General features: G+C 71.4%; 48 protein-coding genes and 2 pseudogenes (2 of these 50 running past the window's edge). 18 read left to right on the top strand and 32 right to left on the bottom strand.

Translation table 11 applies throughout. The features are described 5' to 3' along the window. The 6 genes from ACWCSV_RS07025 to ACWCSV_RS07000 all read right to left on the bottom strand — a co-directional run. On the bottom strand, positions 1-2,846 hold the 5' portion of the coding sequence (locus tag ACWCSV_RS07025) for a hypothetical protein (protein ID WP_451139287.1). 2,347 nt of this gene lie to the left of the window's left edge; only the first 2,846 of its 5,193 coding nucleotides appear in the window; its start codon is at positions 2,844-2,846; the stop codon falls past the left edge of the window. Further along, positions 2,843-3,703 carry a DUF4132 domain-containing protein gene (locus tag ACWCSV_RS07020; protein WP_451139285.1) on the bottom strand — a complete coding sequence of 287 codons (861 nt, stop codon included), beginning with the start codon at positions 3,701-3,703 and terminating at the stop codon, positions 2,843-2,845. Before ACWCSV_RS07020 ends, ACWCSV_RS07025 begins: the two co-directional genes overlap by 4 nt. A gap of 284 nt (positions 3,704-3,987) precedes the next feature. After that, positions 3,988-6,153: a beta-galactosidase gene (locus ACWCSV_RS07015; protein ID WP_451139283.1), complete on the bottom strand. Its 2,166-nt coding sequence runs from the start codon at positions 6,151-6,153 to the stop codon at positions 3,988-3,990. A 55-nt stretch (positions 6,154-6,208) separates the two neighbouring features. Continuing rightward, positions 6,209-7,546 carry an ABC transporter substrate-binding protein gene (locus ACWCSV_RS07010; protein WP_451139281.1) on the bottom strand — a complete coding sequence of 446 codons (1,338 nt, stop codon included), beginning with the start codon at positions 7,544-7,546 and terminating at the stop codon, positions 6,209-6,211. Between the two features lie 97 nt (positions 7,547-7,643). Then, positions 7,644-8,588 carry a carbohydrate ABC transporter permease gene (locus ACWCSV_RS07005; protein WP_451139279.1) on the bottom strand — a complete coding sequence of 315 codons (945 nt, stop codon included), beginning with the start codon at positions 8,586-8,588 and terminating at the stop codon, positions 7,644-7,646. Positions 8,589-8,593: 5 nt separating this feature from the next. Beyond that, positions 8,594-9,520, bottom strand: coding sequence for a carbohydrate ABC transporter permease (locus tag ACWCSV_RS07000; protein ID WP_451139277.1), 927 nt, complete (start codon positions 9,518-9,520; stop codon positions 8,594-8,596). Positions 9,521-9,938: 418 nt separating this feature from the next. Here ACWCSV_RS07000 and ACWCSV_RS06995 point away from each other — a divergent pair, with 418 nt between their 5' ends. After that, positions 9,939-10,925 carry a LacI family DNA-binding transcriptional regulator gene (locus tag ACWCSV_RS06995; protein ID WP_451139275.1) on the top strand — a complete coding sequence of 329 codons (987 nt, stop codon included), beginning with the start codon at positions 9,939-9,941 and terminating at the stop codon, positions 10,923-10,925. Positions 10,926-11,159: 234 nt separating this feature from the next. On the opposite strand, the gene ACWCSV_RS06990 is transcribed toward ACWCSV_RS06995, so the two are convergent. After that, the gene (locus ACWCSV_RS06990) at positions 11,160-11,411 is read right to left on the bottom strand and encodes a hypothetical protein (protein WP_451139273.1); all 252 of its coding nucleotides are present in this window, start codon (positions 11,409-11,411) and stop codon (positions 11,160-11,162) included. A gap of 121 nt (positions 11,412-11,532) precedes the next feature. Between ACWCSV_RS06990 and ACWCSV_RS06985 the strand changes: the two genes are divergently transcribed. Then, entirely contained in the window at positions 11,533-15,141 is a 3,609-nt protein-coding gene (locus ACWCSV_RS06985) for an NACHT domain-containing protein (RefSeq protein ID WP_451139271.1), read from the top strand. A 222-nt stretch (positions 15,142-15,363) separates the two neighbouring features. On the opposite strand, the gene ACWCSV_RS06980 is transcribed toward ACWCSV_RS06985, so the two are convergent. After that, positions 15,364-16,863 carry a GntP family permease gene (locus tag ACWCSV_RS06980; protein WP_451139269.1) on the bottom strand — a complete coding sequence of 500 codons (1,500 nt, stop codon included), beginning with the start codon at positions 16,861-16,863 and terminating at the stop codon, positions 15,364-15,366. Positions 16,864-17,082: 219 nt separating this feature from the next. On the opposite strand from ACWCSV_RS06980, the gene ACWCSV_RS06975 reads away from it, so the two are divergent. Both ACWCSV_RS06975 and ACWCSV_RS06970 read left to right on the top strand, forming a co-directional pair. Further along, complete coding sequence (locus ACWCSV_RS06975; protein WP_451139267.1) at positions 17,083-18,894, top strand: ATP-binding protein; 1,812 nt, start codon at positions 17,083-17,085, stop codon at positions 18,892-18,894. Between the two features lie 16 nt (positions 18,895-18,910). Next, positions 18,911-19,618, top strand: coding sequence for a response regulator (locus tag ACWCSV_RS06970; protein ID WP_451139265.1), 708 nt, complete (start codon positions 18,911-18,913; stop codon positions 19,616-19,618). Positions 19,619-19,664: 46 nt separating this feature from the next. Here ACWCSV_RS06970 and ACWCSV_RS06965 read toward each other — a convergent pair whose 3' ends face one another. The 5 genes from ACWCSV_RS06965 to ACWCSV_RS06945 all read right to left on the bottom strand — a co-directional run bounded on the left by ACWCSV_RS06965 (position 19,665) and on the right by ACWCSV_RS06945 (position 24,620). Then, complete coding sequence (locus ACWCSV_RS06965) at positions 19,665-20,294, bottom strand: hypothetical protein (RefSeq protein WP_451139263.1); 630 nt, start codon at positions 20,292-20,294, stop codon at positions 19,665-19,667. 101 nt (positions 20,295-20,395) lie between these two features. Continuing rightward, a complete protein-coding gene (locus tag ACWCSV_RS06960) occupies positions 20,396-21,562 on the bottom strand; it encodes an ROK family glucokinase (protein ID WP_451139261.1) in 1,167 nt (388 codons plus the stop codon). Positions 21,563-21,697: 135 nt separating this feature from the next. Continuing rightward, positions 21,698-22,549 (bottom strand): ATP-binding cassette domain-containing protein, encoded by an 852-nt coding sequence (locus tag ACWCSV_RS06955; protein WP_451139258.1) that lies wholly within the window; start codon positions 22,547-22,549, stop codon positions 21,698-21,700. Beyond that, complete coding sequence (locus ACWCSV_RS06950; RefSeq protein WP_451139256.1) at positions 22,546-23,604, bottom strand: ABC transporter permease; 1,059 nt, start codon at positions 23,602-23,604, stop codon at positions 22,546-22,548. The genes ACWCSV_RS06955 and ACWCSV_RS06950 overlap by 4 nt, the downstream gene beginning before the upstream one ends. Continuing rightward, entirely contained in the window at positions 23,601-24,620 is a 1,020-nt protein-coding gene (locus ACWCSV_RS06945; protein ID WP_451139254.1) for a sugar ABC transporter substrate-binding protein, read from the bottom strand. The genes ACWCSV_RS06950 and ACWCSV_RS06945 overlap by 4 nt, the downstream gene beginning before the upstream one ends. Before the next feature lie 241 nt (positions 24,621-24,861). Between ACWCSV_RS06945 and ACWCSV_RS06940 the strand changes: the two genes are divergently transcribed. Continuing rightward, a complete protein-coding gene (locus ACWCSV_RS06940) occupies positions 24,862-25,863 on the top strand; it encodes a Gfo/Idh/MocA family protein (protein WP_451139252.1) in 1,002 nt (333 codons plus the stop codon). Positions 25,864-25,882: 19 nt separating this feature from the next. On the opposite strand, the gene ACWCSV_RS06935 is transcribed toward ACWCSV_RS06940, so the two are convergent. Together ACWCSV_RS06935 and ACWCSV_RS06930 are read right to left on the bottom strand one after the other, a co-directional pair. After that, entirely contained in the window at positions 25,883-27,079 is a 1,197-nt protein-coding gene (locus ACWCSV_RS06935; protein WP_451139250.1) for a cytochrome P450 family protein, read from the bottom strand. Positions 27,080-27,234: 155 nt separating this feature from the next. After that, a complete protein-coding gene (locus tag ACWCSV_RS06930) occupies positions 27,235-28,149 on the bottom strand; it encodes a DMT family transporter (protein ID WP_451139248.1) in 915 nt (304 codons plus the stop codon). A gap of 337 nt (positions 28,150-28,486) precedes the next feature. On the opposite strand from ACWCSV_RS06930, the pseudogene ACWCSV_RS06925 reads away from it, so the two are divergent. After that, positions 28,487-29,304 (top strand): annotated as a pseudogene (locus tag ACWCSV_RS06925) (aldo/keto reductase). 69 nt (positions 29,305-29,373) lie between these two features. Here the strand turns inward: ACWCSV_RS06925 and ACWCSV_RS06920 are convergent. Continuing rightward, positions 29,374-29,703: a putative quinol monooxygenase gene (locus ACWCSV_RS06920; protein WP_451139246.1), complete on the bottom strand. Its 330-nt coding sequence runs from the start codon at positions 29,701-29,703 to the stop codon at positions 29,374-29,376. A gap of 152 nt (positions 29,704-29,855) precedes the next feature. Between ACWCSV_RS06920 and ACWCSV_RS06915 the strand changes: the two genes are divergently transcribed. Next, positions 29,856-29,984: a hypothetical protein gene (locus ACWCSV_RS06915; RefSeq protein WP_451139244.1), complete on the top strand. Its 129-nt coding sequence runs from the start codon at positions 29,856-29,858 to the stop codon at positions 29,982-29,984. Between the two features lie 59 nt (positions 29,985-30,043). Here the strand turns inward: ACWCSV_RS06915 and alc are convergent, their stop codons facing one another. Together alc and allB are read right to left on the bottom strand one after the other, a co-directional pair. Beyond that, positions 30,044-31,192 carry an allantoicase gene (alc, locus tag ACWCSV_RS06910; protein WP_451139242.1) on the bottom strand — a complete coding sequence of 383 codons (1,149 nt, stop codon included), beginning with the start codon at positions 31,190-31,192 and terminating at the stop codon, positions 30,044-30,046. Positions 31,193-31,194: 2 nt separating this feature from the next. Next, positions 31,195-32,565: an allantoinase AllB gene (gene allB, locus ACWCSV_RS06905; protein WP_451139240.1), complete on the bottom strand. Its 1,371-nt coding sequence runs from the start codon at positions 32,563-32,565 to the stop codon at positions 31,195-31,197. A gap of 370 nt (positions 32,566-32,935) precedes the next feature. On the opposite strand from allB, the gene ACWCSV_RS06900 reads away from it, so the two are divergent. Then, on the top strand, positions 32,936-33,727 hold the full coding sequence (locus ACWCSV_RS06900) for an IclR family transcriptional regulator (RefSeq protein ID WP_451139238.1): 792 nt from the start codon (positions 32,936-32,938) through the stop codon (positions 33,725-33,727). Positions 33,728-33,844: 117 nt separating this feature from the next. On the opposite strand, the gene ACWCSV_RS06895 is transcribed toward ACWCSV_RS06900, so the two are convergent. Next, the gene (locus ACWCSV_RS06895) at positions 33,845-34,147 is read right to left on the bottom strand and encodes a DUF5955 family protein (protein WP_451139575.1); all 303 of its coding nucleotides are present in this window, start codon (positions 34,145-34,147) and stop codon (positions 33,845-33,847) included. 212 nt (positions 34,148-34,359) lie between these two features. Here ACWCSV_RS06895 and ACWCSV_RS06890 point away from each other — a divergent pair, with 212 nt between their 5' ends. Continuing rightward, positions 34,360-34,971: a nucleotidyltransferase family protein gene (locus tag ACWCSV_RS06890; protein WP_451139236.1), complete on the top strand. Its 612-nt coding sequence runs from the start codon at positions 34,360-34,362 to the stop codon at positions 34,969-34,971. A 182-nt stretch (positions 34,972-35,153) separates the two neighbouring features. Beyond that, a complete protein-coding gene (gene aceB / locus ACWCSV_RS06885; protein WP_451139234.1) occupies positions 35,154-36,773 on the top strand; it encodes a malate synthase A in 1,620 nt (539 codons plus the stop codon). Here aceB and ACWCSV_RS06880 read toward each other — a convergent pair. Beyond that, positions 36,742-37,278: an ATP-binding protein gene (locus tag ACWCSV_RS06880; RefSeq protein WP_451139233.1), complete on the bottom strand. Its 537-nt coding sequence runs from the start codon at positions 37,276-37,278 to the stop codon at positions 36,742-36,744. The two genes, aceB and ACWCSV_RS06880, sit on opposite strands and share 32 nt — an antisense overlap. Positions 37,279-37,420: 142 nt before the next feature. On the opposite strand from ACWCSV_RS06880, the pseudogene ACWCSV_RS06875 reads away from it, so the two are divergent. After that, a pseudogene (locus ACWCSV_RS06875) lies at positions 37,421-38,253 on the top strand (helix-turn-helix domain-containing protein). After that, complete coding sequence (locus ACWCSV_RS06870; RefSeq protein ID WP_451139231.1) at positions 38,250-38,459, top strand: DUF397 domain-containing protein; 210 nt, start codon at positions 38,250-38,252, stop codon at positions 38,457-38,459. The pseudogene ACWCSV_RS06875 and the gene ACWCSV_RS06870 overlap by 4 nt, the downstream one beginning before the upstream one ends. Positions 38,460-38,584: 125 nt before the next feature. On the opposite strand, the gene ACWCSV_RS06865 is transcribed toward ACWCSV_RS06870, so the two are convergent. From ACWCSV_RS06865 to ACWCSV_RS06845, 5 genes are all read right to left on the bottom strand, one after another. Next, the gene (locus ACWCSV_RS06865) at positions 38,585-40,324 is read right to left on the bottom strand and encodes an FG-GAP repeat domain-containing protein (protein WP_451139229.1); all 1,740 of its coding nucleotides are present in this window, start codon (positions 40,322-40,324) and stop codon (positions 38,585-38,587) included. 462 nt (positions 40,325-40,786) lie between these two features. Then, complete coding sequence (locus tag ACWCSV_RS06860; protein WP_451139227.1) at positions 40,787-42,319, bottom strand: YfcC family protein; 1,533 nt, start codon at positions 42,317-42,319, stop codon at positions 40,787-40,789. Then, positions 42,316-43,674 carry a M20/M25/M40 family metallo-hydrolase gene (locus ACWCSV_RS06855; protein ID WP_451139225.1) on the bottom strand — a complete coding sequence of 453 codons (1,359 nt, stop codon included), beginning with the start codon at positions 43,672-43,674 and terminating at the stop codon, positions 42,316-42,318. Before ACWCSV_RS06855 ends, ACWCSV_RS06860 begins: the two co-directional genes overlap by 4 nt. A gap of 194 nt (positions 43,675-43,868) precedes the next feature. Beyond that, complete coding sequence (locus ACWCSV_RS06850) at positions 43,869-44,876, bottom strand: fibronectin type III domain-containing protein (RefSeq protein ID WP_451139223.1); 1,008 nt, start codon at positions 44,874-44,876, stop codon at positions 43,869-43,871. Positions 44,877-45,133: 257 nt separating this feature from the next. Continuing rightward, complete coding sequence (locus tag ACWCSV_RS06845) at positions 45,134-45,568, bottom strand: hypothetical protein (RefSeq protein ID WP_451139221.1); 435 nt, start codon at positions 45,566-45,568, stop codon at positions 45,134-45,136. A gap of 281 nt (positions 45,569-45,849) precedes the next feature. Here ACWCSV_RS06845 and argG point away from each other — a divergent pair, with 281 nt between their 5' ends. Continuing rightward, positions 45,850-47,295 (top strand): argininosuccinate synthase, encoded by a 1,446-nt coding sequence (gene argG / locus ACWCSV_RS06840; RefSeq protein WP_451139219.1) that lies wholly within the window; start codon positions 45,850-45,852, stop codon positions 47,293-47,295. 90 nt (positions 47,296-47,385) lie between these two features. Here the strand turns inward: argG and ACWCSV_RS06835 are convergent, their stop codons facing one another. Beyond that, a complete protein-coding gene (locus tag ACWCSV_RS06835; protein WP_451139217.1) occupies positions 47,386-48,069 on the bottom strand; it encodes an alpha/beta fold hydrolase in 684 nt (227 codons plus the stop codon). Positions 48,070-48,134: 65 nt separating this feature from the next. Here ACWCSV_RS06835 and ACWCSV_RS06830 point away from each other — a divergent pair, with 65 nt between their 5' ends. Together ACWCSV_RS06830 and ACWCSV_RS06825 are read left to right on the top strand one after the other, a co-directional pair. Beyond that, complete coding sequence (locus ACWCSV_RS06830; RefSeq protein WP_451139215.1) at positions 48,135-48,962, top strand: chitosanase; 828 nt, start codon at positions 48,135-48,137, stop codon at positions 48,960-48,962. Between the two features lie 796 nt (positions 48,963-49,758). Continuing rightward, positions 49,759-50,517, top strand: a complete 759-nt coding sequence (locus ACWCSV_RS06825; RefSeq protein WP_451139573.1) for a chitosanase — start codon at positions 49,759-49,761, stop codon at positions 50,515-50,517. 63 nt (positions 50,518-50,580) lie between these two features. Here the strand turns inward: ACWCSV_RS06825 and ACWCSV_RS06820 are convergent, their stop codons facing one another. From ACWCSV_RS06820 to ACWCSV_RS06795, 6 genes are all read right to left on the bottom strand, one after another. After that, entirely contained in the window at positions 50,581-51,969 is a 1,389-nt protein-coding gene (locus tag ACWCSV_RS06820) for an 8-oxoguanine deaminase (RefSeq protein WP_451139213.1), read from the bottom strand. A gap of 62 nt (positions 51,970-52,031) precedes the next feature. Continuing rightward, the gene (gene pucL / locus ACWCSV_RS06815; RefSeq protein WP_451139211.1) at positions 52,032-53,000 is read right to left on the bottom strand and encodes a factor-independent urate hydroxylase; all 969 of its coding nucleotides are present in this window, start codon (positions 52,998-53,000) and stop codon (positions 52,032-52,034) included. Positions 53,001-53,203: 203 nt separating this feature from the next. Next, positions 53,204-53,584 carry a hydroxyisourate hydrolase gene (gene uraH, locus ACWCSV_RS06810; RefSeq protein ID WP_451139571.1) on the bottom strand — a complete coding sequence of 127 codons (381 nt, stop codon included), beginning with the start codon at positions 53,582-53,584 and terminating at the stop codon, positions 53,204-53,206. 5 nt (positions 53,585-53,589) lie between these two features. After that, positions 53,590-54,099: a 2-oxo-4-hydroxy-4-carboxy-5-ureidoimidazoline decarboxylase gene (gene uraD / locus ACWCSV_RS06805; RefSeq protein WP_451139209.1), complete on the bottom strand. Its 510-nt coding sequence runs from the start codon at positions 54,097-54,099 to the stop codon at positions 53,590-53,592. A gap of 151 nt (positions 54,100-54,250) precedes the next feature. Next, entirely contained in the window at positions 54,251-54,595 is a 345-nt protein-coding gene (locus ACWCSV_RS06800; protein ID WP_451139569.1) for a helix-turn-helix domain-containing protein, read from the bottom strand. Between the two features lie 71 nt (positions 54,596-54,666). Further along, positions 54,667-54,921: a hypothetical protein gene (locus ACWCSV_RS06795; protein WP_451139207.1), complete on the bottom strand. Its 255-nt coding sequence runs from the start codon at positions 54,919-54,921 to the stop codon at positions 54,667-54,669. Between the two features lie 268 nt (positions 54,922-55,189). Between ACWCSV_RS06795 and ACWCSV_RS06790 the strand changes: the two genes are divergently transcribed. From ACWCSV_RS06790 to ACWCSV_RS06780, 3 genes are all read left to right on the top strand, one after another. Continuing rightward, entirely contained in the window at positions 55,190-55,936 is a 747-nt protein-coding gene (locus ACWCSV_RS06790) for a hypothetical protein (protein WP_451139205.1), read from the top strand. 80 nt (positions 55,937-56,016) lie between these two features. Continuing rightward, complete coding sequence (locus ACWCSV_RS06785) at positions 56,017-56,640, top strand: GNAT family N-acetyltransferase (protein WP_451139203.1); 624 nt, start codon at positions 56,017-56,019, stop codon at positions 56,638-56,640. Positions 56,641-56,721: 81 nt separating this feature from the next. Next, a protein-coding gene (locus ACWCSV_RS06780; protein ID WP_451139567.1) for a hypothetical protein crosses the window boundary here: on the top strand, positions 56,722-56,921 show its 5' portion. 22 nt of this gene lie beyond the right edge of the window; the window shows 200 of its 222 coding nt (coding positions 1-200); its start codon is at positions 56,722-56,724; its stop codon lies beyond the right edge, outside the window.

The raw sequence follows: 56,921 nt of genomic DNA, 5'->3' as shown, positions 1-56,921 counted from the left end.
GTCAGGTTCCGCAGGGCGGCGGAGCCCCTCTCGTCCCTGGGGCGCAGGGCGTGCCAGTAGGAGGCGGGGGGCACGTAGGGGGTGCCCGCCGCGTTGTTCCCGCCGGTGGAGCCGGTGGCCACGGACCACAGGCTGCCGCCGGTGCCGTCCGTGTCCGCCGGGTGCGCTTCGACGGAACGGTTGCTCAGGGCCACGACCGGCCGGGACCCGCCGGGCAGGGTGAGGGCACCGAGCGGCACCGGGGACCCGTGGTACGGGTACGGCAGGGTGACCGTGGTGCCGTCGGGGGTGCCGGTGACGATCCGGTGCCCGTCGGCCGGGTCGGCCGTCCCGGGTTCGGTGACCGTGCGGCGGACCCAGCGGCCGAGGACGGTGCCGTCCGTGCCGAACGGGGTGGTCTCCAGGCCGGGCTGGAGGGGCAGCACCTGGCAGTGCTCGGTGAGCAGCCGGGTGCCGTCCCGCACCCCGGAGTCGAGGAAGGCGGGGAGGGACGCGCGCCCGTGCGTGCCGCCGGCCGGGTCGTACTCCAGCCATACCCGTCGGGTTCCCTGGTGGCCTTCCCGCCAGTGACCGGTGCCGTCGGAGATGACGGCGCGTTGGGGCGGGAGGGTGGTGTCGCCCGCGTGCAGGGCCTTGCCGCCGGTGGCGCGGCCGCCGCCGGGCAGCGGCAGGCAGACTTCGTCGGAGGGGCCGGAGGAGCCGCCCCATCGGGGAATCTGCTCGCCTCCGAGGGTGAACACCTCGGCGGGGCGGTTCGACCAGTAGCCGCGCTGCTTGCCGTCCTCCCACCAGATGACCAGCAACTCGCCGTCGACGTAACGGAAGCCGAGCGTCCGCCACTGGTGGGCGGTGGTGGGCAGCCGCAGGGTGTGCCGCAGGAGAACGCCTTCCGGGCCCACGACGACGGCCCGTTCGAGGGTGTTCAGGATCAGCGCGGGCCAGGCGCCGGTGACACCGACGCTCTGCGACCGGGAGTGCTGCTGAAGGGTGGCGGCGGTCTCAGCGGCCAGTTCGGCGTAGGCGTCGTCGAGCGCGGGCCAGCCGAGTTCGTCGAGGACGCCGGTTCGCAGGGTCGAGGCGAGCAGCGGTACGAGGCGATGGTCCTGCAGGAGCCGCACGGCCTCGGGAGCGACTTCTGCCGCCACGGAGCGGTAAGCGGAGAGCTTGCCGAGGGCCACGGACAGCCCGGGAAGCCCCCGCGCGGCGGTGTACTCCTCGGCGCAGGCGGTCAGCCACTCCCGCAGGATTCCGGAGAGCACCGGGTGCGCCGCCAGCTTCGCCATGGAGGCGTCCGCCGGCCGCCGGCCGTGTCCGTCGCCGAGGCTGCCGATGTTCCGGCTCAGCAGGGCGCGGAAGACTGGTTGTCCGGCGACTGCGGTGAGGTCCCGCGCGCCGGACGCGGTGTCGTCGAGCCACGGGCCGACCTGGACTCCGAGGGTTTGCGCGGTGCCGGTGGCCTGGTCGTCCGGCTCGGCGACGGGCACGCCGCTGGACAGGCAGAGGTCGAGAAGGTCCAGGTCGGCGGTGCGCTGCCAGCGGCCCTGGAACAGCTCGACGGGGCGTCCGTCGCCGCGCAGCCGGTCCGCCATCCGGGCTGCCAGGTCGAGGGTCTGCGGGCTGCGGCCCGGGCTGACCCGGTTGCGCCTGCGGTGCGCCTCCCAGCGGCCGAGCCAGTCCGCCGGGGAGACGGACGTCACGGAGGCTGTGCCGGTGCCGGAGGGGGTGTGGTCCGAGGTGTCGCGGGAGGCGGTCAGCAGGTCCTCGGCACCGGATTCGGCCAGCAGCGCGAGCCAGTCCGATTCGCCGTCCGAGTCCCGGCCGTTCTCGCTGAACGTCTCGGGGAAGAAGCCGAGGAGCCGGGCCCGCACGGCCGCGTCGCGCCGGGCGAGCGCGATGAGCGCGGAGCGGTAGGCCGCCCAGAACGAGGCGGGGGCGCGGACCACTCCCGGGGAGCCGATCAGATCGGCCACCAGCTCGAGTTCGGCGGCCTCGCGGTCCAGCCCAGCGGCCTTCACCAGCGCGCGCACGTCCTGCGGGAGTGCCGCGTACGGCGGCATGCCGGCCGCGCACCGCTCGACCAGCAGACGGCGGAACTGTGCCCAGGCGTCCGCCGGTGCGAGCCGGGCCACCAGGTCCCGCACGTACTGCCGCAGCGCCTTGACGGTCAGCGCGCCGGCGAAGGCGAATTCCAGGAAGACGGCCCGCTGCCTGTCCTCGTCCACGACGAGGCCGTGCACCCGCTCGGCCTCGCGGGCCCTGCCGAAGAAGGAGGCGGCGTAGGTGGTGTTCTCGGCCTGCAGGAAGAGACGTGCCACCTGCTCGTAGTAGGTGGGGAGGAAGTGCGGCACGGCCCGGCCGAGCCGGGTACCGAGGGCGTCGAAGCCCTCCTTGGCCGCTCCGGCGCGGGTCTTCGCCTGCCGGCCCAGCCGCTCGATGTCCTTGACCAGGGCAAGGGCGTGGTGCCCGTTGGCCGGGTCGTTGACCAGCGCCCAGGCCGGGAAGCCCAGCGTCTCGCGGCGCACCTGGCCCACGACGGGAGCCTCGGTGGTCCGGGCCAGCCCGAGGAATTCCAGGGCCAGGTCCTCGGCTTCGCCGAGAGTTCCGGGCACGAGCCGGACCACCGGGCGGTCGCCGAGGGCGGTGTGGGTGTAGGTGCGGGCGGTCAGCGCGTCGGCGTCGTCCCGGTCGGTGGTACCGACCGGGAGGATCGCGCCCGCGTCCAGCAGGGCCGCCGCACGGGCGTCGGCGGCGGGGGTGGGAATGCCCGCACCCTGGGCCTGTCCGGGGAGGGACGCCGTGCCCACCGCTGTGGCGCCCGCGTCGGTGTTCGTGGTCATGGTGCTCATGCGGCCCGCTCCTCGTCTTCCACGTCGCGGCCGGCATAGAGCGCCGCCGCCATGCGCATGCCCTCGGACCACGCGACAGGTCCGACCTCGGCGGCCGTCAGCGCGCGCCCCGCAGGGTCGGTCCAGCCCAGTGGCCCCGTCTCGGTGTCGTACGCGTCGTATCCGTCGTGCTCGCCGATCCAGATGCGTGCCTCGGCGGTGGAGCCGTCCTCGACGACCGGGCAGACCGCGTACCCGCCGCGCGACCGGTAGCCGAGTTGGGTGACGCGGCCGTGCAGGAAGCGGAGTTCCTTGAACACACCGCCAGCGTAGGTGTCCACGGCGGTCGTGTCCGGGGCGAGACCGGCCGGCCGGTGCCACACCTCGCGGAACAACTGCTCCACGTGCTGGCGCACGCCCAGTTCGACGGCGAACTCCCGCAACTCGTCGAGGTCGTCGAGGAGGACGGGGTGGGGCACGCTGACGATGTCCGCAGTGATGCGGACCGTGTCGCCGTCGAGGTCCACGAGGCCGAGCCCGCGGTCGGGGTCGACGTCGCGCAGGAATCCGGCGATCCCTCCGTCCGCACCGGTGACCACCACGTCCCGCAGGGCGGCCTGCCACGCCGGGTCGGGCCAGACCCGGGCGAGCACGGCCGTGGGGACGGGCAGGGAACGCACCATCCACTGCTCGACATCGGCCAGGCACTGGCGTTCGTGCCGTTCCAGCCACTCGGTCAGCTGCCCGAGCCCGACGACCGCCGGGTCGTCCTTCAGCTTCGCCGGAACGGACTTCAGCCGTCGGCCCTTCCCGTTGCGGCAGACCACTTTGCCCGCCTCCAGAGCGACTTCGTAGTCGCCCGCCGGAACCCACCCCATGCGCTGTTCTCCCCCTTGTTCCGGACGGCCGCCGGACCGGCGGCACGCTGATGAAACCCGTCCGCGGCAACGCACCGTGACGAGTGGGAGAGACTCTAGGCGGGACCAGTGACAATGGCTCCGGGACCCTCCTCGCGGCCTTGGTCGGGCCCGGCCCCCGGAGAGGAGACCATGCTCGCAGGGGGCCGTGGTCGAGGTCCGCGCGACCGGCCGCGGCGTTCCTGACGGCCGGAGCAAGGAGCCGATCGTCAGGTACCGGTGGGCCGGCGGGATTCCGGGGCGTATCAGGGCGTCCGGTACGGCTCCGGCGCAGCGCCCGGTGTGATCGTCTGCCGCAGTACGGCGACCTCCCGGGGCCCCAGGACGAGCTCGTCCCCGGCCGGCGGTCCCGTCAGCACCTCGCCGGTCACCCCGGGCAGGGGGACGGGCTCGTCGCCGTGGTTGACCAGGAAGACGTAGCGGGCGGCGCTGTCGCGTCGTACGACCTGCTCGACCGTTCCCCGTGCCCGCTCGGGCAGTTCGCCGGTCACCCCGGCCGGGGCGAGCAGCCGGGGAAGCAGTGCGGCGAGGCCGTCGATGCCCAGGCGGGTGGAGACGTACGCCGCAGAACCACTGTCCGCGGTGCGGCGTCGGGTGACGGCCGGGCGGCCGGCGTACGTTCCGGTGCGGTAGCGGGCGAGGGTCTCCACGTCGGGGCCGGTGATGTCGATCCGGTCGGTCCACAGAGTGCCGGCCACGGCACGGTCCGCACCGGCGACGGGGCCTGCCCCGCTCCCGGGGGCGCCGTCCAGGCCGGGGGCGCCGTCCGGGTCCGGGCCACCGCCGAGGTCCACGTCGACCGTGTCCCCGTCGAGCAGCGGGCCGAACTCCTCGATGCGGATGCCGAGCAGGTCGCGCAGGGCGCCGGGGTGGCCGCCGAGCCAGATGTGGTCGTTCTCGTCGACGACGCCGGAGAAGTAGGTGGTGACGAGGTGGCCTCCGCCGTCGACGTAGCGGGTGAGCTCCTTGGCGAGTGCCTGCGGGACGACGTGCAGGACCGGTGCGATCACCACGTCGTACGGGGCGAGATCAGTGTGGTGCGCGGGTACGACGTCGGCGCGGACGCCGAGGCGCAGCAGCGCCGCGTACCAGTCGAGGGCCTCGCGGTGGTAGTCGAGGAGGGAGGTGGGGTGCGAGTCCTGCTCACTGGCCCACCAGGAGTCCCAGTCGAAGAGTACGGCCACCCGGGCAGGTTCGCGCTCGCTGCCGGCGAGCGGGGCGAGCGCCTTGAGGGTACGTCCCAACTCCACTACATCGCGGAAGAGTTGGCTGTTCGATCCGGCGTGCGGAACCATCGCCGAGTGGTACTTCTCGGCGCCGGCCGCCGACTGGCGCCACTGGAAGAAGCAGACGGCGTCGGCGCCGTGGGCGACATGCAGCAGCGAGTCGCGCGCCAACTCGCCCGGCTTCTTGGGCAGGTTGATGGGCTGCCAGTTGACCGCGCTGGTGGAGTGCTCCATGAGGAACCACGGCCGGTGGGCGGCGATTCCGCTGGTCAGGTTGGCACAGAAGGAGAGTTCGTCGCGGCTGCGGGGTCCGGTGGTGGCGTAGTGGTCGTTGGAGACGAAGTCGACCGCGTCGGCCCAGTCGGCGTAGTCCATGCCCTTCATTCCGCTCATCACCATGAAGTTGCTGGTGACGGGGGTGCCGGGGGTGATCTCGCCGAGGATCTCGCGCTCGGCGAGCAGGTATTCCTTCAGGGTGTCCGAGGAGAACCGCTTGAAGTCGAGCTGCTGGGTCGGGTTGGGATGGGAGGCGGCCAGGCGCGGCGGCAGGATCTGGTCCCAGTCGCTGTAGCGCTGGGACCAGAAGTGGGTGCCCCAGGCGTGGTTGAGGGCGTCGAGCGTGGTGTAGCGGCGGCGGAGCCAGTCACGGAAGGCGCGGGCCGCGTCGTCGGAGTAGTCGTAGACGTTGTGGCAGCCCAGTTCGTTGCTGACGTGCCAGGCGACGAGGGCCGGGTGGTCCGCGTAGCGCGTCGCCATCTCCCGTACGAGGCGCAGCGCGTGGCTGCGGAACACCGGTGAGGTGGGGCGCCAGTGCTGTCGCGCGCCGGGCCACACGGTCTCGCCGGTGGCGGTGACCGGGAGGATCTCGGGGTGCGCGGTGGTCAGCCACGGCGGCGGGGAGGCGGTGGCGGTCGCGAGGTCGACCCCGATGCCGCCGGCGTGCAGCAGGTCCATGACCTCGTCGAGCCAGCCGAAGTCCCAGCTGTCCTGGGTGGGCTGGAGACGGGCCCAGGAGAAGATCGCCAGAGAGACGGTGTTCACCCCGGCCTCGCGCATCAGCCGGACGTCCTCCTCCCACACCTCCCGCGGCCACTGCTCGGGGTTGTAGTCGGCGCCGTAGCTGAGCCGGCTGCTGCCGTCGGGGCCCTTCGCGTACGGGAAACGGGAGATGCGGGGGGAGGTCATGCGCGTCCTTCCACAGGCCGGGGTTGAGAGGAGGTGACGTGGTCGGCCTCGGGTGCTACTTCTCGACGGTGAAGCCCTGCTCGCTGCCGTATGCGAGCGACTTGTCCTGCCACGACTTCAGCCCGTCCGACAGCTTGGTCGAGGAGATGTACGCCTTGCCGACGGTGTCGTTGAAGATCGAGTTGGAGTACACCTGGTACGGCAGGTAGCTCCAGCCGCTGGGCACGCTCTTCGCGGAGGCGGCGAAGATCTCGTTGGCCTTCTGGCCGCCGAAGTACGGGAACGCGGTGTCCTGGAACGCCTTGGAGTCCAGGTCGGCGGTGGTCGCCGGGAACGCGCCGTTCGCGATGCGGGTCTGCACGCCCGCACCGGAGTTGGCGTACTCCACGAAGGCGTAGGCGAGTTCCTTGTTCTTGCCCTGTTCGGGCAGGGCCAGCGAGCTGCCGCCGTTCTCCGCGCTGGCGTTCGCGCCCTTCTCCCACTGTGGCAGCGGGGCGACGCGCCAGTCACCGGCGGCGTCCTTCACGCCGGAGGCGAAGTTGGCGGGCATCCACGCGCCGATCGGGAGGGTCGCGATGGTCCCGTCGCCGAGGCCCTTGTACCAGTCGTCGCTCCAGCCGGCGATGGGCGAGACGAGCTTCTCGTCGATCAGCTTCTGCCAGGTGTCGGTGTACTTGACGGCGCCCGCGTCGGTGAAGTCGATGCCGACCTTCGTGCCGTCGACCTTGTACGGGTGCGAACCGGCCTGCCAGAGAAGGCTGGTGGTCAGACCGGCGTCGCCGAGGTCGCTGGTGATGTACGCCTTCGGGTTCGCCTTGTGCAGGGTGCGGGCGGCTTCGACGTACTCGTCCCAGGTCGTCGGCACCGCGATCTTGTACGTGTCGAAGACCTTCTTGTTGTAGAAGAGCGCCATCGGTCCGGAGTCCATCGGCAGGCCCCAGACGCCGCCGCCGGTCGTCACCGAGTTCCAGGGACCGGGCGAGTACGAGTCGGCCAGCTTGTCGGCGCCGTACGCCTTGAGGTCGGCGACCTCCTTCGTCAGGGCGTACTGGCCGAGCGCGTAGTACTCCAGCTGGGCGACGTCGGGGACGCCCTTCTTCGCCGAGACGGCGTTCGACAGCGCCTTGTACTCGTCGTTGTTGGTGCCCGCGTTGACCAGCTTGATGTCGACCTTCGGGTACTTCTTCTCGAAGTCCTCGGCGACCTGCTTCAGGGTGGGCTCCCAGGCCCACACCGTGACGGTGCCGCCCTTCTGCAGCGCGGCCTGGATGTCGGACGAACCCACCGGCTTCCGGCCGGAGTCGTCGTCGGAGCCACCGCAGGCGGTCGCCCCCAGGGCCAGGGCGCAGACAAGACCGAGGCCGCGCAACAGGCGGCGGGAGTGCTGGGACATGGCGGTATTTCCACTTCCTCGTGGTGCGACATGACGTGCGGACAGTGAGAGGGGGCGGGCGGCAGCCGCGCGACGTGCACGCGTGCGATGCCCGGCGCTATTCCTTGACGCTTCCGGCGGCGAGTCCGGACTGCCAGTACTTCTGGAGCAGCAGGAAGGCGGCGATCAGCGGCACGATCGTGAGCAGCGAGCCGGTGACGACCAGGTTGAAGACGGCCTCGCCGCCGGCCGTGGCGGCCTGTTTGTTCCAGGCGTCCAGGCCGAGGGTCAGCGGGTACCAGTCGGGGTCCTTCAGCATGATCAGCGGCAGGAAGTAGTTGTTCCAGGTCGCGACCGTGGTGAACAGGAGCACGGTGACGGTGCCCGGTGCGAGCAGCGGCAGCGCGACCTGGAAGAAGGTGCGCAGTTCGCTCGCTCCGTCGATGCGGGCCGCCTCCATCAGTTCGGCGGGGACCGCCTCGGTGGCGAACACCCACATCAGGTAGAGGCCGAACGGTGAGATGAGCGAGGGGATGATCACCGCCCACGGGGTGTCCGTCAGGCCGATCTTGCTGAACAGCAGGAAGGTCGGGACGGCGAGAGCGGTGGTCGGCACGGCGACCGCGCCGATGACGACCGCGAACACGGCGCGTTTGCCCGGGAACTGGAACTTGGCGAGCGCGTAGCCGCCGAGTACCGCCAGAAAGGTGGCGCCGCCCGCGCCGACGACGACGTACAGGAGGGTGTTGAGGAGCCATCGGCCGAAGACCCCGTCCTGGTAGGTGAAGGTCTGGCTCAGGTTGTCCCACAGGGCGAAGTCCCCGTCGAACCAGAGGCCGAAGGAACGGGCCAGCCCCGTCTGCGACTTGGTGGCGCTGATGACCAGCCAGACCAGTGGGAGCAGGCTGTAGACCAGGACCACGCCGGTGACCGCGGTCAGCAGGACACTGCGCCGGGGGCGGCCCGGGGTGTGGGCGCGGCGCGGTGCGCGCACGCGGGGCGCGGGGGCCCTCTTCGGCCCCGCCGCGGGCAAGGGTGTGCCGGTCGCACTGTTCGTCGTCATCACGTTCACGCTTCCTTGCGCATGCCGCGCAGTTGGACGACGTAGGCGACGACCATGGTGATCACGCCCATGACGATGGCGACCGTCGCCGAGTAGTTGTGCTGCTGGCCGGAGAAGGACAGCGAGTACGTGTAGTAGTTCGGGGTGTAGTCGGTGGTGATGGTGTTCGGCGCCAGCTTCTGCAGGATGGCGGGCTCGTTAAAGAGCTGGAAGCTGCCGATGACCGAGAAGATCGTCGCGATGACCAGGGCGCCCCGGATCGCGGGGAGTTTGATCGCGGCGACGACCCGCCACGGGCCGGCACCGTCGATCTCGGCCGCCTCGTAGAGCGAGTGCGGGACCACGCGCAGCGCCGAGTAGAAGATCAGCATGTTGTAGCCGACGAACTCCCAGGTGACGATGTTGCCGATCGAGGTGAGGACCAGTCCCGAGGAGAGCGGGTCGGGCAGGTGCAGGCCGAACGCGTCGTTGATGTCGCCGACCAGGCCGAACCGGGGGCCGTACAGGAAGCCCCACATGAGGGTGGCGACGACGGCGGGGACGGCGTAGGGCAGGAAGACGGATATCCGGAAGAACTCCTTGCCGTACAGGCGGCCGCTGTCGACCGCGAGTGCGACGAAGAGCGCGATGCCGAGCATGACCGGCACCTGGACCACCAGGAACAGCCCGACGCGGGCGACCCCGTCCCAGAACTGCGAGTCCTGCAGGGCCTGTTGGTAGTTGTCGAAGCCGACGAACGTGGTGCCGCCGATCAACTGGGTCCGGAACAAGCTCAGATACACCGAGTACGCGAGCGGTACCAGGAAGACCAGTGCGAAGACGAGCACGAAGGGACCGATGAACCCCCATCCCGCCCATGAACGGCGGGGCCGCGTCCTCGGCGGTCCGGCCGGGCGGGCCCCTGTGGCCGCCGGCGGTTGCAGCGTCGTCATCTCGCGTCGTCCCTCACTCGTGCTTCACCGGACCGAACTCGTGCCATACCGGACCGAACTCACGCCCACCGGACCGAACTCGTGCCTCACCGGACCGAACTCAACGCCACCGGACCGAACCCTCACGCCCCACCGGCCGGAACTCGTGCTTCACCGGACCGAGAAGCACGTTCACGCTCACGTTTCAGGCAGGTGAACGGCCTCGCCCCGACGGCTCGACTGGCATTATGTTTACGTAAACATCTGGTGGCGGCATGTCTACACTGCCCTCAGATGGGCGGTCAAGAGCCGTACACGAAAGCGACATCCGATGAGGGAGACGGTGGACGAAGCAGGCGAACGCCCCCCGGGCACAGGCATGTTCCCGACCGGACCGGCTCCCGGGAGCGGGAATCCGAAACGCCGCAGAACGGTCTCGATGGCCGATGTGGCCCGGGTCACGGGGGTGTCCTCCCAGACGGTCTCCCGTGTCTCCAACGGCTTCCCCGGTGTGAACGAGGAGACCCGCCGGCAGGTCCTCGCGGCGATGAAGGACCTCGGCTACCGCCCCAACAGCGCGGCGCGCGCGCTCAAACGCGGCGAGTTCCGCACCATCGGGGTCATCACCTTCACGCTCTCCACCACGGGCAACGTGCGGACCCTGGAGGCCATCGCGACCTCCGCCGCCCACGAGGGGTACGCGGTCACCCTGCTGCCGGTCGCCGTCCCCACCCAGGACGAGGTGCGGGGCGCCTTCTCGCGCCTCGGTGAACTCGCCATCGACGCGGCCATCGTCATCATGGAGGTCCACCTCCTCGACGAGGCGCGCCTCTCCCTGCCGCCGCACGTGAAGGTGGTCGTCGCGGACTCCGACGCCGGGGACCGCTACAGCGTCGTCGACACCGACCAGGCGGGCGGCACCCGCGACGCGGTCAACCACCTGCTGAGCCTGGGCCATCGCACCGTCTGGCACCTCGCGGGCCCCGAGGGCTCCTACGCCGCGCAGCGCCGGGCGGACGCCTGGCGCTCGGCGCTGGAGGACGAGGGACGGGTTCCGCCGCTCCTCGTACGCGGCGACTGGTCGGCGGAGTCCGGGTACCGGGCGGGGCTCCGTATCGCCGAACAGGCGGAGTGCACCGCCGTGTTCGCGGCCAACGACCAGATGGCGCTCGGCCTGCTGCGCGCCCTCCACGAACGCGGCCGCAGAGTGCCCGAGGACGTCTCCGTCGTCGGTTTCGACGACATCTCCGAGGCCGGTTCCTTCCAGCCTCCGCTGACCACCGTCCACCAGGACTTCGCCGAGGTGGGCCGCCGCTGCGTCGAGGGCGTCCTGCACCAGATGCGGCAGAGCGGTCCCGGGCACGGTACGACACTCGTACCGACGCGGCTCGTCCTGCGGGAGAGTACGGCGCCCCCGCCCGTGTAGCGCGGGTCTGCGGCCGGGCGGCCGTACCCGGAGCTTCCCGTGGCCGGAGCGCGGGTTCGGCGCTCCGTGCCACTCGGGGCAGGGCGACCGGGCGCCTGGGCGGCAAGGCCGCGTGTTCCGGGGCCGCCTCCCGCGAGTGAACCGCCGCCGCGTGTCGGGCCAGGGCAGGATCGTCCGGACCTCGTGCGGCTCGTGCCGGGAGTGCGGGAATCACCCTGCGGTCCTCTCGCGGCACTACGGTCCGCGGAACCGCCTGGGCCTCGGAGCAGGGCGCGAGGCTGCTGCCAGCGCGGCGCACTCGTGCACGACGGCGGCCCTGTGCGTCGAAGTCGAACCGGCTACGGCGATGCGGATGCGCCGGGTCTGCTCCTCCTCGGCCCGGACCGAGGTGCGGTGGCCGATCCACGCGCGAATCAGGCCGGCAGTCACTGTCACCACCATGAGAACGACTGTCAGAACGGGATCACCAGCAGCGAACTGGGTCATGGACCTCTCCTGGCCGAGACGATGGATGTCGGGTGTGTCCCAACCATGCGAGTGACGACCGGTTTCCCTCTACGCTTGAGAAACTCTGAGAAACTCCAGCAGTCGGCGACACGGGGGAACGATGGCCGGGGGACGTCCACCGAAGAGTGACCGGCAGCGCTACACGGAACTGGAGGAACTGGCCTCCTGGTTTCGGCAGGCCGTGACGGACGCCGGCTATGAGAGCCTCAATGCCGCAGTTCGTGCGGAGATCGCGCACAAGAACGTCATCTACGGCGTCTGCGGAGCCACCCGCATGGTGAGACCCGAGGTGGTCGGCTCCCTCGCCGTGGCTCTTGGGCGCGAGCCTTCGGAGGTGATGCCCGTATGGGTGAGGGCCAAAGAGGCGATGGACCGGTCGGTGAGCGCGGCCAAAGAGGAGCTGATACCTCATCTGACGACATGGGCGGAGCTGCCGTTGCCGTCCCTGGCGGTGCGCAATCTGCTGGAGGCCCAGGCAAAGGCCGTGGAGCGGCTCCCCTACGACAGACTGGGCGTGACCGAACCGCCGCTGTCCGCGGTTTACGTGAGGCAGCGGATACGCGCGTCCGGTCCGGCAGGGGACGGGTCGAGCCGCAAGGCGATGCTGTCGGAGGAGGCCTCCGGCAGTCCGGCTCCGATGACCGCGGCCCGCCACCAGGACTCGCGTCGCGCCGAATCCCAGTTGCCGGTGCCGACCGTGCTGGGCCGCCATCAGCATCTGCTGATCACCGGCGAGCCCGGATCAGGGAAGTCGACGCTCTCGAGCCACCTGGCCTGGCTGTTGTCCCGGATCTGGTTGCGCGAGGAGACCAGCCTCGAAGCACCGGTGGACGAGCCTCTGCTGCCCGTCAGAATCGCCGCGCGCACGCTCCTGGGAGAACCGGATTCGTGGAGTGCCGTGCTCGTCCAGGCCGCACGCCGCACTCTCGGGCACAGCCTGATAGCGGATCCTGAGCCCGGGCTCTTCCGTGGCCGGACTCAGGGCGCACGCTGGCTCGTCATGGTTGACGGTCTGGACGAGGTGGCCGACCGGGAGTCGCGCGCCGAGGTCATCAGAATGCTCGCACTGCACATGCGCACAGAAGGCAACTACCGCCTCGTGCTCACCAGTCGCCCTCTTCCTGAGGCCGAACTCGCGCCCCTGCGAGGCCCGCACACGGGCGAGTACACCATGGAGCCCTTCGGGCCCAAGGAGTTGAAGGACTTCGCTGGGAAGTGGTTCGCCGCGCAGTACGAGGACGAGCCATCGGCGCGGGCCGCGGCCGAACGGTTCCTCGAGGACGTCGGCGACGGCCGGCTGAAGGAGCTGGTCCGCAGCCCCCTGCTGGCCACCATCGCGGCTGTGAACGCCACGATAGATCCGACGAACCAGCTCCCGACCAGCCGGCTCAGTCTCTACCAGCGCTTCTTCGGTCACCTGCTCGGCCGCCGGGGCGCCGGCCGGGCGGACATACGGCAGCGTTACACCGCCGAGCCGGAACGTCTGGCGATGCACCTGTGGCTGGACGGCGAGAAGCGCCGGCTGCTCGGTGCGCTGGGGGTCCGCCGGGTGGAGGGCGAGGAGTCCTTGCTCGACGCGGCCTTGGCCTGGGTTCGCGAGAACGGTCGTGAACACCTCGCCCTCGAAAGCTGGCAGACGGAGGTCGCGGAGTTCCTGCAAGGAACCGGGCTCCTCGTCCAGGAACAGCACGACTACCGCTTCCTGCACCACTCGTTCGCCGAGTTCTTCGCTGCCCGCGCCTACGGGGAGCGGATCAGCCCCGCTTTCACCGACTTGGAGCACTGGATCCTGCGTTCGTTCAACGAGGAGAAGCAGACCTTGGCCATGTTCGTGCTGTGTCTGTGGGCGGACAGGGAGGAGTGCGAGGCCGACCGGATCGCCGACCGGTTGCTCACCGGGGCAGCCGGAGGTCATCAGCGGGTTCTGCTGGCTGCCCTGCTCCTCGCGGAGGGCGCCGGCTTCGGCGCTGCGAATCGGCAACGACTCGTCGACCGGTTGGAGAGTATCGGCTGTTGCGCTCGCGAGGTCGACGACCAGGAGAAGGCCTTCACGGCGCTGGGAGCCTTGGGAACCGAGCACGGCGTTCTGGACATGCTCGAAGGCTTGGCGCGCAACGAATTCCTCGACGGTGGAAGGCGCCTGCTGGCTGTGGAGGCGTTCAGCCGATGCGGCGGGGCGGCGCTGACGCAGGAGCTTCTCGGCTCTGTGCTCGACGGGGTGGCCGGCTGGCTGGGCAAGGCCGCGAGAGTGGCCGTCGGTCTCGGCGCCGAGGCCCGGGAACTGGTTCGTAGGCGTGCCTGGCAGCTCGCCGCCGAGCCCGGGGTCACGAGCTGGATCCTCTCCTGCGCATCGCAAGCCCTGGAACAGATGGAGATGCGCGAGGACGCCGAGCAACTCGCCCGGCGGGTACTGAAGGACCCCTCCGCAGGATCTCCGGCGTTGAGCCGGGCCACCGAGGCGTGGCTGAGCGCGATGCCGGACGCCGCGCAAGAGGTGGCCGACATCGCGCTGTCCTGGCCGTCCACGGACAGTTGGAGTCACACAGCGGTCGGCAAAGCGCTGGAGAAGGCCGGCCAGGTCGAGGCCGCGTCCCGTATCGCCCTGGTGCTTCTCCGGTCCGGCGGCTCCGGCGATGCGGCGGAGTGGGCCGCTTCCCTGTGGGCCAGGACGCAGGGCCACGAAGGCCGCCCCGACCTGGAAGGTGCGATCGAACGCAGCAGCGCCGACGCGGGCCACTATCTCTGGATTCCCGCTTCTCTGCACCGGGCTCTTGCCGACATCGACGATGTGCTGTCGCCGGGCGAATGGGCCCGTGAAGTACAAGGTGATCGCTGGGGGGTGTACGGGGCCGGCTGGGCGGTCAAGACGTGGCTGGAGGTCGAAGGGCTGCCCGCCGTGGAGAATGTCATGAAGTGTGTTCAACGTGGTCGGTCACTCACTCCGACCGATCGGGCTGTCGTTGCCAAGGCTCTCCTGGACTGCGGAGCGGTCGCCGATGCGGCGGAACTCGCGGAGCTCGCTCTGCGCACACCGTTCTGCGCACGGTCCGGATACGAAGAGGCAACCCGCGTTCTACTCAAAGCGCGAGGCGGCGTCGAGGCGAGTCGCCTCCTGGAGATCTGGGACGGCACGCCGTCACTGGCGGACAACACCGATTGGCTGCAGGGTGTCCTGGAGGTGCTGCCCCAGGAAGAGAGCCACCTTGCCCTCACGTGCGAACTCGCTCGACGGCTGGTGGATCAGCCGGCGGGCGACGCCGATGATGTGCTGTGCGGTCTGCGTGTCCTGCTGGCCCTGGAGGGGACGGAGGCAGCACCTTTCGTCGTGGCCAAGGCTCACTCACACCAGTGGGTCAAATGGAACCAGTTGTGCGACATCGCCATGGAGCTCGCAGCGATGGGATGCCGAGAGCATGCACTCGACCTGTGGAAACGAGCACTGGGACTCCCTCGTCCGCCCCTCGCCTCGGAACTCCGCCTGCTCATCGACGTGCAAGCCGCGCGGATGGACCGCGAAGTGGCCGTGCACATGGAGGAGCTCGTCGACGCCCCGGAGACATCGGGGGCACGCCGCCTTCGCCTGCGCCAGCTGCTGGCGTGGCTCCGTGCGGCGGCACCCGTCCCGCAGGAAAAGCACGTCCCGCTGCCTCGGTCGTCAAGCAGTGGTGCGGTCGGTCTCACGGCCCGGCGTGCGGGCGAAGCGGGGTAGCGGCAACAGCCCTGCTGCTCCGGCCCGGTAGTCGCTCTCCCCGGACCGGGTCCCGTTCCCCGTACCGAAACCGGAGCCATCGAGCCGGTCGACCGCCCGGGAGGCTGCCGGCACCGCCCCTCCCGCCGGCGGAAAGCGCTCCGGCCGGTCCGCGCGGCACCCCGTCGGGCGTGTCTCCGCGGACCGGCCGGCGTCAGTGGCGGCGGGCCGGACGATCTCGGGTCAGGCGAAGACCGACAGCAGCAGCGCCATCAGCAGTCCGCAGACGCTCACGATGGTCTGAATGGCGGTGTGCGACTTCGTGGCCTGGCCGAGAGTCATCCCGAAGGACTCCTTCACCAGCCAGAAGCCCGCGTGGTTGACGTAGTTGAGGCCGATCGAGCCGGCGCCGATGGCCACCACGAGCAGCGAGGTGTGCAGGCTTCCGCCGTCCTGGGCGAGGGGCGCGAGGATGCCCGTCGCGGCGACGATGCCGACGGTGGCGGAGCCGGTGGAGAAGGAGAGCAGCAGGGCCATGAGCCAGCCCAGCACGATCACGTTGATGTGCATGCCGGACGCGGCGGACTCGACGGCCTGGCCGATCCCGGAGTCCTTCAGCACCTGGTTGAACGCCCCGCCGCCCGCGATGATCAGCAGGATGCCGGCGACGGCCTTCAGGCTGTCGGTGAGCGCGCCGCGGATGGCGTCCGAGGAGAGGCCGCTGCGGTAGCCGAGGGCGAACAGCGCGAAGAGGAAGCCGGCGAGCATGGCGATCACCGGCTCGCCCAGGAAGGCCAGTACGTGGCGTACCTGGCTGGACTCGTCGTATACGAGTTCCGCGAGGGTACGCAGCAGCATCAGGGCCACCGGTACGAGCACGGCCGCGAGGGCCCAGCCGGTGCGGACCTTGTTCCTCGGGGACCCGGCTCCCTGCGGGGTGTCCGCCGCCACGGCCTTCGCCCGGGCGGCGGCCTGGGACGCGCCCTTGCCCTTCCCCTCGGCGCTGCCGTTGCCCTTCGCGGGCTGCGGCGCGGTGTCGTCCGCGGCGCCGCCGGCCCCGGTGAACTTGGCGATCAGCTCGGCGTCGGGCCGTGCGTCGAGGCGCGGAGCGATCCAGCGGCCGTACACGGGCCCGGCGACGATGATCGTGGGGATCGCGCAGATCAGGCCGACGGCGATGCTCATGCCGAGGTTCGCGTGCAGCCCCTCCACCGCGACCAGCGGGCCGGGGTGCGGGGCCACCATGCCGTGCAGGGTGGAGAGGGCGCCGATCACGGGCGCCGCGAGGAACACGTACGGGGATCCCTTGATCTTCTGCGTACGTTCCAGGCGCTGGGCCACGCTGAAGATCAGCGGGAGCAGCACGATGAGGCCGATCTCGAAGAACATCGGGATGCCGATGACGAAGGCCGCGCCGGTCACGTACCAGGGCAGTGAGCGGGCGCTCGCTCGGTCGACGATCATCCGCGCGATGCGGTCCGTGGCGCCGGAGGCCGACAGCAGCCGTCCCAGCATGGCGCCGAACGCGAGGGTGACGCCGACGTCACCGAGGATGCCGCCCGCTCCGTCCTCCAGGGACTCGGCGATCTTGTCGACGGGCTGTCCGGCCGCCAGGGCGACGCCGACCGAGACGGTCATCAGGGCGACGAAGGGGTGGAACCGGAGCCGGGAGTTGATCAGCGTGATCAGCAGGGCTATCGCCGCGGCCAGGATGATCAGCAGTGTCCACGTGTGGCCCGTCACAGTCGGCCTCCCGTCCGGCGGTCGGCGCCCTGGCGGGGGCGCGCTGCGGCGAGTGTCGTCGTCATTGAAGAACTCCTGGTCTGCGGCTGGTTGTGTCCCGGCGGGAACGTATCGGCCGGGCCCCGCGCGTCTCCAGGTTGTGCGCGTAACCCGTGAAACCCCTGATCCGCGCGTTCTGTGCATTCTGTGCACGGGCCCTTCGGGGGTTACCGTCGGCGGATGGGAATCGTGGAACCGCCGGGCCGGAGGCCGTCCTCCCGGGAGCAGACGCCCCGGGAGCGGTCCGGCCGTCGGTGGTTCACCCGGTGGTCCGGCGGGATGCGGCTGCGGACCCAGGTGCTGCTGCTGCAGTGCGCGGTGGTCGCGGTCACCCTCGCCACGGCGTTCGCCGCCTTCGCGTACTCCAACGAGCACCGGATCGACCGGGAGTACCAGTTGCGGGCGCTCGCGGTGGCCCGGACGGTCGCCTCCGAACCGTCCGTCCGGCGCGCGACCGCCGAGTTCTCCGCGGCCAACTCCCGTCCGGGAGGCGGCGCGGCGCGCATCCCGCGCGGGACGCTCGCCCGGGGGACCGTGCAGACCGTGGCCGAGGCGGCGCGGATCAGGACCGGTTCGCTGTTCGTCGTCGTCACCGACGACCAGGGCATCCGGCTGGCCCACCCCGAACTCTCCCAGCTGGGCAGGAAGGTGAGCACCGACCCCTCCGACGCGCTCGCCGGGCACGAGGAGCTGGCACGCCACCGCGCCCACCTCGGCGACGAGGTGGTGGCGAAGGTTCCGGTGTACGCGCCCGGGTCGGCCACCCAGGTCGTCGGCGAGGCGAACGCGGGGCTCGCCGCCTCGGACGTACGGGCCCAGCTCGTCCGGGTCCTGCTCGGTGGCCTCGGCTGGCTCGTGGGCGCCCTGGTGCTCGGCGTCGCCGCGTCCGCGCTGCTGGCCGGGCGGTGGAAGCGCCTGACCCTCGGGCTCGAACCCGAGGAGCTGGCCGGGCTGGTGCAGGAGCAGGAGGCGGTGCTGCACGGCATCGGGGAGGGCGTCCTCGCCGTGGACACCGCGGGCAGGGTGACGGTCGTCAACGACGAGGCGCGCCGGCTCCTCGCGCCCGGTGCCGCCCCCGGCCGGCACCTCGGCGAACTGGGGCTGACGCCCCGGGTGGTCGAAGCGCTGCGCAGCCCCGCGCAGGGCCCGGTGATGGCGGCCGTCGGTGAACGGGTGCTGGTGCTCTCCTCGCGCACGGTGCGCCGGGACGGCCGTGATCTCGGCACCCTGCTGACCGTCAAGGACCGCACCGACGTGGAGTCGCTGACCCGCCAGCTCGACGCGGTGCAGGCCATGAGTTCGGCGCTGCGCGCGCAGCGCCACGAGTTCGCCAACCGGCTGCACGTCGTCTCCGCGCTGGCCCGGGGCGGGCACCTCGCCGAGACCACCGACTACATCGACACGATCCTCGGTACGGGCCCGCTCGGCGAGGCCCTGCCGGGGCTGGACGCGGTCCGGGACTCGTACCTGTGCGCCTTCCTGTCGGCGAAGGCCGCCCAGGCCCGGGAACGCGGGGTGACCCTGGTCGTCGGTGACGCCACCTGGGTCGAGGGCACCCTCGGCGCACCGGTCGACGTCACCACCGTCCTCGGCAACCTGGTCGACAACGCGGTCGAGGCGGCCCAGCAGGGGCAGCGCCCCGGGGCTCGGGTGGAGGTGGAACTCATGGCGGAGGACACCACGCTGGTCGTCACCGTCGCGGACACCGGCGACGGTGTCGCGGTCGTCCCGGCCGGGGACGTGTTCCGCGAGGGCCTGTCCACGAAGAACCACGACCCGGTCGTCGGCGGGCGCGGCATCGGCCTGGCGCTCGCCCGTCAGATCGCCCGCACGAAGGGGGGCGACGTGTACCTCGCGGAGCCCGGCGGACCGCCCATGTCCTCCACGCCGGCCGAGGGCTCCGAGGACCCCGGGGGCACCGGCGCCGGCCCGGTCTCCGGTGGCGCCGTCTTCGTGGCCCGGCTCCACGACGTCATGGAAGTGAACGGATGATCATGGAACTGAACCGATGACCGGCCGGACGCTCCCACCGCCCGCCCGGCCGCCGCTCTCCGTCCTCGTCGTCGACGACGACTTCCGGGTCGCCGGCATCCACGCCTCGCTGGTGGGAGGGGTGGCGGGCTTCACGGTGGCCGGCACCGCCCACACGGCGACGGAGGCGGTGGATGCCGTGGCCGCCGCCACGGCCGCCGGAACACCGGTCGATCTGGCCCTCGTCGATGTCTACCTGCCCGACGGTTCCGGCGTCGACCTGCTGCGCCGCCTGGACTGCGACGCCTTCGTCCTCAGCGCGGCGGCCGAGGGCCCGGTGGTCCGCCGCGCACTGTCGGCGGGCGCGCTGGCCTATCTGATCAAGCCGTTCCCGCCGGAACTGCTGGCGGAGAAGCTGCGGGGGTACGCCCGGTTCCGGCAGCTCACGGACGCCGGTTCCGTGGACCAGAGCACCGTGGAGAGCGTGTACGGCACGCTGCGGGAGCCCTCCGTCCGCCGCCCCGAGCGCCGGCCCACCGCGGGGACGCTGACGGGCGACGCGGTGCTGAAGACCGTACGGAACTCCCCGGCGCCGCTGTCGGCGGCGGAGGTGGGCGAGCTGATCGGCGTCTCGCGCGCCACCGCGCAGCGCTACCTCGCCGCGCTCGTCACCTCGGGCCGCCTGAAGATGCATCTGCGCTACGGGACGACGGGGCGGCCGGAGCAGGAGTACCGGGTGCCGTAGCCGCCGCCACTTCCTGATCGCCGGAGCGTACGGAACACCCCGGGGGTCAGGGAGTGGCGGCGGAGACCACGTAGACGACCGGGGACGCCGGGTCGGTCATGTTCACGGTGATGTTCTGGGTGGGCCGGGGGTCCTTGTTCCTGTGCGTCGTCCCGGACCAGGACGCGCCGGACCAGAAGTTCCAGTCGGTGATCCTGATGTCCCGCTGGGAGATCGTGACCTTCCCGGTCTTCAGGGCCGCGCGGTCGGTCCCCATACCGCTCAGGAAGCGGTCGAGACCGGCGGAGGTGGTCCGGAACTTCAGATACATCCGGCTCGCCTTCCAGTTGTTGGTCTCGTAGTACTGCACTCCGGTCGCGTTCCCCGGCACGGGTACCTCGAAGATCCGCCGCTGCATCCGAGACGGCCAGCTCGCGCGGAGCCCCTGGGCGGCGGCCTCGGCCTCCTTGTCCTTGCCCGAGGCGCGGCTCTGGCCCGCCGAGACGAGCAGGTAGCCGGCCGGGATGCCGATCAGCAGCACGATGATCGTCGCGGTGATCAGCCGTCTGCGGAAGACCCGGCGCGGGTCGGGCGCGGCTTCGCCGTCCCCCGGTGCGCACTGGCGCGGCACCACGGGCTGCTCGGGGGCTTCGGCGATCACGGTTCCCTCGGGACTCGGGTGCTCGGCTGCGGTCATGGTCTTCGGATCCCTCGGAGCTTCGGTGCGCGGGCGGGGTTCGGTACGGGGCGGCCGGGCGGCGACCGGCCGGGGTGGGCCCCCCGGTCGGCGCCCGGCGGTCAGTCGCCGGTCCGGGTGCTCCGCGTGCTGCGCAGGGTGCTCGCGGCCTGGTCGTAGATCTGCGCGTAGCGCTCGTAGCGCTCGACCCGGCGGCGGTTGGCGCGGCGGAAGCGGCGGGCGACGAGCCGGGCCAGGTCGGCGGCGCCGACCATGCCGGCCTCCGGGCCCAGCTGGGCCCGGACGATCCGGGCCTCGGGGCGGTAGCCGCGGCCGGTGAGCTGGCGCTTGAAGGCGTCCCGGGCGGGGTTGATCAGCAGGTCGTCGGCGGCGCTGACGCCGCCGCCGATGACGAAGCAGGAGGGGTCGAGCGCGGCGGCGAGGTTGGCGATGCCGACGCCCAGCCACTGGCCGATGTCCTGGAAGAGCTCGATGCACATCGGGTCGCCCTCGCGGGCCAGCTCGGTGATGAGCGGCCCGGTGATCTCCGGGATGTTGCCCTTGACGCGCTCGATGATGTTGTACGCGACCGGGGAGTCGGCGGCGGCCAGCTCCTTGGCCTCCCGGACCAGCGCGTTGCCGGAGCTGTACTGCTCCCAGCAGCCGCGGTTGCCGCAGGGGCAGCGGTGGCCGCCGGGGACGACCTGCATGTGCCCGAACTCGCCGGCCACGCCGTACTTGCCCCGCTTGACCTGCCCGTCCTCCAGGATCGCGCCGCCGATGCCGGTGCCGAGGGTGATCATCACCAGGTGGTCCTCGCCCCGTCCGGCGCCGAACCGCCACTCCGCCCAGGCGGCGGTGTTGGCGTCGTTGTCGACCATGACGGGGACGACGAGGCGGGAGGCGAGGGCGTCGCGCAGGGGCTCGTCGCGCCAGGCGAGGTGCGGGGCGAAGAGCACCCGGGAGCGGTCCGCGTCGACCCAGCCGGCCGCGCCGATGCCGACGGCGTGCACGTCGTGGCGGTCGGAGAGGTCCAGCACCAGCTCGACGATGGTGTCCTCGACGACCCGGGGGCTCTTCGACTTGTCGGGCGTCTCGGTGCGCAGCTGCTCGAGGATGTTGCCGTCCGCGTCGACGACACCGGCCATGACCTTGGTGCCACCGATGTCGATGCCGACGGTGGGGACGCGGGGCGCCGTGAGGTGGGAGCGCCGCTCCCTCGTACCGACGGTCTTGAGGACGGTGGCGCGGGCGGAGCCGCGGTGGGTGAAGTCGCGGTACGTGCTCATCGTCCCTGCGGTGTCTGGAGTGGCCGGCGGGTCAGTGCTGCCGGCGGCGGACGGCGCCCACCTCGATCGATTCTGCCACTGCCGTCCGCCCGGAGCCGCCTCGGCGGTTTCGGCCGTGCCCGGGCCGCCGCCCGGTCACTCGGTGTCGTCGTCCACCGGGTGGCCGCCGATGGAGGTCGGCGCGGGGGCGCGCTCCAGCTCGTGGCTGAGCTCGTCGAGCTCGCTGCCGCCCGCCATCTGCCGGGTCAGCTCGTCGAGGGTGACGTCGCCCTTGGTGTGGCTGCCGGCCATCGCGCCGCGCTTGAGGAGGACGAACCGGTCGCCGACGAGGTAGGCGTGGTGGGGGTTGTGGGTGATGAGGACCACTCCGAGTCCGGCGTCCCGGGCCGCGGCGACGTACTTCAGTACGACTCCGGACTGCTTGACGCCGAGTGCCGCCGTCGGCTCGTCCAGGACGAGGACCCTGGCGCCGAAGTGGACCGCCCGGGCGATGGCCACGCACTGCCGCTCGCCGCCGGAGAGGGTGCCGATCGGCTGGTCGACGTCGCGGAGGTCGATGCCCATGCGGTGCAGTTCGGCGCGGGTCGTCTCGCGCATCAGCCGGACGTCCAGGCGCTTGAACGGGCCGGATCCGGTGGTCGGCTCCGAGCCGAGGAAGAAGTTGCGCCAGACCGGCATCAGCGGGACGACGGCGAGGTCCTGGTAGACGGTGGCGATGCCCCGGTCCAGGGCGTCGCGCGGGTTGACCAGGGTGGTGTCCTCGCCCTCGATCCGGAAGACGCCCTCGTCGTGCCGGTGCAGTCCGGCGATGATCTTGATGAGGGTGGACTTGCCGGCGCCGTTGTCACCGAGCACGCAGGTGATCTCGCCCGCGTGGACCTCCAGCGAGACGTCGGTCAGGGCCTTGATGCTGCCGTAGTACTTGCTGACGTGGTCGAGCTGGACCAGCGCCTGGGGAGCCGTTGTCCGGGGGGCCGGGGCCGTCATGTCGTCGCCTCCGCGCGCTTGCGTACCCATGCGTTGAGCAGGGTGGCCAGGAGCAGCATCGCTCCGAGGAAGAACTTGAACCAGTCCGGGTTCCACTCGGCGTAGACGATGCCCTTGCTGGTCATGCCGAAGATGATGGCGCCGACGGCCGAGCCGATGGCGGAGCCGTAGCCGCCGGTGATCAGGCAGCCGCCGATGACGGCCGCGATGATGTAGATCAGCTCGTTGCCGACGCCCTCGCCGGACTGGACCACGTCGAAGCTGAAGAGCAGGTGCTGGCCGGAGACCCAGGCGGCGAAGGCCACTCCGAGGTAGAGGCCGATCTTGGTACGGATCACGGGGACGCCGACCGCGCGGGCCGCGCTCTCGTCGCCGCCGACGGCGAAGATCCAGTTGCCGAAGCGGGTACGGATCAGGATCCAGGTGGCGACGGCGACCAGGACCAGCCACCACAGGATCGTCACCTTCAGCTCGACGCCGCCGAGGGTGAGCTGCGAGGCGAAGACCGCGTGGGCGGAGTCGAAGCCCCACATGTCGCCGATCGCCTTGGTCGACACCGTGCCGCTGATGAGCTTGGTGAGGCCGAGGTTGAGGCCGGTCAGCATGAGGAAGGTGCCGAGCGTGATGATGAAGCTCGGCAGCTTCGTCCGGGTCAGCATGAACCCGTTGAACGCCCCGAAGGCCAGGGTGACCAGGAGCGACACGAAGACGCCGACCCAGACGTTGGCGGTCATCTGGTAGCTGAACATCGAGGAGACCAGCGCCGAGCTGGTCACCATGACGCCGGCCGAGAGGTCGAACTCCCCGCCGATCATCAGCAGCGCGACCGGCGCGGCCATGATCCCGATGGTGGAGGCCGCGTAGAGCACGGTGCCGAAGCTGGACAGCTGGAGGAAGCTGTCGGCGACCACCGCGAAGAAGAGGAAGACGGCGAGGGCGCCGACGACCGAGCCGAGCTCGGGGCGGCCGAGGAGCCTGCGCAGCGGTGAGGTGCGCAGCAGCCGCTCGTCGGTGCCGCCCGGGGCGGGGGCCGTGGGCTGTCCGGTTCCCGTCATCGGGTGCCCCGGGCGGTGTACTCGGCGAGTTCGTCGGCGTCGGCGGCCGTGATGACCTGGGGGCCGGTGAGGACGGGCAGGCCGCCGCCGAGGACGTTGCGGTTGAAGCGGTAGAGCCAGAGCAGGTCGACGGCCTCGTAGCCCTGGAGGAAGGGCTGCTGGTCGACGGCGAAGCCCAGCGTCTTGGCCTTGAGCCCGGCGGCGACCTTGGCGTTCAGGTCGAAGGTGTCGATCTCGGCGTCGCTGCCGGCGGAGTTCTTGGCCTGCACGGCCGCGTCGGCGAAGGGGGCGCCGAGGGTGACGACGGCGTCGATGCTCTTGTCGGTCTGGAGCTTCGCCTCGATGGACGCCTGGACGTCGGGCATGTTGGTGCCGTCGACGTAGAGGTTGGTCGTCCTGCCCTTGAAGTTCTTCTTCACGCCGGCGCAGCGCTGCTCGTGGCCGACGTTGCCCTGCTCGTGCAGGACGCAGAGGACGTTCTCGCGGCCGCGCGTGTTCAGCTCGTCGCCGACCGCCTCGCCGGCGATCGACTCGTCCTGGCCGATGTGGGTGATCGCGCCGTAGGCCTTGGACTCGGCGGAGCCGGAGTTCACGGTGATCACCGGGATGCCGGCCCTGGTGGCCTTGGCGACGACGTCCTTCATCGCCTCGGGCTTGGCGAGCGAGACGATGATCCCGTCGACCTTCTTGTCGATCGCGGCCTGGACGAGCTGCGCCTGCTGCTGCGCCTCGTCGTTGTGCGAGTACAGGAAGTTGATGTTGTCCTTGCCCGCCGCCTCCTTGGCGCCCTTCTGGACGATGTCCCAGAAGGTGTCGCCATCACCCGAGTGGGTGATCATGGCGAACGTCCAGCGGGGCGTGTTCACGGCCGAGTGGCCCTCGGAGGCGGCCTGGGATGCTGCCGCGCGTTCCTCCGCCCGCCTGCCGCCGGTGCTGCTGCATCCCGCGAGGGAGGCCCCGAGCACCACTGCCAGCACGGCGCCCATCGCGCGTACCCCTGTCCGAACCCTTGCCACGAAGCCGTGCCCTTCTTGTGCCGCTCACTGTGCCGTCTGGTGCGCCGCGGACGTGTGGAGTCCCGGCCCGGCTGCCCAAGTATCCCCGAGGTTCGACGGGCGGCACCCGGCAGGGCCCGGGCAAATGAATGTGTCGTCCGGGCGCACGGGCGATTTCCCAGGTCGCAGGGGGCCGCGGAGTGGGGTGCGGGGCCTTTGCGCGTGCTTGACACGGCGACAGGGCGAACGCCACGGTGAGGCCATGCGTATCGGACTGGTCGGAACGGGACGTATCGGTACTTTCCATGCGGTGGCGCTCAGCCGTCATCCGGCGGTGGAGTCGTTGTTGGTGGCGGACGCCGATCCCGTGCGCGCGGCGGCGGCGGCGGCGCGTACGGGCGGGAGGGCGGTGGAGGTCGACGAGGTGTTCGCGGGCGGGGTGGACGCGGTGGTGATCGCGTCGGCGACGGCCGCCCACGCCGGTCTGATCGGCCGGGCGGCGCGGGCGGGGCTGCCCGCGTTCTGCGAGAAACCGGTCGCCCTGGACCTGCCGGGGACGCTCGCCGCGCTGGCGGAGGTGGAGGCGGCGGGGTCGGTGCTCCAGCTCGGCTTCATGCGCCGCTTCGACGCCGGGTACCGTGCCGCGCGCGAGGCGGTCCGCGAGGGGCGGCTCGGCCGGCTGCACACGGTGCGGGCCGTCACCTCCGATCCCGCCCCGCCGCCCGCCGCGTACCTCCCGCTCTCCGGCGGGCTGTTCCGCGACTGCCTCATCCACGACTTCGACATGGTGCGGTGGGTGACCGGCCGCGAGGTGACCGAGGTGTACGCCACCGGTTCGGACGCGGGCCCGGCCGCCTTCAGCGAGGCGGGCGACGTGTCGACGGCCGCCGCCCTCCTGACCCTGGACGACCGGACCCTGGTGACGGCGACGGCCACCCGGTGCAACGGCGCCGGGTACGACGTGCGGATGGAGCTGGCGGGCGAGCTGGACCAGATCGCGGTGGGCCTGGACGAGCGCACCCCCCTCACCTCGGTGGAACCGGGCGGCCCGGACGCGCCGCTGAAGGCCTGGCCCGGTTTCCTGGAGCGGTTCGCCCCGGCGTACGAGGCGGAGCTCGACGCCTTCGTCCGGCTGGCGGCGGGCCGGGCCGGTAACCCGTGCGACGCCCGGGAGGCCCTGGCGGCGCTGCGGATCGCCGAGGCGTGCGAGCGCTCACGGCGGGAGCGGCGCCCGGTGGCGCTCGCCGAGATCCCCGGCGGCTGACCGGCCACCCGGGGTGGCCCTACCAGGCGATCGGCAGGTGCTCGGGGCCCCGGATCAGCATCCCCGTACGCCAGGTGAGCCGGTCCGGATCGGTGTCCAGCCGCAGTCCGGGGCAGCGCGCCAGCAGCGAGCCGATCGCCACCCTCGCCTCGACGCGGGCGAGCGGTGCGCCGAGGCAGTAGTGGATGCCGTGGCCGAAGGAGATGTGGCCGCGCGCGTCCCGGGTGATGTCGAAGCGTTCCGCGCCCTCGAAACGGGCGGGGTCCCGGTTGGCGTCCGCCAATGCGACGAGGACGAGCTCGCCGCCGCCCGGGATCACGTCGCCGCCGACGGTGAGCGGTCCGGTGGTGAAGCGGTACGTGGGCGTCTCGACCGGGCTGTCGTAGCGCAGGATCTCCTCCACCGCGTTGCCGAGCAGTCCGGGGTCGGCACGCAGGGCCGCCAACTGGTCGGGGTGGGAGAGGAGATGGAGCACCCCGTTGGTGATGAGGTTGACGGTGGTCTCATGCCCGGCGACGAGCAACAGCCATGCCATCCCCGCCAGTTCGTCACCGGAGAGCCGGTCCCCCTCCTCGTCCGCGGTGTGGATGAGCGCGCTCATCAGGTCGTCGCCCGGCTTCTTGCGCTTCTCGTCGAGCATCGTGGCGATGTACGCGTTCATCGAGGTGACGGCGGTGCGGCGCGCCTCGGCGTCGGTGGAGGAGAGGGCGGTGTTGGACCACTCCCTGAAGCTCACCCGGTCCATGTCGGGCACGCCGAGCAGCTCGCAGATCACCGCCATGGGCAGCGGGAACGACAGCGCGTCGACGAGATCGGTACGGCTGCCGGGCTCCGCCAGCATCGCGTCCAGCAGATCATCCGTCATGCGCTGTACGCGCGGTACGAGTTGCTCCATCCGGCGCGGGGTGAACTCGCGGGTCACCAGCTTGCGGAGCCGGGTGTGGTCCGGGGCGTCGGAGCTGAGCATCGACGGTCCGGCCGTCATCTGGTGGAGGTTGAGGAGCGGCGAGGCGTTCCTCCACTGCTTGGACAGCCTTGCATCGGCGAGGAGTTCACGCCCGGCCTCGTACCCCACCACGAGCCAGGCGGGCGTTCCGCCGGGCAGGACCACCCGGTGGACCGGTCCCCGGGCGCGGAGTTCGGCGTAGTAGGGGTACGGGTCCCGGGTGAACGCCTCGCCGAGTGCGCCCAGATCCAGTATCGCGTCGGTGGTCACTGCGGTTCCTTTCGGAGGTCCGGCCGCGTCGACCGGGTGCGGGCCGTGGCCGGCGCGTGACGGCAGCGGGAGCGGCCCCGCCCCCGTGCGAGTCACTACCTCGGCGCCGGGTGTTCCAACCCTCCGGCCGGCGGACGCGGTCGAGCGTGGCCGGTTCAGACCTGTGCGCCGCGCCGCCCCCAGGCAGTTCCGGCCAGGACCAGCACGGCGCCCACCGCCCCGGGGATCCCGAGGCGCTCGCCCCCGATCGCGATGCCGACCGCGGCGGCCCACAGGGGTTCGGTACCGAGCAGCAGGCTGACCCGGGACGGCGAGGTGCGCCGGACCGCCCACATCTGCACGAAGAACGCGAAGAGCGTGCAGAAGGCGGCGAGGAACAGCAGCCCGGCCCACTCTCCGGCACCGAAACCGGCGGCCACCGTCCAGGGCGCGGAGCCGGTCCCTGGCATGGCGGCGAGTACGGCGAAGACGGCGACCGCGCTGCCCAGTTGGACGGTGGTCAGGGAGAGCGAGTCGGCCGACTGGACGGCCTTGATCCGGGCCATCGCGAGGACGTGGACCGTACGGGCGAGGGCGGCGAGCAGCATCAGCAGGTCACCGCCGGACGGGCTGGTGAACCCTCCGCCCTGCGTCAGCAGCACGACGCCCAGGACGGAGAGCACGGCGGCGAGGAGGAAGCGGCCGGTCGGCCGGGTGCGGGTGACGGCCGACTCCGCGAGCGGGGTGAAGATCATGGTGAGGCTGATGATGAGGCCCGCGTTGGTGGCCGAGGTGTGCACGATTCCGTACGTCTCCAGCAGGAAGATCCCGCTGAGGATCAGCCCGAGCAGCCCGGCGCCGCGCCACTGGGCCGCCGTCAGGGCCCTCAGTCCGCGCGCACCGGCGACGACCAGCACGGGCAGCACGATCGCGAAGCGCAGGACGAGGACCGCGACGACGGTCCCGGGGGTGGTGATGCCCTTGGCGGCGAGGTAGCTCGATCCCCAGACGACGGCGACCGCCAGGACGGGGAGGTCGGTCGACCAGGCGGGGCGGGACGGGGCGGCGGCGGGCACAGCGACAGCGGACACCTGGCACTCCTGGTACTTCTGGGTTCTCCACGACGGGACACAAGCGTGGAGACCTCGCTGGCTCGCACACCGGCCGGCTCACGCTACCGGGCGCCGCTCCCACCCGGTACCCGCGTCCCGGGCCGTGGTCACCCGTTCGCCCCGCCCCCGCCCGCCGCTCCCCCGTCCCGCACGGGCCCCCTGCCGCGCGACCTGCCCGGAGCCACCGGTCGCCCTACGCTGGCGGGGGCCGTAAGGATCACGGATTCGGAATCCCGGTCCGCGGACATACGGATCACGGATCACGGATCACTGACCTACGGATGATCAGCACATACGGATCACGGAAAGGACGATCATGAGCGCCGTCCCCCAGCTTCCCCTGCTGGACCACCGCACCCTCCCGGCGGTCGGTCTCGGTACGTACCCGCTGGACGACGAGGAGGCGGAGAAGGCGGTCGCCGGGGCGCTGGGCCTCGGCTACCGGCTCGTCGACTCGGCGAAGAACTACGGCAACGAGCGCGGCACCGGCCGCGGGATCGCCCGCAGCGGGGTGCCGCGCGAGGAGATCACCGTCACCACCGCCATCACGGCTACGAGGAGACGCTGGCCTCCTTCGAGGAGTCGCGGGCCGCGCTGGGAGTGGAGTACGTCGACCTCTACCTCATCCACTGGCCGCTGCCGCGCGTGGACAAGTACGTGGAGACCTGGCAGGCGATGATCAAGCTCCGCGAGGACGGTCTCGTCCGCTCGATCGGCGTCTCGAACTTCACCCCCGCGCAGCTCGACCGGCTGGAGCGGGAGACCGGGGTGGTGCCCGCGGTCAACCAGATCGAGCTGCATCCGCTGCTCCCCCAGGACGAGTTGAGGGAGGTGCACGCGGCGAAGGGCATCGTGACGGAGGCGTGGAGCCCGCTGGCGCGGGGCCGCGAGGTGCTGGAAGCGCCCGAGACCGTGGCCATCGCCCGCGAGCACGAGGTGACGCCCGGTCAGGTGGTGCTGCGGTGGCACACCCAGCTGGGGGTGGTGCCGATCCCCAAGTCGGCCGACCCGGGACGGCAGCGGGAGAACCTGGACCTGTTCGGCTTCGAGCTGACGCCGGACCAGCTGGACCGGATCGGCTCGGGGAAGCAGCACCGGTTCGGCGGCGACCCGGACGACCACGAGGAGTTCTGACCCGTCGGCCGGTCCTGGTACGGGCTCCCGCGCCGGCGATCGACCGGGTCACCCGCCACCGGTCGTCGGTCACCGGTTGACCGGGGCGACCTCCGCCATCCGGCTCCACCCGTCGCCGGGGACCTCGACGTTGATGATCTCGGGGACCTCGGCGACCAGGGACGACATCGTCCTGATGGCGGCCTGGAAGTGGGCGGACTTCACGTGCGCCTCGCCCGCTTCCGCCGACGCGAACGCTTCGAGCAGGACGAACTGGTTCGGGTTCTCCACGCTGTACGACCAGTCGAAGAACAGGTTCCCCGGCTCGGAGCGGGTGGCGAGGGTGAACTCCTCCACCGCGGGGAGCCAGTTGTCGCGCTCGGCGACGAGGACGGTGAACTTGACGGCGATGAAGATCATGGCTGCTCCAGGTCGGGACGTACGGTGACGCGCCGCCGGGCGCCGGAGGCCCGGGCGGCACCGCGACCAGGGTGACATACCGTCCCGTACCGATCCTTTCGGGCTCACCGGGCCGGCTCCCGCCACTGCCTCACCCGCTCGGGGCGGTCTCCGTGAGCTACCGGGCGTACGAAGAGGTCAAGACCTTGGACCGGAAGCGCGCGGACTCCCTGACGGCCACACTGATCGAGGGGGTCACGATCGCCCCCTCCGTACGCGCGCTCCTCCCCGCGGCACAGTGACCGCACGTGAGGCTGCGCCCCCGGACCGCCCGCCGTCTCCGTGACACGTGGCCCCCACCTCAGCCCCCCAGTTCGTGGTGACGGGCCGCCAGTCGGCTCGCTCCGGTCTCGGTGAGGGAGCCGAAGAGGCGGAGCCGGGAGATCCCGCCGTCCGGGAAGATGTCGATGCGCACCCGGGTGGCGCGGACCGGGGTCTCCAGGACGAAGCGGTGGTTGGTGTCGGGCTGGAGTCGGGTCCGGGGCAGGAACTCGGTCCACGCCTCGCCCTCTCCGCCGGATCCGTCCGCCCCGTCGTGGAGCGAGAGCGTCGCCCAGCCGGCCGCGTTGCCCTTGAGGTAGGCGGTGTCGATCTCCACGGCCCGGATCTCCGCCTGCGCGGCCAGCGTGTAGCGGATCCAGTCGTTGCCCCGGTCCCGGCGGCGGCGGGTCTCCCAGCCGTCGTCCATCTGCCGGGATCGGCCGGGCTGGATGCTGTTGGTGGCCGGGGAGTAGAAGCGGTCCGAGGCGTCCTCGACCTGGCCGCCGTTCTCGAGGGCCAGCAGGTCGAAGGTGCCGAGCGCGGTGAGCCAGGCGGGGTCGGGCGCGACCTCGCCGTGGACCCGCAGCCGGGCGATGCCGCCGTCGGGGTGCTGGTTGACGCGGAGGTGGGTGAAGCGCTGTTCGGCGCGGACCGTGAAGCCGTTGGCGGCGTGGCCGGCGATCTCCGTACGGGGTACCAGCGTCGTCCACTTCACGTCCGGTGCCAGCAGCTCCTCGGGCGAGGGCGAGCCCGGCAGTGCGGTGGCTTCCACGGAGACGGCGCGGGGGTAGTTGCCGCGGAAGTGGGCGGTGTCGACGACCAGTCCGCGGACGATGCCGGGGGCGCCGAGCCGTACCAGGGCCCAGTCGTGGTCGTCGTCCCCGGGGTGCGGGCGGTCGGCGCTGACGCCGCGTCGGCGGCGGGTCTCCCAGCCGTCCATGATCTTGCCCTTGTGTCCGAACCGTTCGGGGTCGAAGACGGCGGGACCCGGCTTCAGCAGGTTCTCCCGCTCCGCGAAGAACTCGTCGTTGGCGGCGATCACCCCGGCACCGAGCTGCCGTCCGGCGAGGTCCACGAGGTGGCCGAAGGGGAATCCGGCGGGGCCCGGGGTGCGGTAGTCGGCGTACGGGTCGCCCCCCGCGTAGGGGAGGGCGTCTCCGGTCCAGCGCGGCGGCACGGACTCCGTCATGGTCAGTGGTTCCTTTCGAGGAGGCGGCCGGAGGGTCCGGTGAACACGCCGTCGTGGACGATCCGTTCGCCGCGCAGCCAGGTCGAGGTGACGACGCCGTGGAGGGTACGGCCCGCGTAGGCGGTGACCCGGTTGCGGTGGTGGAGCTCTGCCGGGTCGACGGTGAAGGTGGCCTCGGGGTCGAGTACGGCGAAGTCGGCGTCGCGGCCGGGTTCGATGGCGCCCTTCCGGTCCAGCCCTGCGAGCAGGGCGGGGCCGGTGGACATCCAGCGCGCCACGTCGTCGAGCGAGTGGCCGCGTCGGCGGGCCTCGGTCCAGATGGCGGGCAGCCCCAGCTGGAGGGAGGAGATGCCGCCCCACGCGGAGGCGAAGTCGGGCGTCTTGAGGTCGGTGGTGCACGGCGAGTGGTCGGAGACGATGCAGCTGATGACCCCGTCGGCGAGCCCCTGCCACAGCGCGTCCTGGTTGGCCGCCTCCCGGATGGGCGGACAGCATTTGAACTCGGTCGCCCCGTCCGGTACTTCCTCGGCCGTGAGGGTGAGGAAGTGCGGGCAGGACTCGACCGTGACGCGTACGCCCTCGCGTTGGGCGGCGGCGATGAGCGGCAGCGCGTCGCCGGACGAGAGGTGCAGGACGTGGACGCGGGCGTCCAGCCGTTTCGCGTGGGCGATCAGCCCTTCGATCGCGGCGTCCTCGGCGGCCCGGGGGCGCGAGGCGAGGAAGTCGGCGTAGGCGGGGCCGCTCCGCTGCGGGGCGGTATCGAGGTGTCCGGGGTCCTCGGCATGGACGATGAGCAGCCCGCCGAAGCCCGCGATCTCGGCCAGCGAGCGTCCCAGCCCCTCCTGGTCCAGGTGCGGGAACTCCTCGACGCCGGACGGTGAGAGGAAGCACTTGAACCCGAAGACGCCGGCCTCGTGGAGCGGGCGCAGATCCTTGGCGTTCGCCGGGATCGCACCGCCCCAGAAGCCGGTGTCCACATGCGCCTTGGGGGCCGCGACGCGCTGCTTGGTCCTGAGGTTGCCGACGGTGGTGGTCGGGGGGAGGGAGTTGAGCGGCATGTCGAGGAGGGTGGTGATGCCTCCGGCCGCCGCCGCCCGGGTGGCGGTCCAGAACCCCTCCCACTCGGTGCGTCCCGGATCGTTGACGTGCACGTGCGTGTCCACGAGCCCGGGGAGGAGGGCCCGGTCGCCGAGATCCTCCAGCCGTACGCCCGCTGGGACGTGGGCGTCGTACGGGAGGACCGCCTCGATCCTCCCGCCGGAGACCGCGACCGTGGCGGGGCGGGTCCCCGTGGGGGTGACGACACGGGTCGAGCGCAGGAGCGGACCGGCATGCGCGCGCCCGTCCTCGTCGGCGTTCAGGTCTTTCCGCACGTCCGCACCGGACACCCGTGCTCCTCGCTCCGCTCGCGTCGGGACACCTCAGCGATTTCAACGAACTGTTGAAGGAGTCTTCACGCGGGTTTCCCCTCCGTCAAGCCCCCTCCTCGGCCGGGGCACCCCGCACGGATCGCGTCGGGAGAGCACCCGAAAACATGCGGAAACTTCCGTGAAACAGAATCAGGCTTCCGGAATCCGGAATGCGCACAGGTGCGGCAGACGGCCCGCACCCTCCCCCGGACCTGTCCGCGGCAGCCGGAAACACCCCTCTGACCGGCAGATACGTCGCGCCACGAGCAGTGCGCGGAGCGCGAGGGTCCCGGTACGCTGCTACCTCGCCTCCCGCTTCGAAAGGAACGTTGACGTGCCGCCGTCCGACGCCAGCACTTCCGACTCCAAGACCGCCGGTTCCAGCGGCGGGGTGCAGTCCCTGGAGCGCGCCTTCGACCTGCTGGAGCGGATGGCGGACGCCGGGGGCGAGGTGGGCCTGAGCGAACTCTCCACGGCCAGCGGGCTGCCGCTGCCCACCATCCACCGCCTGATGCGCACCCTGGTGCTCTGCGGGTACGTACGCCAGCAGCCCAACCGCCGGTACGCCCTGGGCCCCCGGCTCATCCGCCTGGGCGAGTCGGCGTCCCGGCTGCTCGGCACCTGGGCGCGGCCCTACCTCCAGCACCTGGTGGAGGAGACGGGCGAGACGGCGAACATGGCGCTGCTCGACGGCGACGAGGTGGTGTACGTCGCACAGGCGCCGTCGAAGCACTCGATGCGGATGTTCACCGAGGTGGGACGCCGGGTGCTGCCGCACTCCACTGGTGTCGGCAAGGCGCTGTTGGCGCACGCGTCGCCGGAGGAGGTGCGCGCACTGCTGGCGCGCACCGGGATGCCCGCCGCCACCGAGAAGACGATCACTACTCCGGAGGGCTTCCTGGAGGCGCTGGAGCAGGTCCGCCTCGCCGGTTACGCCATCGACGACAACGAGCAGGAGATCGGGGTGCGGTGTCTGGCCGTCGCCGTGCCCGGCTCCCCCACCGCCGCCGCGATCTCCATCTCGGGCCCGGCCGGACGGGTCACCGAGGCCGCGACGGAACGAATCGTCCCGATCCTCCAGCAGACGGCGAAGGACCTCTCGGCGGAGCTCGCGGCGGGCGGTTGAGCGTGCGCACCACCGACACGAGAGAGGGGCGGCAGGCGTGATGCCTGTCGCCCCTCTCTCGTACGATGCCTGCCGCCCCTCCCCCGTGCGGTCCCGGGACACCGGCCCCGGGCCGCGTCACCCGCGCGGCGGCTCCCCGAAGAGATCCACCGCGTTACGTACCGCCCGGAGCCCGGGCGCCAGGGCGCTCACCGATCCGATCGACCCCGCGATCAGCAGCAGGGACCGGCGGAGCCGGGGAATCTCCGGCACTCCGCTGACCGCCATGGCGTCCAGCGCGGCCAGTTCCTCCTCCGCGATCCCCCGGTCGGAGAACTCCGCGGGATGCCCGGCCAGCTCGCGACGGAGCCGGGACACCGCTGTCCGCAACTCCGCGACCCTGGGGTCCTCGCTGCTCCCGGTCACCCGCTTCTGCCCCACACTTCGCAACAATGCACTCCCCCTCGCACGCCTTCGTGCCGTAGGCCTTTCGCACTCCGGAGCATGGTCAAGTGCTCCGGAGTGGAGGCAAGTTAACGCCATCGAAGGTGGCCGGCGCCACTCCGTGACCGGAAATCAGGGTTACCCCTGAGGGTGACCCTGCTTTCGCGTGTGCGACCCGCTCGACGGCGTGTCGGTGGTATCCAGGACCCATGGCTCCAGTTCCTGAGAACCCCCTGGTCACCGGGGTACTGCTCGCCGCCGGAGGTGGCCGGCGCCTCGGCGGGCGGCCCAAGGCGCTCCTGACGTACCGGGACCGCCCGCTGGTCGAACACGCGATTCGATCACTGCGCGGCGGCGGCTGTGACCGGATCGTGGTGGTGCTGGGTGCCGCCGCCGAAGAGGTGCGGGCCCGGAGCGCGCTCGCGGGATGCGCGGTGACGGTCAACCCGGAGTGGCGCCAGGGTATGGGCAGTTCGCTGCGCGCGGGTCTCGCCGCACTCGCGGGCACCGGGGCGGACGCGGCACTCGTCCTCCTCGTCGACCAGCCCGGCATCGGCGCCGAGGCGGTGTCCCGGGTCCGCGCGGCCGCCACCTCGCGGGCGATCCTGGCGGCAGCCTCGTACGACGGTACGCGCGGGCATCCGGTACTCCTCGGCGCGGACCACTGGGCGGGGGTGTCCGCGGACGCCACCGGCGACCAGGGGGCGCGCGTCTACCTGCGGGAGCACCGGGAGGCCCTCACGCTGGTCGAGTGCGGGGACGTGGCGGAGGCGTACGACATCGACACACCGGAGGACCTGGGGCGGTTGGCGGGGCCCTGACGGGCCCGGGTCCGCCGGGCTGCTCGCCGTCCGGACATCGACACCCCCTCACCTCCGGTGGCTCGTCACACGCCGTGAACCGTTGAGCTTCCACGATGAGGAAACTACTATCCACTGAGCAGAAGCCCGTGGGCCGTCGAGACCCCGCAGGCCCCGCCCGTCCCCGAAGGAGTTGACCGCTCATGTCCGCACCGGTGCCGTCCCCGCTGGTCGTCGTCGACGCCGAGCCCCTGCCCCGGCAGGAGGAGGTGCTGACCGACGCGGCCCTCGCGTTCGTGGCCGAGCTGCACCGGCGGTTCACGCCCCGCCGTGACGAGCTCCTCGCCCGCCGGGCGGAGCGCCGCGCGGAGATCGCCCGTACCTCCACCCTGGACTTCCTGCCCGGGACGGCCGGCGTCCGCGCCGACGACTCCTGGCGGGTGGCACCCGCTCCGCCGGCGCTGGAGGACCGCCGGGTGGAGATCACCGGGCCGACCGACCGGAAGATGACGGTCAACGCGCTCAACTCCGGCGCCCGGATCTGGCTCGCCGACTTCGAGGACGCCTCGGCCCCCACCTGGGAGAACGTCGTCCTCGGGCAACTCAACCTGATCGACGCCTACGAGCGCCGCATCGACTTCACCGACCCGAAGTCCGGGAAGACGTACGCCCTGCGGCCCGCCGAGGAGCTGGCAACCGTCGTCACCCGGCCGCGCGGCTGGCACCTGGACGAGCGCCACCTCCAGCTCGACGGGACCCCGGTCCCCGGCGCGCTGGTCGACTTCGGCCTCTACTTCTTCCACAACGCCGAGCGGCTGATCCGCCTCGGCAAGGGCCCGTACTTCTACCTCCCGAAGACGGAGTCCCACCTGGAGGCCCGCCTCTGGAACGACGTCTTCGTCTTCGCCCAGGAGTACGTGGGCCTGCCGCAGGGCACCATCCGCGCAACCGTCCTCATCGAGACGATCACCGCCGCCTACGAAATGGAGGAGATCCTCTACGAGTTGCGCGACCACGCCTCCGGACTCAACGCGGGACGCTGGGACTACCTCTTCTCCATCGTCAAGAACTTCCGTGACGGCGGTACGAAGTTCGTCCTGCCGGACCGCAACACCGTCACGATGACCGCCCCGTTCATGCGCGCGTACACCGAACTCCTTGTCCGCACCTGCCACAAGCGGGGCGCGCACGCCATCGGCGGAATGGCGGCCTTCATCCCCTCGCGCCGGGATGCCGAGGCCAACAAGGTGGCGTTCGAGAAGGTGAAGGCGGACAAGGACCGCGAGGCGGCCGACGGCTTCGACGGTTCCTGGGTCGCCCACCCGGACCTGGTCCCGATCGCGCTCGCCTCCTTCGACGCGGTGCTCGGCGAGAAGCCGAACCAGAAGGACCGGCTCCGCGAGGACGTCTCGGTGGCGGCGGGCGACCTGATCGCCGTCGACAGCCTGGACGCCCGCCCCACGTACGAGGGTTGGCGCAACGCCGTAGCGGTCGGCATCCGTTACATCGAGGCGTGGCTGCGCGGTACGGGCGCCGTGGCCATCTTCGGCCTCATGGAGGACGCGGCCACGGCGGAGATCTCCCGCTCGCAGATCTGGCAGTGGATCAACGCGGACGTGGTCTTCGAGAACGGCGAACACGCCACCGCCGACCTGGCCCGTAAGGTCGCCGCCGAGGAACTCGCGGCCGTACGCGCCGAGATCGGCGGGGAGGCGTACGCGTCCGGCCGCTGGCAGCAGGCCCACGACCTGCTGCTCCAGGTGGCGCTGGACACCGACTACACGGACTTCCTCACCCTGCCCGCGTACGAGCAGCTGCGCTGAGCACGTCCGCACCCAGGGCCACCGGTGCGGCGGGAGGGCCGTCCGCCCCGCTCCGGAATTCCGCCCACACCGTCTTGCCGGGCGCACCCGAGCGGGGCAGGACACCCCAGCTCCCCGCGAGCCGGGAGACCAGGAGGAGCCCCCGGCCCGACTCCTCGTCGAGGGCCGGCTCGCGCGGATCGCCGGGTGACGGACACCGCTCGGTACGGGTGTCCGTCACCTCGATCCGCAGGGTGCCGCCCTCCCCTTCGGCGAGCCGCACGTGGAAGTCCCGTCCCGCCAACCGCCCGTGCCGCACCGCGTTCGCCGTCAGTTCGGCGGCGATCAGCGAAAGGGTGTCGTTCGTGTCCGAGCCCCAGGAGTGGCCCCACTCGTGGAGCCGGAGCGACACGAGACGGCGGGACAGGCGGGCGCCGCGCGGTGTCGAGGTGAATCGCATGGCGAACTCCCGCACCGGTGCGTCGGTTTCAACCATCTCCACGGGAGAGGTAATTGCTTCGTTCATGAGGAAAACGCTCGTGTCCTCCCCCTACCGTTGACCAGGAGTGACGCGCTGACGGCCCGGGGCTGTACGCGACGGCACGCACCCTGCACACGCGAGGGAGCGTGAAGCGGCAGGGCGGAAAGCGACCGTGGAGGCAGGGGTCATGCCGGAAGAGCAGCAACCGCATGAGGCGCACGAGAGCGGGGCGGGCATCCTGGCCGTCTTCGGGCGCCAGTTGAAACTGCTCCGCGTGGCCGCCGGTATCGACCGGGCCCGGCTCCGCGCCCTCACGGGCTACTCCGCGTCCACCATCGCCACGTTCGAGCAGGGCGGCGGGTGCCCCCGCCGAAGTTCATCGACCAGGCGGACGACATCCTGCGGGCTCACGGCCTGCTGAGCACCAGCAAGCAGGAAGTGGCCCGAGCCCAGTATCCGGCCTTCTTCCGGGATGCCGCCAGGATCGAGGCGGAGGCGACGGAGCTCGCCGGCTACGAAACGCTCGTGGTCAACGGGCCGCTCCAGACTGAGGAGTACACCCGTGCGCTACTGACGAAACGGCGTCCGCTGCTGGACGAGGCCACCATCGAACAGCGGGTAGCCGCACGTCAGGCGCGCCAGGAGATCTTCAATCGCTGGCCCGCCCCGCTGCTCAGTTTCGTCATGGAGGAGTACGTCGTCACCCGAGGTCTGGGAGGCCGCGAAGTGCGACGCGGACAGTTGGAACATCTACTGCTGATCGGGCAGAAGCGCAATGTCGAGATCCAGGTGATGCCTGCGGACCGGGAGGACAACGCGGGCGTGGACGGCCCGTTCACGATCCTCACCCCTCAACACGGCGAGCCGATCGGCTATCTCGAAGTGCAAGGTCGGAGCACACTGGTAACGGAGCGCAGAGAGGTCCGCGCCCTGGCGGCCCGCTATGGGATCATCCGAGCCCAGGCCCTCACCCCGCGTGAGTCCCTGGCCTTCATCGAAAAACCGCTGGGAGAGGCATGAACGTCCACGTCACCACAGGCGGTTCCGACGCGGAGCTGCGCTGGTTCAAGAGCAGCCACAGCGGCGCCGAAGGTGGGAATTGCCTGGAGGTCGCCGCCTCCCCCGGCACCGTCCACGTGCGCGACTCCAAGCAGCACACCGGCCCCACCCTCACGCTGGCCCCGGACGCCTGGACCGCGTTCGTCGCGGAAGCCGCACGCGGCTGACCCCATAGCCGCGTGCCCGTACCCGCGCGCCCGGTCGGAAAAAGCCGTCCGCCCGGCTCCCCGCTGGTGTGCGGGGGCCGGGCGGACGGGTTGCGGCGCTCAAAGCGCCGCGGGTGGGTCAGCGATCAGACCAGGTCGGGGTACTGGTTCCAGCCCCCGGTGCCGATCTGGACGCGGGCCTTGAACGGGGTCTTGGCGACTCCGGTGCCCGCGTAGAAGAACAGCTGGCCCTTGGAGTTCGACGCCAGGAGGTCGGCGATGCCGTCCCCGTTGATGTCGCCCGGGGCGGCGAGGTTGGAGTACTGGCTCCAGCCGCTGCCGCCGACCTGGATACGGGTGCCGAGCGGCGTGGACGACTTGCCGGTGCCGGGGTAGAGGAACAGCCCGGCGGAGCTGCGGGCGATGACGTCCGCACGGCCGTCCTGGTTGAGGTCACCGGCGCCGACCAGCTTGTTGTACTGGCTCCAGCCGCTGCCGCCGACCTGGACCCGGCCCTTCATGGAAAGGCCGTCGCCGTTGCCCGCGTAGAAGTACAGCGCGGTGGAGCTGCGGGCGATCAGGTCGCTCTTGCCGTCACCGTTCAGGTCGCCGGGGCCGACGACCAGGTTGTACGACTTCGAACCGGCCGCGAGGTCGGTGTCGTTCTCCGCGTACGTGGCCGTGTTGTACAGGTGGCCGTCGTACGTGCTGTGCGCGATCAGGTCGGAGCTTCCGTCCGACCGGAGCGAGACACTGTGGATGAGACGGCTCTCGGAGCGGGTCCAGCCCGATCCGATCAGGTACTTCGCCGACAGCTTCCCGAGTCCGGTGCCGTCGTAGTAGTACAGGGTGCCGTTGCTGGTACGGGCGAAGACCCCGGACTTGCCGTAGGCCGCGTTGTTGCCGGCCCCGGCCAGCTGCGAGACCGTGTTCCAGCCCGGGCCGGAAAGCACGCGGGCCTGGAAGAATCCGGTGCCCTTGCCGTCGTAGAAGTACAGCTTGCCGTCGTAGCCCCGGGCCGCGAGGTCCGCGGTGCCGTTGCCGTTGTAGTCGGTGCCGCCGGTGATCTGGTTGTACTGCGCCCAGCCGGTGCCCCCGATCTGGAACTGGGTCTTGAACGGGTACCCGGTGACCTTGCCGTTTCCGGGATACACGTAGACCCCGGTGGCGTTGCGGGCCACCAGGTCGGCGATGCCGTCGCCGGTGAGGTCGTCCGCGCCGACCAGCTGGTCGAACTGGCTCCAGCCGGTGCCGCCGACCTGGATGCCCTTGCCGAAGTTCTTGCCCGTGCCCGGGAAGAGGAACAGTCCGGCGGTGCTGCGGGCGAGCAGGTCGGGCGCGCCGTCACCGTTCAGGTCACCGGGGACGACGAGCTTGTTGTACGCCTGCCAGCCGCTGCTGAGCGTGGTGTACGAGCTGAGGCCGCCGTCGACGGCAGCGTTGGCTCCGCTGTAGAGCCGGAGCGCACCGGTGGGCGTCACCACGAGCAGGTCGGCCTTGCCGTCGCCGGTCATGTCGCCGGGCAGCAGCAGGTCCTTGACCTGGGCGGTCTCGCCGGAGAGGACGTCGGCGTAACCGTTGCCCCAGTCCGTGTAGACGTCTCCCCAGCCCTCGCGGTAGGCGAGGTCTCCGGCACCGTCACCGTCGAAGTCGGCGCGCTGGGCGGCCGAGGAGTCGACGGCGGCGGAACGGGCCATCAGGTTGCGCGGCTGGGGAGCCACGGCGTTCTCACGGCCCGGCACCGTGAAGGTGGGGCGCGCGGAGGACGCGTGCGGCACGGTCACCGTGCCCGGGATCGCGGCGTCGTTCCCGGCCGCGTGTGCGGTGATCGTCATCGAACCGCTGACCAGCAGACCGGCGCAGACGATCGCTGCCGATGTGGCCATCCTCCGGGTCCGCCTGGACCCGGGTATTGCGAGGTTGGGCATTCTGCCTCCTGTGGAAAAGACGACTCCACGGGGAGCGGCGCACATGCCGGTGCCGAGCCGCACGTGTGCGGTGTCGGATGAATGGCGTCCGTCGACGTGCCTTCGGTGTCGGTCATGGCACCGGCGCACGGCATGACGGAGCAGGATCCCCCCACCAGTGGTGGCGCCCCTCCCCAGGGTCGTGGATGTAGATCTACCTCCAGAAGGACTCGTCCGGCAAGTCCGTTGTCCGGCTGGTCCCGGTTACTGACACGTCCTTGATCCGGCGCTGACCCGGCGCGTGCGGGAAACCAGGCCGTGGAGAGGGTAGGAAGATGGCGTGAAACCGACGTGCAGGCACGATGGCGGAACGGTGTACCGCTCGCGTGGCCCGGCCGCGGATGGTCGGGGCCGGGCCTGTTCGGGCGCCTGCGGGACCCGTCAGGTCCACACCGCGCCCAGGGCGACGAGTCCGCAGATGAGCACGGACAGGATCGCCAGCAGCGGCCAGACGAAGCGCAGGTACTTGTCGTAGCCGATCTTCGCCAGCGCGATTCCGCCGATGGTGACGGCGGTCGTCGGCACCCAGAGGTTCATCCAGCCGCTCGCCGCCTGCCAGGCGGTGACCACCACGGCGCGCGAGACGCCCGCGAAGTCGGCGAGGGGCGCGAGGATCGGCATGGCGAGGGTGGCGTGCCCGGAGGTGGAGGGGATCAGGAACGCCAGCGGCAGGTTGACGATGAACACGACGACCGCGAAGAGGCCGGACGAGACCCCGGACACCGCTCCCTCGATGGAGTGCAGCACCGTGTCGGTGATCCGCGAGTTGTTCATGATGACGGTGACCCCGCGCGCCAGCACGATGACGAGAGCGGGCGAGATGAAGTCCGCCGCGCCCTGCACGATCGTCGCGCTCAGCCTCTGTTCGCCGAACCGCGCGACCACGCCGACGACGACCGCGGCGACGATGAAGAGCGCGGCCAGCTGAGGGAACGACCAGCCGAGCTCGAAACCGTACGGAGTGGCGTCGGCGTCCCCGCTGATGGCGCTGGACCACGGCACCACGGAGAAGATCATGAAGGCGAAGGTGAGTCCGACCAGGACCAGGACGATCTGGTGCAGCGGGGTCAGCGGAGGCGGTTCATCGGTTTCCGCCGCCGACTGCTCGCGGTCGCCGGGCAGGAAGCCGGAGAGGGAGCGGGCGGGGTCCTTGCGGACCCGGGAGGCGTAGCGGACGACGTAGGCGATGGTCACGGCCGTCAGGACGATCCACATGACGCCGCGCAGCACGATGCCGTCGCCGAGGGAGATGTCGGCGGCGGACGAGGCGACGCCGGTGGCGAACGGATTGACGGTGGAACAGAGCACGCCGATGCCGGCGCCGAGGATGATCGTGCCGGTCGCGACCATGCGGTCGTAGCCGAGGGCGAGCATCAGCGGGACAATCAGTCCGTAGAAGCCGAGGGTCTCCTCGGCGAAGCCCTCGACCGTGCCGAGCAGCGAGAAGACCACCATGACGCCGGCGATGAGCAGCGCGCCGCGCTCGCGCAGCCGGTGGGCGAGGCGGCCGATGCCCCGGTCCAGGGCGCCGGTGGCGAAGACGACGGTGATGAAGGCGCCGATCGCGATGACGAAGAGGAACACGCCCGCGCTGCCGTACAACTCGCCGGCGAGGTCGGGCCCGACCTGTCCGGTCCCGGCGTCCTGGATTCCGTAGAGACCGTTGACGGGCGAGAGGAAGAGGTCGTCGAGCCGGTCCACGAAGCTCTGGTCGGAGGGGACCCGGTGGTAGGTGCCCTGGACGGGGGCGCCTTCGGCGTTGCGGTCGTACGCCCCGGAGGGGATGAGGAAGGCGAGCGCCCAGACGGCGAGGGTCACCAGGGCGAGGATCGTCAGCGCGCTCGGGAACGTGAACTTCCGCTTCTCCGGGTGGCCCTCCTCGGGATCGGCGCCGCCCGTGACCTGGGTGCTCACGCCGTGCCTCCGGTCCGGTGGCCGGCCGCGAACTCCCGCAGGAAGGCGGCTTCGGCAATCACCGCCGACCTGAGTTCGGAGAAGAGGACGCGTTCGTTCGGGGCGTGCAGGTTGCACATGTTGTCCTGGGCACCGAAGAGCAGCACCTCCGCTCCGGGCACGGCTCTGGCCAGCCCGTTCACCAACGGGATGGAACCGCCGCTCGCGATGTACGCGGGCTCCTCGCCCCACCCCTCGCGCAGGGCCGTGAGGGCCGCGCGGTAGGCCGGGCCGTCGGTGCGGGCCTCGAATCCGGGGCCGGTGTCCCCGGCGGTGACGGTCAGCGGGATACCGAACGGACGGAGTGCCTCCAGGTGGGTGACGAGGAGTCCGCGTGCCTCGCGCGGGTCCTGCAGCGGGTGGAACCGGAGGTTCAGCTTGGCGCGCGCGTAGGGCACGACGGCCGAGGCCGCGTGGTCGACGCTCGGGGCGTCGATCCCGACGACGGTGAGGGCCGGTCCGCTCCAGAGCCGTTCGCCGAGGCTGCCGGATCCGGTCAGCGGTACCCCGTCCAGCGCCCCGGCGAGGGAGCGGAACTCCTCCTCGGTGAAGGCGGTGCCGGTCCACTTCTCGCGCCGGAGGCCCTCCACCGCCACGTCGCCGTGCTCGTCGTGCAGGGTGGAGAGCGCCGCGAGCAGCGTCAGCAGGGCGTCGGGGGCGGCTCCGCCGAACTCGCCGCTGTGCCGGGGCTCGGCGAGGGTGCGGACCTCGACCAGGACCTCCGCCGCGCCCCGCAGTCCGGTGGTGAGAGTGGGGCTGCCGGGGCGGATGTTACCGAGGTCGGCGATGACCATGGCGTCGCAGGCGAAGCGGTCCGGGTCGGTGGGCGGGTACGCGTCGAAGGCACTGCCGTACTCCTCCTGGCCCTCCAGGACGATCTTCAGCCCGACCGGGGGCACGCCGCCGAACGCCCGCAGCACGCCGAGGTGGACGATGACGTTCGCCTTGTCGTCGGCGACGCCCCGGGCCCTGAGGCCGGTTCGGTCGTCGAGGAGGGTGGGCTCGAAGGGCGGTGACCGCCAGAGGCCGGGGTCGCCGGGCGGCTGGATGTCGTAGTGGCCGTAGAGGAGGACGGTGGGCGCGTCGGGAGTGGGCGGTGGAACCTCGGCCACGATGACCGGTGCGGTGTCGGGGAGGTCGAGGCGGTCGATCCGTGTGACGCCGGCTCCTCGCAGCAGTTCCACCAGGAGGTCGTGGGCCTCCAGGACGGGTTCGGGCGGGAAGCCGGGGAAGGCGATGGACGCGATGGCCGTCAGCCGTTCCAGGTCGGCGGTCAGACCGTCCATCAGCGCGTCGACCCGGGTGCTCAGGTCCATGGTGCACACCCCTGTTCCTCACGTACTCGCGTACCCGTGTCCGAGGGGTCGTGTCCGTGCCGGTCCCCGCCGTGCACTCGGCGGGCGTCGCGGCGTGCGGGGCTCGCGCGGACACGCCCCAGGGATCAATGGACCACAGGGCGGGCGCTCCCGCGCGTCCGCGCCGCCGGGTGCCGTGGGTGGCGCCGGGCCGGTCAGCCGCCGAGGACGAGAGTGCGCTGCGCGGAGAAGTCGCCCCACGTGCCGTCGGGGAGCTTGGCCCGGATCTTGACGGAGTGCCGGGTGCCCTTCGGTTCGGTGAGCGTCAGCTCGTAGGCGGCGCGGCCTTTCGGGGGCGTACCGCCCCAGACCACGGTCGTGGTGAACTTCCCGTCGAGGTAGAGCTCGTACGCGGGAATCTCCCCGCCCACCTTCGGCTGGTCCCAGGAGAGCGCCACGACGTAGTCGCCGGGGCCGCCCTTCGTCTCCGTGCGCAGACCGGTGGGGGCGGTGCTCGCGGGGGCGCCGGGGGCGGACTTGGTGGTGACGTCGACGGAACGGCTGTCGTCGGAGGACTTGTCCGAGGTGTCGCGCGCGCGGACGGTGAAGGTGTAGACGGTTCCGGGGCGCAGTCCCGTGAGCCGGGCGCTGGTCACGGTGCCGGAGACGCTGTGGATGCGGGAGTCCTCCTGGTACACGTCGTACGAGGAGACGCGGACGTCGTCCGTCGAGGCCTTCCAGGTCAGGGTGGCGCTGTCGGTGCCGACGGCGGCGGCGCGCAGCGATGCCGGTACGGACGGCGCCGCCCGGTCTTCGGGCGGGGTGGGCTGGGTGGTGGCCGGCACGCCGGGGCCGGGCGCGGAGAGGTTGCCGGCCGCGTCCCGGGCCCGGACGGTGAAGGTGTAGGCGGTGGAGGCGGTGAGCCCGTCGACGTCGATCATGTGCTTGGCGGCGGGGACGGTCTTCACCGGGGTGCTGTCGCGGTAGATCTCGTATCCGGTGACCGCCTTGTCGTCGGAGGAGGGCTCCCACATGACGTGCACGGAGGTGGAGCTGCTCACCTGGGCGGTCACGTCCTGCGGGGTGGTGGGCGGCTCGGTGTCGGCCGCGGCGGCGGGACCGCCGCAGCCGGTGAGCAGAGCGAGGAGGAGTACGGCGGAACAGGTCGACACGACACGCGTGGGGGGAAGGTGCACGGCGCTGCCGCCTTTCGTCCGGGGCATTGGTCCAGACCTGTATGGCACGGCGCGCGGGCGGGTCACAAGGGGGGTGCGCCGAACGTTCCGCAATGTGCGGATGTGCACCTCCCCCGGCTTGCACCGGGGCCCGCACATGTGGTTACGGAGCCCCGGATTCCGCCCTTGAAGCCTGGAGACCCGACACCCGGACACTCGGACACCCGGAAGGCCGATGCGGCGGGGCGCCCGGGCCACCGGCCCCGGAGCCGTACGAGCACCCCGCCGCCGTCACCGGCGGTGCCTCAGCAGGCGATGGCGTACCAGACCGGAGTCCAGTTGACCGTCGTCGACTGGTAGGCGGTGGAGGAGAAGAGGTAGTTCTGGTTCTTGTCGTAGAAGTAGGCGACGGTGCCGGGGGTCTGGTTGTTGATGAGGGGGCCGCTGCCGGTGAGGTTGGGGAGCTGGTAGAGGGTGTTGCACTTGGTGTAGGCGAAGCTGTTGCCGTTGGAGCCCTGCCCGCACACGTAGGTGTAGGAACAGGACAGCGCAGCGGCGGCGGACTTCACCACGGCGGGCGACTCCACCGCGTGCTGACGGGCACCCGCGAGCGCCTTCGCCGCGAGGACGGCCCCGTCGGGCTGGGCGGAGGCCGACGCCGGCCCCATCAGCCCGAGGAGCGAGCCGGCGACGAGCGTCGCGGCGGCCAGCAGGGTCGCGGCGGTCTTCCGTACTGCCATGAGCGGTCTCCCTGGATCTCCCGCCCCGAAGAGGCGGGTACGAGGTGGCTTCCACTTCCACCCCCTGGCGCCTCGTCCCGTCGGCAGGAGCCGAGGGGACACCCGGGGGCGACGCGAGACCTACCCCCGGTCGAATTCGGTAACCTTGCGTGACGACACGGTCACCCTAAGGAGTTTTCGGCGGCGCCTTGCTCGCTGTGACCCCATCGAGTGCATCGGGCGTGAGCTACGACTCGACCGACCGGGTTGCATGAACATGCATCGAAGTGCATACTTTTCCCATGTCTAAGGTAATGACCTCTCTGCCCGTCGGGGAACGCGTCGGTATCGCCTTCTCGGGCGGTCTCGACACCTCCGTCGCGGTCGCGTGGATGCGCGACAAGGGCGCGGCGCCGTGCACGTACACCGCCGACATCGGCCAGTACGACGAACCCGACATCGCCTCCGTGCCCGGGCGCGCCCACGCCTACGGGGCCGAGATCGCCCGGCTGGTCGACTGCCGGGCCGCCCTCGTCGAGGAAGGGCTCGCCGCGCTGACCTGCGGGGCCTTCCACATCCGTTCCGGCGGGCGCGCGTACTTCAACACCACCCCGCTCGGCCGGGCGGTCACGGGCACCATGCTCGTGCGCGCCATGCTGGAGGACGACGTCCAGATCTGGGGCGACGGCTCCACGTTCAAGGGCAACGACATCGAGCGGTTCTACCGCTACGGCCTGCTGGCCAACCCGTCGCTGCGCATCTACAAGCCCTGGCTGGACGCCGACTTCGTCACCGAGCTCGGTGGTCGCAAGGAGATGTCCGAGTGGCTGCTCGCCCACGGGCTGCCCTACCGGGACAGCACGGAGAAGGCGTACTCCACCGACGCCAACATCTGGGGGGCCACGCACGAGGCCAAGACCCTCGAGCACCTCGACACCGGCCTGGAGAGCGTCGACCCGATCATGGGTGTGCGGTTCTGGGACCCGTCCGTCGAGATCGAGACCGAGGACGTCACCGTCGGCTTCGAGCAGGGCCGCCCGGTGACCATCAACGGCAAGGAGTTCGCCTCCGCCGTCGACCTGGTGCTGGAGGCCAACGCCATCGGCGGCCGGCACGGCCTGGGCATGTCCGACCAGATCGAGAACCGGATCATCGAGGCCAAGAGCCGCGGCATCTACGAGGCGCCGGGCATGGCCTTGCTCCACGCGTGCTACGAGCGCCTGGTCAACGCGATCCACAACGAGGACACCCTCGCCACCTACCACAACGAGGGCCGCCGCCTCGGCCGCCTGATGTACGAGGGCCGCTGGCTGGACCCGCAGGCGCTGATGATCCGCGAGTCGCTCCAGCGGTGGGTCGGCATGGCCGTCACCGGTGAGGTGACCCTGCGGCTGCGGCGCGGCGAGGACTACTCGGTCCTCGACACCTCCGGACCGGCGTTCAGCTACCACCCGGACAAGCTCTCCATGGAGCGCACCGAGGACTCGGCCTTCGGGCCGGTGGACCGCATCGGTCAGCTGACCATGCGCAACCTCGACATCGCCGACTCCCGCGCCAAGCTGGAGCAGTACGCCGCCATCGGCATGGTCGGCAGCTCCCACCAGGCGCTGATCGGCGCGCAGGCCACGTCGACGCCGCTGATCGGCGCGATGCCCGAGGGCAACGCCCAGGAGATCGCCTCGCGCGGCGAAGCCCCGGGCGGCGACAAGCTGCTCGACAGCGCCGCCATGGAGTTCGGTGCCGACTGACGGCCGCACCACGTGAGCGGAGGGAGGCCCGGCGGGTTCGCCGGGCCTCCCTCTCGCGTCGGTGCGCCGTGTGGGACGCCGGCCACCGGGTCAGCTCGTGAAGAACTCGCTGATCTGCTGGGCGACCTGGTCGGCGCGGGTCTCGTGCATCCGGTGCCCGCCGGGCACGGTGATCAGTCGGCAGTCGGGGATGCGCGACGCCACCTCCGGCAGGAGTGCCTGCGGCATGGTGCTCTCGGGCCCGCCGGCGATGATCATCGTGGGCGCGACGATCTCGCCCAGCGCCTCCGCCCACTCCGGGTCGGGCTCGGAGAGCTGGGCATGGACCTCGGGCACGGCGTTCTCGTCGTAGTCGACCGGTCCCTCGGCCCGCCCGGCCGGTCCCGGATCGCCGGGGAAGGGCGCGGGGGTCTCCACCAGGACGAGCCGCTCCACCCGGTCGGCGTGCTCCTCCGCGAGCAGCAGGGCGACCGAGCCGCCCATGCCGTGGCCCACCAGACCGACCCGGTCGAGCTCGCACTCGTCGAGGAAGCCGACCACGTCGTCCCGCATCTGCTCGAACGCGTACTCGTCCGGCCAGTCGCTCTCACCGTGCCCGCGCAGATCGAGGGCGTACACCCGCCACTCGGCGCCGAGCAGGGACCCGGTCGCCTCCCAGTCGGCGGACGAACCGCCGAGACCGTGCAGGAGGACGACCGGCGAGCCGAAGGGGTCGCCCCACGTCCGGTACGCCAGCCGCACATCGCCGACATCCACAACAGACTGATCTTCCATACCCCTGACGCTACAGCCGGTGGCCAGGGTGAAATGCCCGCACCCCGGCCTGGCAGGCTTACGGGGTGAACCGCACCGCCCGGGCCGCCGCCCGCCGCTCCCTCGCGCCCCTCTCCGTCGCCCTGCTGGCCACCGCCCTGCTGACCGCCTGCTCGGGTGCGGGCGAGAAGCCGGAGAAGGGACTCGACGACCCGGCGAAGAAGAGGATCGCCATGGAACTCGTCTCCAGCGCGGAGAACTCCACCCTGGACTGGCAGGACCAGTACAAGTACATCGAGGACATCCACGACGGCCGCGGCTACACCGGCGGCATCATCGGCTTCTGCTCCGGCACCGGGGACATGCTCGACGTGGTGGAGCGGTACACGAAGGCCCGCCCCGGCAACAGCCTCGTCCGCTTCCTCCCGGCCCTGCGCGCGGTCGGTGGAACCCCCTCGCACGCCGGTCTCGGCACGCCGTTCACCGAGGCGTGGGCCGCCGCAGCGAAGGACTCCGCCTTCCGCGCCGCGCAGGACGCGGTCCTGGACGAGCAGTACTTCGACCCGGCGGTCGACCGGGCCGAGAAGGACGGGCTCAGCGCCCTGGGCCAGTTCATCTACTACGACGCGTACGTCATGCACGGCGCCGGCGACACCGAGGGCACGGTCGGCTTCTCGTCCATCCGCCGCCAGGCCCTCGCCGCCGCCGACACCCCCGCCGAGGGCGGCGACGAGGAGGCCTACCTCAACGCCTTCCTCGACGCCCGGGTGGCGGCCATCGCCAAGGAGCCCTCGCACACCGACACCAGCCGGATCGAGACCGCCCAGCGCCGGTTCGTGACCGAGGGCAAGCTCCAGCTGGAGACCCCGCTGCGCTGGAAGGTGTACGGGGAGAGCTTCCGTATCGACGACTGAGGCAAGCGCTGAGGCAAGCGGACGAGCGGACCACCACCCTGACCCGGCGGGCGCTCGATGCATCCGGCGCCCTTCCACGCGCGCCGGTTCGCTCCGACAACACCCCGCGCTTCCGTACGCGGTCGATCGCTTCCGCCCGCCCGTGACGCATCGGCACCCCGCCCCGTTGGCGATACGGAGGCCGCCGTTCCGACGCGCCGCCCTGCGGGTCCCGTGCCGTGCCGGTACGAGTCCCGTACGGTCCCGGTACGAGAGCCGTGCCGGTACGGGTGCTGGTTCGCCGGTACGGGCACCACCGCTGGGTGTACGCCCCGCCCCTCCCAGGAACCGCTCCGCACCGCGCCAGCCGAGCGGTGCGGGGCTCCTGGGACGGCGTCACGACCCCCTGCCGGATCACCCCCTGCTGGATCAGCACCCTTGCCGGTCACCGCCTCTTGCCGGTCACCGCCCCGCCCGTCACCGCCTCCACCGGAACCGCCTGCTCCAGGCCGCCCTGACCCGGGCGGGTGACGCGGCGCCCCAACCGGAACGGGAGGCCGGTGAGGCACGAAAGGCCTGATAGGAAGCTCGCGACAGAGCAGATGATCAACGTTTCTCCGCTGGAGGACAGGTGCCTCACATCCAGGCCGTTGCCGCGCTCCGCAGTCACGACGAATCCCCCGGTCCGGCCGGCCGCGCGCGTCCCGCGGGCGCCGGCCGCCGTACCGCACTCCCCTCGGCCGCCGTCGCCGTCGCCCTCGGACTCTCCTTCGTCTTCGCCCCGGCCACCGCCCTGGCAGACTCTCCGGCTCAGGAGGTGGCGATGCGTCACGAAGCGGTCCGGCAGGTAGGGGCAGCCCCCGCGGTGGGGCTGGACGACCCGGCGAAGAAGGAGATCGCCATGCAGCTGGTCTCCAGCGCGGAGAACTCCTCCCTGGAGTGGCGGGACCAGTACAAGTACATCGAGGACATCGGTGACGGCCGTGGCTACACCGGGGGGATCGTCGGCTTCTGCTCCGGCACCGGTGACATGCTGGGGGTGGTGGAGCTCTACACCGAGCGCGCCCCGGGCAACCTCCTCGCACCGTTCCTGCCCGCCCTGCGCGAGGTCGACGGCACCGACTCGCACGAGGGTCTCGGCTCCCGGTTCACCGCCGCCTGGGAGAAGGCGGCGCTGACCGACCCGGTCTTCCGCAAGGTGCAGGACGACGAGCGCGACCGGGTGTACTTCGACCCGGCCGTGAAGCAGGCGAAGGCCGACGGGCTCGGCACACTCGGCCAGTTCGCGTACTACGACGCGCTCGTCATGCACGGCGAGGGTGACGACAGCGCCGGCTTCGGCGCCATCCGCACGAGGGCGCTCGCCTCGGCCCGGCCGCCGTCGAAGGGCGGCGACGAGACGGTCTATCTGGCCGCCTACCTCGACGCCCGGGTGTGGGCCATGCGGCAGGAGGAGGCCCACTCCGACACGACCAGGGTCGACACCGCGCAGCGGGTCTTCCTGCGGAACGGCAACCTCGGCCTGAACCCGCCGCTCGACTGGAAGGTGTACGGGGACAGTTACCACATCGGCTGATGTGTCGTCAGTCACCTGCCGGCCGGGAGTCGCGCCCGGCCGGACGGGGGTGCGCCGGGGAGGTCAGCCCCCGGCCGCGAGCCGGGCGAGGCGCCTGGCCTCGTCTCGGGTGGCAAGGGCGACGGCGTCCTCGTCCACGGTCGTGAGGCTGCCGTTCTCCACGACCGGCCTGCCGCCGACGAGCGACAGGGTGACGGGCGCCGCCGCACCGAGGACGAGGGCCACGACCGGGTCGGCGATCGAGGCGTGGGCGAGGGTGTCCATCCGCCAGAGCACCAGGTCGGCGAGCTTCCCGGCTTCGAGGGAGCCGATCTGGTCGGCCCGCCCGAGCACCCGGGCCCCGCCGTAGGTGCCGAGCCTCAGCGACTGACGTGCCGTCAGCGCCCGCTCCCGGTGCGGCCCCAGGCGGTTGACGAGGACGGCGTTGCGCAGTTCGGTGTGGAGTTCGCCGGACTCGTTCGATGCGGTGCCGTCGACGCCGAGGCCGACCGGGACGCCGGCGGCCAGCATGTCCGGTACCCGGGCGATCCCGGCGGCGAGGCGGGCGTTGGAGGAGGGGCAGTGCGCGACGCCCGTACCGGTACGCGCGAACGCGGCGATGTCGGAGTCGTTCATGTGGACGCAGTGGGCCATCCACACGTCTTCGCCGAGCCATCCGGTGGACGCGAAGTAGTCCGTCGGCCCCATCCCGAACAGCTCCTTGCAGAACTGCTCCTCCTCCACGGTCTCCGAGCCGTGGGTGTGCAGCCGCACCCCCCTGGCGCGGGCCAACTCCGCTCCCTGCCGCATCAGTTCGGTGGACACCGAGAAGGGGGAACAGGGCGCGACAGCCACTTGCGTCATCGCGCCGAACGACGGGTCGTGGTGGGCGTCGACGGTGGCGGCGGTGGCTTCGAGCGCGCCGTCGAGGGTCTCCACCGCGAAGTCCGGCGGGAGTCCGCCGTCCTTCTGGCTGCGGTCCATGGAACCGCGGGCGAGCGTGAACCTGACGCCCATGTCGCGGGCGGCGCCGATGATCGCCCCCGACAGATCGCCGGAGTGCCGGGGGAAGACGTAGTGGTGGTCCATCGCGGTGGTGACGCCGCCGCGCGCCATCATCGCCAGCGAACCCTGCGCCGCCGCCCGGACCATGGGTTCGTCGATGCGCGCCCAGGTCGGGTAGAGCGCGACGAGCCAGTCGAAGAGGTTGTGGTCGGTGGCCAGGCCCCGGGTGATCCACTGGTAGAAGTGGTGGTGGGTGTTGACGAGCCCGGGCGTGACCAGGTGACCGGTGCCGTCGATGCGGCGGACCACGTTCGCCAGCCCCTCGGGGGCGCGGCCCGCGCCGACGGACTCGATACGGTCGCCCGCGACGACGACGTGGCCGTCGGTGTACTCGGTGTCGTGCGCGTCGACGGTGGCGACCGCGCAGTTCTCGATGACGAGGCGCTGAAGCCCTGCCGGATCGGTCATCGTGCTTCCTTCGGTAAGTGTGGTGCGGGCAGCCGGTGTTGTGCGGCAGGCTCCGCGACTGCTCAGAGGTTGGTGAGGTCCGCCGGGATCGACTGCGCGGCGCCTTCGCGCAGCACGGTGGCCTCGATCAGTCCGTAGGGGCGGTCGGCGGCGAGGTAGACGGCCCCGTCCTCGGAGGCGTTGTCGAGTCCGAACGGCTCCAGGTCGACCAGGAAGTGGTGCTTGTTCGGCAGCGAGAAGCGGATCTCGTCGATCTCGGCCCGGTTCTCGATGACCCGGGTGCCCATCTGGTGGAGTGTCTGCTGGAGGGAGAGGGAGTACGTCTCGGCGAACGCCCGGAGCAGATGGGCGCGGGCCTGCTCCCAGGACTCCTCCCAGCGGGGCATCTCCTGAACGTCGTCGGACCAGTTGTACCGCCACCGGGCGGAGACGTCGGTGGCGAGGATGCGGTCGTACGCCTCCTTGAGCGTGGTGTACCGGTCCTTCGCGTAGCCCCAGAACTCGGAGTCGGTGGAGTTCAGGACGGTGAGATCCTTCACTCCGGAGATCACCTCCCAGCGCTCGCCGTCGTAACGGATCTGCGTGGTGCGGACCTCCTGCCCCTTCCGTACGAAGGAGTGGCGCGGGGTGTCCGGGCCGGTGGCGGCGGGATCCTCGATGCGTTCCCAGGCGTACTCCTCGATCCGCACGCGCGCCCGGCCGATCGCGGGCTGGGAGCGGACGAAGTGCCGGGCGAGGTGGATGCCGAACTGCTCGGCGGAGTCGATGCCGTGCTCCTTGGCGAACGCGTACACCGTGTTCTTCATGGTGTCGGTCGGCAGGACGTGGGCGTTGTCGCCGGAGATGTGGACCTCGTCCAGGTCGCCGGAGAGGGAGACCGAGACGTTCAGGTCCTTGATGTGGTGCGTGGTGCCCTCGCGCACGATCTTGACGACCCGGTTCTCGGCCTTGCCGTACTGGTTCTGGCCGAGCACCACGGTACGGGGCCGGGGGGCGGTGACCTCGGAGGGCTGCTGGGCGTGTGTGGTCATGGGTTGCCGGGACCTTTCTGCGGGGAGCGGGAGGCGGCGCCGTCAGGGGTGCGGGCCCGGGGGCGTAGGGACAGAAGTTGTTCGGCGGGTGCGGACGGGAACGCGATGCGTGCGTTCGGGCGGGACGCGTACGGGTACGGCGAGCCGCCCCGCCGCGGGGATGCTCACGTCGGCGACGGGGTGGGCCGCGGGCTGAGGAACCCTCAGCTGCCCCGGTAGACGGAGTAGCCGAACGGGGAGAGCAGCAGCGGTACGTGGTGGTGCTCGCCGGGACGGACGGCGAAGGTGATCGCCACCTCCGGAAAGAACGTTCCGCCATCGGCAGGCGGAGCGGCCGGTCCCGCCGTCTCCGGGGCGAAGTACGCCTCGGTGTCGAAGTCGAGCCGCACCTGGGACGCCCCCTCGGGCAGAGCGGGCAGGTCCGCGCAGCGGCCGTCCGCGTCCGTCACCGAGCCGCCGAGCGGCGTCCACCCCGCGGTGGCGTCGGGGCGGGTGGCGAGGCGGACGGGGACGGAGGCCGCGGGGCGGCCGATGCTGGTGTCCAGGACGTGCGTGGACACCGAGGTGGTGGTGTCGGTGCTCAGGACCGTCACTCCCCTTCGGTCACGAGACGGGTCAGCCGGATACGGTTGATCTTGCCCAGCTCGGTGCGCACGATCGCGCTCTCCCGCTCGGGCGTGTTCCCCGTACGGGCCCGCAGCGCGTCGCGCAGCTGCCCGGCGGTCGCCCCGGTGGCACAGATCAGGAAGACATGGCCGAAGCGCTCCTGGTAGGCCAGGTTCAGTTCGAGCATCTCGGCCCTGAGGGCGTCCGAGGCGCCCGCCATTCCCCGCTGTTCCCGCGCGGAGACGGGATCTCCGGGCTTCGGCCGCCCGATCGGCGGATGACCGGCCATCGCCTCGGCCAGGTCGTCCACGGACAGCGCCGCGGTGGCCGCGTCGCTCGCGGTGAGCAGGTCGTCGGCGGTGGCGAAGGGGTGCCGTGCGAGAAGGGCGGCGCCCCAGGCACCGCTGGAGCAGATCTCGGTCAGTACGTCGGCGACTTCGTCGTGCGCCAGGGCGTTGAACCGGGCCAGGCCCGGTGGGGAGCTCGATGTCACGGAGCCTCCGCGCTGATCGTCGCTGTTTCGTGCTGTGCGCCGTGCGGGCTGCGAACAGCTAACGCCTCCGCGCGACGCCGCGTCAACACTTTGTTGAAATTGGCCTGTCGGGCGTCGGGGAGCGGCCCAGCGTGCCGCACGCACGGCTCCCTCAGGCTCCCTTCTCGCGGTTGAGGTAGTTGTAGACGGTGAATCGGCTGACCCCGAGGGCGCTCGCCACCGTCTCCACCCCGTGCCGTACGGCGAACGCGCCCCGGGCCTCCAGGGTGCGGACCACGGACTGCTTGGCCCGGCGTTCCAGTCCGGCCAGCGGCCCGCCGTACGTCCGCTCCATCGCGGCGAGGATGTGGTCCAGGGATTCCGAGAGCTGCGGCAGTCGTACGGCCAGGACGTCCTGGCCCTCCCACGCGAGCACCACGTCGTCCGGCCGCGCCCGTCCGACGTCCAGCAGTTCGGCGCCGATCGCGTCCGCCAGCGGTTTCACGGCGGCGACCAAGGGGTGGTCCGGCGAGGGACCGTCCGGGGCGGGGCGGTCAGGGGCGGGGCGGTCCGGGGCGGGGCCGGCACTCACTGTTCCTCCCCCTCGCCGATCACGTTGACCTGGAACGAGATCCGGGTGGCCCCTGCCGCGAGGGTGCGCCGGAGCAGCGTGTCCACGGCCGCCAGCACCACGTCCGCACCGCCCTCCGCCGTGTTGCCGAAGGGCCCGACGTCCACCGCGTCCAGCGGGGCCGCGCCGATGACCTCGCGGGCCACCATGGCGTGTGCCGGGGCCTCTTCGAGATCGAAGGGTTCGGTGGTGAATTCCACCCTCAGACGCACGGTGCCTCCCCAGGCGTTCCGGCCGGCGTGCGGGCCGGCTCGGCCCCGACTGTAACGCGGCCCGCGAACGGCTCCGAGGGCCCGGATCGACCGGAAACCACGCCAAACGCCTTACCGGGGAGCGGTCTCTGGAGGACGATGTGCGGAGGCGGACGCCGGGCGGGAAGCGGAACGGTCCAGGCCCCACCTTCCGCCCAGTCACGCCCCGCTCACCCACTCCCCCACAGAACGCCGCGTCGGTACCCGGGCGCCGGCGGAAGGAGACGCTGTGGAACCTGTGCACGTGCGCTGCCCCGTCTGTCTGCGTGACCGGGCGTTCGTGATCCCGGTCTACACGTGTCCCTGCGGCGCCCCCACCGCCCTGCGAACCGTGCGCGGGGCACCCGCCACCGTGATCACCCAGCGCGTCTGGGCGGACTGCTGGGTCACCGCGCGCTGCGCCGGCTGCGGGCGCGAGGACCACTGGCCGCAGCCGGAACTGGGCTGCCCCTGCGGCACGGTCCTGCGCGTCCCGGTCCGCACGGAGCCCTCCGCCGCCCCCGGTACGGACCCGGAGTCCGGGCACGGTACGGCCCCGGAAGCCGGCGCCGAGCCACCGGCGCACATCCCGCTCCCGCGCACCGCGCCCCCTACGCGCCCGCCCTTCCGGCCCCTGCCGGTCCGCACCGCCCGGGACGCGGTGACGGCGGCCGGGCTGTACCTCGGCTGGCTCGGCTTCCAACGGGTCACCCAGGCGCTCGAACGTCCCGCCTCACGCGTCGACCTGCGGGCGGACGGGGCGCTCGCACAGGTCGAGACCTCGACCTGTCCGACCGGGGTGCGCGAGATCGAGTGCCTCTGGCTGAACGCGCTGAGCGAGTCCGTCTCCGGGGTCTTCTTCTCGCTCGCGGGATACGAGGAGACGGCCGTCCGGCGCGCGGACCTGGTGTCGATGCCGCTGTTCTCCATGGACCTCACCGGTACTCCGCAGCCGGTCAACGGCGCCGCCGAGGATCTGCTGGGCACGGGGACCTGAGGGGTCCGGCGCGGGTGCCGCCGGCACCGACTTCGGGAGTCCCGGCAACCCGGCGGGCCGGTGCTCGCCATACTGGCCGTATGCGCATCCGCTCCGCCAGACGCTCCGATCTCCGCCGCCTCCAGGACATCGAGCGCGCCGCAGGGGAACCGTTCAGAGCCCTCGGAATGGCAGACGTCGCCGACGACGAACCGCCGTCCCTCGAACTGCTGGAGAGTTACCGGGCCGCCGGACGCTGCTGGGTGGCGGCCCATCCCCACACCCCCGCGGACGAGAGACCCGTCGGCTATCTGATCGCGGACCCGGTGGACGGAGCCGCCCACATCGAACAGGTGTCGGTCGATCCGTCCGCGTCCCGGCTGGGCATCGGCCGGGCGCTCATCGATCACGTGGCCGTGTGGGCGGAGAGACAGGGGCTCACCGCGCTCACCCTGACGACCTTCTGCGACGTCCCGTGGAACGCGCCGTACTACGCGCGCATCGGGTTCACCGTGCTGCGCGAGGACCAACTCAGCGACGGACTGCGGAGGATCAGGGCCGAGGAGGTGGGCAACGGCCTGGACCGACGCCCCCGGGTCTGCATGCGCCGCGAACCGGCCCGGATCGTGCTGCCCCGGCCCGTCACCCTGACGACGGTCGCCCCGCCACCGTCCGGAGGACCGGTCCTCGCCCCCCGGACCGACGTTGTCAGTGGCGAACGCTAGCGTGTGCGCATGGCTTTGACTCCTCGTCACCCGTCCACCGGGACCTCGCGGTCGACCGGCCCCGTGAACCCGACCGGCCCCGTGGACCCGACCGATCCTGAGAGCCCGGCCGAGGCCGCGGCCCCCGCGCCCGGCCACGAGCGTCCCGCGAGCCCGTCCGCCGTCGAGACCAACGAGGCCATCCGGGCCCTCGTGGACTCCCGCGCCGGACGCGACTGGTCCTCCGACGCGTACGAGGTGCTGCTCATCGAGTGGGCGGCGGCGACCCGGGGTCCGGCGCC

This window comes from Streptomyces sp. NPDC001770, from assembly GCF_053596135.1.
This window is presented reverse-complemented; position numbering and strand designations above follow the sequence as displayed.

Excerpts from the sequence above, each read along its gene's own strand:
- ACWCSV_RS07020 (WP_451139285.1), bottom strand. The coding sequence starts at position 3,703 with ATGGGGTGGGTTCCGGCGGGCGACTACGAAGTCGCTCTGGAGGCGGGC.
- ACWCSV_RS07015 (WP_451139283.1), bottom strand. The coding sequence starts at position 6,153 with ATGACCTCCCCCCGCATCTCCCGTTTCCCGTACGCGAAGGGCCCCGAC.
- ACWCSV_RS07010 (WP_451139281.1), bottom strand. The coding sequence starts at position 7,546 with ATGTCCCAGCACTCCCGCCGCCTGTTGCGCGGCCTCGGTCTTGTCTGC.
- ACWCSV_RS07005 (WP_451139279.1), bottom strand. The coding sequence starts at position 8,588 with ATGACGACGAACAGTGCGACCGGCACACCCTTGCCCGCGGCGGGGCCG.
- ACWCSV_RS07000 (WP_451139277.1), bottom strand. The coding sequence starts at position 9,520 with ATGACGACGCTGCAACCGCCGGCGGCCACAGGGGCCCGCCCGGCCGGA.
- ACWCSV_RS06995 (WP_451139275.1), top strand. The coding sequence starts at position 9,939 with ATGGCCGATGTGGCCCGGGTCACGGGGGTGTCCTCCCAGACGGTCTCC.
- ACWCSV_RS06990 (WP_451139273.1), bottom strand. The coding sequence starts at position 11,411 with ATGACCCAGTTCGCTGCTGGTGATCCCGTTCTGACAGTCGTTCTCATG.
- ACWCSV_RS06985 (WP_451139271.1), top strand. The coding sequence starts at position 11,533 with ATGGCCGGGGGACGTCCACCGAAGAGTGACCGGCAGCGCTACACGGAA.
- ACWCSV_RS06975 (WP_451139267.1), top strand. The coding sequence starts at position 17,083 with ATGGGAATCGTGGAACCGCCGGGCCGGAGGCCGTCCTCCCGGGAGCAG.
- ACWCSV_RS06970 (WP_451139265.1), top strand. The coding sequence starts at position 18,911 with ATGACCGGCCGGACGCTCCCACCGCCCGCCCGGCCGCCGCTCTCCGTC.
- ACWCSV_RS06965 (WP_451139263.1), bottom strand. The coding sequence starts at position 20,294 with ATGACCGCAGCCGAGCACCCGAGTCCCGAGGGAACCGTGATCGCCGAA.
- ACWCSV_RS06960 (WP_451139261.1), bottom strand. The coding sequence starts at position 21,562 with ATGAGCACGTACCGCGACTTCACCCACCGCGGCTCCGCCCGCGCCACC.
- ACWCSV_RS06955 (WP_451139258.1), bottom strand. The coding sequence starts at position 22,549 with ATGACGGCCCCGGCCCCCCGGACAACGGCTCCCCAGGCGCTGGTCCAG.
- ACWCSV_RS06950 (WP_451139256.1), bottom strand. The coding sequence starts at position 23,604 with ATGACGGGAACCGGACAGCCCACGGCCCCCGCCCCGGGCGGCACCGAC.
- ACWCSV_RS06940 (WP_451139252.1), top strand. The coding sequence starts at position 24,862 with ATGCGTATCGGACTGGTCGGAACGGGACGTATCGGTACTTTCCATGCG.
- ACWCSV_RS06920 (WP_451139246.1), bottom strand. The coding sequence starts at position 29,703 with ATGATCTTCATCGCCGTCAAGTTCACCGTCCTCGTCGCCGAGCGCGAC.
- alc (WP_451139242.1), bottom strand. The coding sequence starts at position 31,192 with ATGACGGAGTCCGTGCCGCCGCGCTGGACCGGAGACGCCCTCCCCTAC.
- ACWCSV_RS06890 (WP_451139236.1), top strand. The coding sequence starts at position 34,360 with ATGGCTCCAGTTCCTGAGAACCCCCTGGTCACCGGGGTACTGCTCGCC.
- aceB (WP_451139234.1), top strand. The coding sequence starts at position 35,154 with ATGTCCGCACCGGTGCCGTCCCCGCTGGTCGTCGTCGACGCCGAGCCC.
- ACWCSV_RS06880 (WP_451139233.1), bottom strand. The coding sequence starts at position 37,278 with ATGAACGAAGCAATTACCTCTCCCGTGGAGATGGTTGAAACCGACGCA.
- ACWCSV_RS06870 (WP_451139231.1), top strand. The coding sequence starts at position 38,250 with ATGAACGTCCACGTCACCACAGGCGGTTCCGACGCGGAGCTGCGCTGG.
- ACWCSV_RS06865 (WP_451139229.1), bottom strand. The coding sequence starts at position 40,324 with ATGGCCACATCGGCAGCGATCGTCTGCGCCGGTCTGCTGGTCAGCGGT.
- ACWCSV_RS06855 (WP_451139225.1), bottom strand. The coding sequence starts at position 43,674 with ATGGACCTGAGCACCCGGGTCGACGCGCTGATGGACGGTCTGACCGCC.
- ACWCSV_RS06850 (WP_451139223.1), bottom strand. The coding sequence starts at position 44,876 with ATGCCCCGGACGAAAGGCGGCAGCGCCGTGCACCTTCCCCCCACGCGT.
- ACWCSV_RS06845 (WP_451139221.1), bottom strand. The coding sequence starts at position 45,568 with ATGGCAGTACGGAAGACCGCCGCGACCCTGCTGGCCGCCGCGACGCTC.
- argG (WP_451139219.1), top strand. The coding sequence starts at position 45,850 with ATGTCTAAGGTAATGACCTCTCTGCCCGTCGGGGAACGCGTCGGTATC.
- ACWCSV_RS06835 (WP_451139217.1), bottom strand. The coding sequence starts at position 48,069 with ATGGAAGATCAGTCTGTTGTGGATGTCGGCGATGTGCGGCTGGCGTAC.
- ACWCSV_RS06820 (WP_451139213.1), bottom strand. The coding sequence starts at position 51,969 with ATGACCGATCCGGCAGGGCTTCAGCGCCTCGTCATCGAGAACTGCGCG.
- pucL (WP_451139211.1), bottom strand. The coding sequence starts at position 53,000 with ATGACCACACACGCCCAGCAGCCCTCCGAGGTCACCGCCCCCCGGCCC.
- ACWCSV_RS06785 (WP_451139203.1), top strand. The coding sequence starts at position 56,017 with ATGCGCATCCGCTCCGCCAGACGCTCCGATCTCCGCCGCCTCCAGGAC.